The sequence below is a fragment of the Curtobacterium sp. MCPF17_051 genome, from assembly GCF_003234595.1.
GTDB lineage: Bacteria > Actinomycetota > Actinomycetes > Actinomycetales > Microbacteriaceae > Curtobacterium > Curtobacterium flaccumfaciens.
Window position 1 is genome coordinate 112,813 of sequence record NZ_QKSE01000006.1, and the last position, 57,671, is coordinate 170,483.

General features: G+C 70.6%; 49 protein-coding genes, 1 tRNA gene and 1 riboswitch (2 of these 51 only partly in view). Of the genes, 27 read left to right on the plus strand and 23 right to left on the minus strand.

The annotated features are described in order from the left end of the window. Positions 1 to 150 carry the end of a class I SAM-dependent methyltransferase gene (locus DEJ35_RS06305; protein WP_111192289.1) on the plus strand. 624 nt of this gene lie to the left of the window's left edge, so the window shows 150 of its 774 coding nt (coding positions 625-774); its start codon lies off the left edge, out of view; the stop codon is at positions 148 to 150. 96 nt (positions 151 to 246) lie between these two features. Here the strand turns inward: DEJ35_RS06305 and DEJ35_RS06310 are convergent, their stop codons facing one another. The 3 genes from DEJ35_RS06310 to DEJ35_RS06320 form a co-directional block, all read right to left on the minus strand. Then, the gene (locus DEJ35_RS06310) at positions 247 to 1,329 is read right to left on the minus strand and encodes a folate-binding protein YgfZ (protein WP_111091230.1); all 1,083 of its coding nucleotides are present in this window, start codon (positions 1,327 to 1,329) and stop codon (positions 247 to 249) included. Next, positions 1,329 to 1,931: an FABP family protein gene (locus DEJ35_RS06315; RefSeq protein ID WP_110861785.1), complete on the minus strand. Its 603-nt coding sequence runs from the start codon at positions 1,929 to 1,931 to the stop codon at positions 1,329 to 1,331. The genes DEJ35_RS06310 and DEJ35_RS06315 overlap by 1 nt, the downstream gene beginning before the upstream one ends. A gap of 136 nt (positions 1,932 to 2,067) precedes the next feature. Next, positions 2,068 to 2,349 carry a hypothetical protein gene (locus DEJ35_RS06320; RefSeq protein ID WP_146238581.1) on the minus strand — a complete coding sequence of 94 codons (282 nt, stop codon included), beginning with the start codon at positions 2,347 to 2,349 and terminating at the stop codon, positions 2,068 to 2,070. Positions 2,350 to 2,522: 173 nt separating this feature from the next. On the opposite strand from DEJ35_RS06320, the gene DEJ35_RS06325 reads away from it, so the two are divergent. Genes DEJ35_RS06325 through DEJ35_RS06335 form a run of 3 tightly spaced genes read left to right on the plus strand, consistent with a single transcriptional unit; the run spans position 2,523 to position 6,100 of the window. Continuing rightward, complete coding sequence (locus tag DEJ35_RS06325) at positions 2,523 to 3,206, plus strand: response regulator transcription factor (RefSeq protein ID WP_017888078.1); 684 nt, start codon at positions 2,523 to 2,525, stop codon at positions 3,204 to 3,206. Further along, positions 3,206 to 4,036: a mycothiol synthase gene (gene mshD, locus DEJ35_RS06330; RefSeq protein ID WP_111192291.1), complete on the plus strand. Its 831-nt coding sequence runs from the start codon at positions 3,206 to 3,208 to the stop codon at positions 4,034 to 4,036. The genes DEJ35_RS06325 and mshD overlap by 1 nt, the downstream gene beginning before the upstream one ends. Positions 4,037 to 4,084: 48 nt before the next feature. Then, complete coding sequence (locus DEJ35_RS06335; protein ID WP_111192330.1) at positions 4,085 to 6,100, plus strand: serine/threonine-protein kinase; 2,016 nt, start codon at positions 4,085 to 4,087, stop codon at positions 6,098 to 6,100. A gap of 105 nt (positions 6,101 to 6,205) precedes the next feature. Here the strand turns inward: DEJ35_RS06335 and DEJ35_RS06340 are convergent, their stop codons facing one another. Genes DEJ35_RS06340 through DEJ35_RS06350 form a run of 3 tightly spaced genes read right to left on the minus strand, consistent with a single transcriptional unit; the run spans position 6,206 to position 14,605 of the window. Then, positions 6,206 to 10,477: an FtsK/SpoIIIE domain-containing protein gene (locus DEJ35_RS06340; protein ID WP_111192294.1), complete on the minus strand. Its 4,272-nt coding sequence runs from the start codon at positions 10,475 to 10,477 to the stop codon at positions 6,206 to 6,208. 37 nt (positions 10,478 to 10,514) lie between these two features. After that, positions 10,515 to 11,921 carry an ABC transporter substrate-binding protein gene (locus tag DEJ35_RS06345; RefSeq protein ID WP_111192296.1) on the minus strand — a complete coding sequence of 469 codons (1,407 nt, stop codon included), beginning with the start codon at positions 11,919 to 11,921 and terminating at the stop codon, positions 10,515 to 10,517. Further along, positions 11,918 to 14,605 (minus strand): hypothetical protein, encoded by a 2,688-nt coding sequence (locus DEJ35_RS06350; RefSeq protein ID WP_146244760.1) that lies wholly within the window; start codon positions 14,603 to 14,605, stop codon positions 11,918 to 11,920. Before DEJ35_RS06350 ends, DEJ35_RS06345 begins: the two co-directional genes overlap by 4 nt. 319 nt (positions 14,606 to 14,924) lie before the next feature. Here DEJ35_RS06350 and DEJ35_RS06355 point away from each other — a divergent pair, with 319 nt between their 5' ends. Then, positions 14,925 to 15,518: a hypothetical protein gene (locus DEJ35_RS06355; RefSeq protein ID WP_110861797.1), complete on the plus strand. Its 594-nt coding sequence runs from the start codon at positions 14,925 to 14,927 to the stop codon at positions 15,516 to 15,518. Positions 15,519 to 15,704: 186 nt separating this feature from the next. On the opposite strand, the gene DEJ35_RS06360 is transcribed toward DEJ35_RS06355, so the two are convergent. The 5 genes from DEJ35_RS06360 to DEJ35_RS06375 all read right to left on the minus strand — a co-directional run bounded on the left by DEJ35_RS06360 (position 15,705) and on the right by DEJ35_RS06375 (position 25,302). After that, positions 15,705 to 15,986, minus strand: a complete 282-nt coding sequence (locus tag DEJ35_RS06360; RefSeq protein ID WP_110861799.1) for a hypothetical protein — start codon at positions 15,984 to 15,986, stop codon at positions 15,705 to 15,707. A gap of 1,762 nt (positions 15,987 to 17,748) precedes the next feature. Beyond that, complete coding sequence (locus tag DEJ35_RS16995) at positions 17,749 to 18,189, minus strand: hypothetical protein (protein ID WP_146244761.1); 441 nt, start codon at positions 18,187 to 18,189, stop codon at positions 17,749 to 17,751. Between the two features lie 911 nt (positions 18,190 to 19,100). Further along, a complete protein-coding gene (locus DEJ35_RS17000; protein WP_146238583.1) occupies positions 19,101 to 19,532 on the minus strand; it encodes a hypothetical protein in 432 nt (143 codons plus the stop codon). A 43-nt stretch (positions 19,533 to 19,575) separates the two neighbouring features. Further along, a complete protein-coding gene (locus DEJ35_RS06370) occupies positions 19,576 to 24,903 on the minus strand; it encodes a DUF6531 domain-containing protein (RefSeq protein ID WP_111192301.1) in 5,328 nt (1,775 codons plus the stop codon). 117 nt (positions 24,904 to 25,020) lie between these two features. Next, positions 25,021 to 25,302, minus strand: coding sequence for a hypothetical protein (locus DEJ35_RS06375; protein WP_027466625.1), 282 nt, complete (start codon positions 25,300 to 25,302; stop codon positions 25,021 to 25,023). A gap of 207 nt (positions 25,303 to 25,509) precedes the next feature. Here DEJ35_RS06375 and DEJ35_RS06380 point away from each other — a divergent pair, with 207 nt between their 5' ends. The 6 genes from DEJ35_RS06380 (at position 25,510) to pstB (ending at position 33,233) form a co-directional block, all read left to right on the plus strand. Then, on the plus strand, positions 25,510 to 27,675 hold the full coding sequence (locus DEJ35_RS06380; RefSeq protein WP_110861805.1) for an RNA degradosome polyphosphate kinase: 2,166 nt from the start codon (positions 25,510 to 25,512) through the stop codon (positions 27,673 to 27,675). Next, positions 27,672 to 28,619, plus strand: coding sequence for an NUDIX domain-containing protein (locus DEJ35_RS06385; protein ID WP_110861807.1), 948 nt, complete (start codon positions 27,672 to 27,674; stop codon positions 28,617 to 28,619). The genes DEJ35_RS06380 and DEJ35_RS06385 overlap by 4 nt, the downstream gene beginning before the upstream one ends. Positions 28,620 to 29,023: 404 nt before the next feature. Then, a complete protein-coding gene (locus DEJ35_RS06390; RefSeq protein WP_110861809.1) occupies positions 29,024 to 30,130 on the plus strand; it encodes a phosphate ABC transporter substrate-binding protein PstS in 1,107 nt (368 codons plus the stop codon). Between the two features lie 224 nt (positions 30,131 to 30,354). After that, entirely contained in the window at positions 30,355 to 31,305 is a 951-nt protein-coding gene (gene pstC / locus DEJ35_RS06395; protein ID WP_110861811.1) for a phosphate ABC transporter permease subunit PstC, read from the plus strand. Between the two features lie 13 nt (positions 31,306 to 31,318). Further along, complete coding sequence (gene pstA / locus DEJ35_RS06400) at positions 31,319 to 32,404, plus strand: phosphate ABC transporter permease PstA (protein ID WP_110861813.1); 1,086 nt, start codon at positions 31,319 to 31,321, stop codon at positions 32,402 to 32,404. A gap of 49 nt (positions 32,405 to 32,453) precedes the next feature. Beyond that, the gene (pstB, locus tag DEJ35_RS06405) at positions 32,454 to 33,233 is read left to right on the plus strand and encodes a phosphate ABC transporter ATP-binding protein PstB (protein WP_027466631.1); all 780 of its coding nucleotides are present in this window, start codon (positions 32,454 to 32,456) and stop codon (positions 33,231 to 33,233) included. 189 nt (positions 33,234 to 33,422) lie between these two features. On the opposite strand, the gene DEJ35_RS06410 is transcribed toward pstB, so the two are convergent. The 3 genes from DEJ35_RS06410 to DEJ35_RS06420 form a co-directional block, all read right to left on the minus strand. Beyond that, entirely contained in the window at positions 33,423 to 34,298 is an 876-nt protein-coding gene (locus tag DEJ35_RS06410) for an anti-sigma factor domain-containing protein (RefSeq protein WP_111192304.1), read from the minus strand. Then, positions 34,295 to 34,894, minus strand: coding sequence for an ECF RNA polymerase sigma factor SigK (gene sigK / locus DEJ35_RS06415; protein ID WP_027466633.1), 600 nt, complete (start codon positions 34,892 to 34,894; stop codon positions 34,295 to 34,297). Before sigK ends, DEJ35_RS06410 begins: the two co-directional genes overlap by 4 nt. A 570-nt stretch (positions 34,895 to 35,464) precedes the next feature. Continuing rightward, positions 35,465 to 36,094, minus strand: coding sequence for a hypothetical protein (locus DEJ35_RS06420; RefSeq protein WP_027466634.1), 630 nt, complete (start codon positions 36,092 to 36,094; stop codon positions 35,465 to 35,467). Between the two features lie 127 nt (positions 36,095 to 36,221). On the opposite strand from DEJ35_RS06420, the gene DEJ35_RS17005 reads away from it, so the two are divergent. Next, the gene (locus tag DEJ35_RS17005; RefSeq protein ID WP_138801981.1) at positions 36,222 to 36,383 is read left to right on the plus strand and encodes a DUF2207 domain-containing protein; all 162 of its coding nucleotides are present in this window, start codon (positions 36,222 to 36,224) and stop codon (positions 36,381 to 36,383) included. A gap of 54 nt (positions 36,384 to 36,437) precedes the next feature. Beyond that, positions 36,438 to 36,510, plus strand: a tRNA-Lys gene (locus tag DEJ35_RS06425). Between the two features lie 22 nt (positions 36,511 to 36,532). Here DEJ35_RS06425 and DEJ35_RS06430 read toward each other — a convergent pair. Then, on the minus strand, positions 36,533 to 37,087 hold the full coding sequence (locus tag DEJ35_RS06430; protein ID WP_181430167.1) for an SGNH/GDSL hydrolase family protein: 555 nt from the start codon (positions 37,085 to 37,087) through the stop codon (positions 36,533 to 36,535). Between the two features lie 245 nt (positions 37,088 to 37,332). On the opposite strand from DEJ35_RS06430, the gene DEJ35_RS06435 reads away from it, so the two are divergent. Both DEJ35_RS06435 and DEJ35_RS06440 read left to right on the plus strand, forming a co-directional pair. After that, entirely contained in the window at positions 37,333 to 38,043 is a 711-nt protein-coding gene (locus DEJ35_RS06435; RefSeq protein ID WP_110861821.1) for an SGNH/GDSL hydrolase family protein, read from the plus strand. Between the two features lie 186 nt (positions 38,044 to 38,229). Further along, a complete protein-coding gene (locus DEJ35_RS06440; RefSeq protein WP_110861823.1) occupies positions 38,230 to 38,550 on the plus strand; it encodes a hypothetical protein in 321 nt (106 codons plus the stop codon). Between the two features lie 88 nt (positions 38,551 to 38,638). Here the strand turns inward: DEJ35_RS06440 and DEJ35_RS06445 are convergent, their stop codons facing one another. Together DEJ35_RS06445 and DEJ35_RS06450 are read right to left on the minus strand one after the other, a co-directional pair. Next, a complete protein-coding gene (locus DEJ35_RS06445; protein ID WP_110861825.1) occupies positions 38,639 to 39,571 on the minus strand; it encodes an aldose 1-epimerase family protein in 933 nt (310 codons plus the stop codon). Beyond that, a complete protein-coding gene (locus tag DEJ35_RS06450) occupies positions 39,568 to 40,422 on the minus strand; it encodes a DeoR/GlpR family DNA-binding transcription regulator (RefSeq protein ID WP_110861827.1) in 855 nt (284 codons plus the stop codon). The genes DEJ35_RS06445 and DEJ35_RS06450 overlap by 4 nt, the downstream gene beginning before the upstream one ends. 64 nt (positions 40,423 to 40,486) lie before the next feature. Here DEJ35_RS06450 and galT point away from each other — a divergent pair, with 64 nt between their 5' ends. Both galT and galK read left to right on the plus strand, forming a co-directional pair. After that, the gene (galT, locus tag DEJ35_RS06455; protein ID WP_111192306.1) at positions 40,487 to 41,584 is read left to right on the plus strand and encodes a galactose-1-phosphate uridylyltransferase; all 1,098 of its coding nucleotides are present in this window, start codon (positions 40,487 to 40,489) and stop codon (positions 41,582 to 41,584) included. After that, entirely contained in the window at positions 41,581 to 42,720 is a 1,140-nt protein-coding gene (galK, locus tag DEJ35_RS06460; RefSeq protein ID WP_111124332.1) for a galactokinase, read from the plus strand. The genes galT and galK overlap by 4 nt, the downstream gene beginning before the upstream one ends. Before the next feature lie 111 nt (positions 42,721 to 42,831). On the opposite strand, the gene DEJ35_RS06465 is transcribed toward galK, so the two are convergent. From DEJ35_RS06465 to glyA, 3 genes are all read right to left on the minus strand, one after another. Further along, on the minus strand, positions 42,832 to 43,281 hold the full coding sequence (locus DEJ35_RS06465) for a hypothetical protein (protein WP_146244705.1): 450 nt from the start codon (positions 43,279 to 43,281) through the stop codon (positions 42,832 to 42,834). Positions 43,282 to 43,414: 133 nt separating this feature from the next. Continuing rightward, the gene (locus DEJ35_RS06470; RefSeq protein WP_111091219.1) at positions 43,415 to 44,350 is read right to left on the minus strand and encodes a tetrahydrofolate dehydrogenase/cyclohydrolase catalytic domain-containing protein; all 936 of its coding nucleotides are present in this window, start codon (positions 44,348 to 44,350) and stop codon (positions 43,415 to 43,417) included. Next, positions 44,347 to 45,624, minus strand: coding sequence for a serine hydroxymethyltransferase (glyA, locus tag DEJ35_RS06475; RefSeq protein WP_017888107.1), 1,278 nt, complete (start codon positions 45,622 to 45,624; stop codon positions 44,347 to 44,349). The genes DEJ35_RS06470 and glyA overlap by 4 nt, the downstream gene beginning before the upstream one ends. Positions 45,625 to 45,720: 96 nt before the next feature. Continuing rightward, positions 45,721 to 45,805, minus strand: a riboswitch (ZMP/ZTP riboswitch). Between the two features lie 38 nt (positions 45,806 to 45,843). Here glyA and clpS point away from each other — a divergent pair. Further along, positions 45,844 to 46,149, plus strand: coding sequence for an ATP-dependent Clp protease adapter ClpS (gene clpS, locus DEJ35_RS06480; RefSeq protein ID WP_071245350.1), 306 nt, complete (start codon positions 45,844 to 45,846; stop codon positions 46,147 to 46,149). After that, the gene (locus DEJ35_RS06485; protein WP_027466644.1) at positions 46,146 to 46,619 is read left to right on the plus strand and encodes a DUF2017 family protein; all 474 of its coding nucleotides are present in this window, start codon (positions 46,146 to 46,148) and stop codon (positions 46,617 to 46,619) included. The genes clpS and DEJ35_RS06485 overlap by 4 nt, the downstream gene beginning before the upstream one ends. 43 nt (positions 46,620 to 46,662) lie before the next feature. Here the strand turns inward: DEJ35_RS06485 and DEJ35_RS06490 are convergent, their stop codons facing one another. Next, on the minus strand, positions 46,663 to 47,535 hold the full coding sequence (locus tag DEJ35_RS06490) for an NAD(P)H-binding protein (protein ID WP_111091218.1): 873 nt from the start codon (positions 47,533 to 47,535) through the stop codon (positions 46,663 to 46,665). A 74-nt stretch (positions 47,536 to 47,609) separates the two neighbouring features. On the opposite strand from DEJ35_RS06490, the gene DEJ35_RS06495 reads away from it, so the two are divergent. The 6 genes from DEJ35_RS06495 to nagA all read left to right on the plus strand — a co-directional run bounded on the left by DEJ35_RS06495 (position 47,610) and on the right by nagA (position 52,575). Next, entirely contained in the window at positions 47,610 to 48,065 is a 456-nt protein-coding gene (locus DEJ35_RS06495) for a MarR family winged helix-turn-helix transcriptional regulator (RefSeq protein WP_111032312.1), read from the plus strand. Between the two features lie 56 nt (positions 48,066 to 48,121). Further along, positions 48,122 to 48,556, plus strand: a complete 435-nt coding sequence (locus tag DEJ35_RS06500) for a MarR family winged helix-turn-helix transcriptional regulator (protein ID WP_220035396.1) — start codon at positions 48,122 to 48,124, stop codon at positions 48,554 to 48,556. Positions 48,557 to 48,668: 112 nt separating this feature from the next. After that, a complete protein-coding gene (locus DEJ35_RS06505) occupies positions 48,669 to 50,054 on the plus strand; it encodes an MFS transporter (protein WP_220036877.1) in 1,386 nt (461 codons plus the stop codon). A gap of 81 nt (positions 50,055 to 50,135) precedes the next feature. After that, a complete protein-coding gene (purU, locus tag DEJ35_RS06510; protein WP_111192308.1) occupies positions 50,136 to 50,996 on the plus strand; it encodes a formyltetrahydrofolate deformylase in 861 nt (286 codons plus the stop codon). 8 nt (positions 50,997 to 51,004) lie between these two features. Further along, entirely contained in the window at positions 51,005 to 51,412 is a 408-nt protein-coding gene (locus DEJ35_RS06515) for a YrdB family protein (protein ID WP_111124326.1), read from the plus strand. Then, positions 51,409 to 52,575 carry an N-acetylglucosamine-6-phosphate deacetylase gene (gene nagA, locus DEJ35_RS06520; RefSeq protein WP_111192311.1) on the plus strand — a complete coding sequence of 389 codons (1,167 nt, stop codon included), beginning with the start codon at positions 51,409 to 51,411 and terminating at the stop codon, positions 52,573 to 52,575. The genes DEJ35_RS06515 and nagA overlap by 4 nt, the downstream gene beginning before the upstream one ends. A gap of 16 nt (positions 52,576 to 52,591) precedes the next feature. On the opposite strand, the gene DEJ35_RS06525 is transcribed toward nagA, so the two are convergent. Beyond that, a complete protein-coding gene (locus tag DEJ35_RS06525; protein WP_111192313.1) occupies positions 52,592 to 55,039 on the minus strand; it encodes a GH92 family glycosyl hydrolase in 2,448 nt (815 codons plus the stop codon). Between the two features lie 101 nt (positions 55,040 to 55,140). Next, positions 55,141 to 56,031 carry an SDR family NAD(P)-dependent oxidoreductase gene (locus DEJ35_RS06530; protein WP_110861857.1) on the minus strand — a complete coding sequence of 297 codons (891 nt, stop codon included), beginning with the start codon at positions 56,029 to 56,031 and terminating at the stop codon, positions 55,141 to 55,143. A gap of 77 nt (positions 56,032 to 56,108) precedes the next feature. Here DEJ35_RS06530 and DEJ35_RS06535 point away from each other — a divergent pair, with 77 nt between their 5' ends. Together DEJ35_RS06535 and DEJ35_RS06540 are read left to right on the plus strand one after the other, a co-directional pair. Then, positions 56,109 to 56,681, plus strand: coding sequence for a TetR/AcrR family transcriptional regulator (locus DEJ35_RS06535; RefSeq protein ID WP_110861860.1), 573 nt, complete (start codon positions 56,109 to 56,111; stop codon positions 56,679 to 56,681). A 44-nt stretch (positions 56,682 to 56,725) separates the two neighbouring features. Further along, positions 56,726 to 57,671, plus strand: partial view of a MalY/PatB family protein gene (locus DEJ35_RS06540; RefSeq protein WP_111192316.1) — the 5' portion only. Its footprint extends 230 nt past the window's final position; only the first 946 of its 1,176 coding nucleotides appear in the window; its start codon is at positions 56,726 to 56,728; the stop codon falls past the right edge of the window.

Below are 57,671 nucleotides of genomic sequence, written 5' to 3' on the forward strand. Positions count from 1 at the left end.
GCCGCACCGCTCGGCACGTACGGGCCCCGGCAGCGGTGGATCGCCACGGTGCGCGGGATGCGTGACCGCGGCTGGCCGGTGCTGCACGGTGTGACGCGCTGGCGGCTCGGTGAGCTCAGCGTCCCGTGGTCGGCCGTCGAGCCCGCCTGACGCCAGCGCGCAGGACACCGGTGTTCGCGCTCCGAACACCCGCGAACCGCGGTGCGACCGGCGAACACCGGTGTCTTGCGACCCTCAGCGCGCAGGCTAGGAGCGCTTGACGGCCCCGAGGCGGGGCAGGCGCGGGACGTTCGCCGTAGCACCGGCCTCGGGCGGGACGATGGTCTCCTGCGCCGCGGTCACCACGACGTCGTCGGCCTCGAGCCGCAGGGTCGCGGTGGGGTCGAGCGAGCGCTTCACCACGGCGAGCCCTATGGGACCGAGCTCGTGGTGGATCGCCGACGCCGACAGCCGTCCGACGGGCTTGTCGTCGAGCAGCACCGGGGTCCCGGGGGCCGGCAGCACGCCGTCGGACCCGTCGAGGTGCAGCAGCACGGCCCGTCGCGGCGGGTGCCCGAGGTTGTGGACCTTGGCGACGGTCTCCTGCCCGCGGTAGCAGCCCTTCGACAGGTGCACGGCGGAGCGCAGCCAGTCGAGCTCGTGCGGGATCGTCCGCTCGTCCACGTCGGACAGGGTCGGGCGCCAAGCGGCGATCCGCAGCGCCTCGTACGCGAGCAGCCCCGCGACGGGCACGTCCGACGTGGCGATCGCGGTCGCGGTGCCGGGGGTGACCACGGCGATGCGGAGGGTCCAGTCGGAGCCGGGGTGGGCCTCCTGTTCGGCGTAGCCCCATCCGCCCGGCGTGACGGCGCTCCACGGGTCGACCCACTCGGCGACGGGCGGTTCCGGCAGCTCGACGGACGCGAACGGGGCGTCCGCCCCGAACCAGCCGAGGGTGACGAAGTCGGCGGAGCGGTCGGCGACCTCGACCCGGAGCATGAAGCGCATCGAGTCGAGCCACCCGGCGAGCGGCGCAGCGTCAGCGCGCTCGGTGAGCAGCCAGACCGTCGCACCGTCGTCGACGACGCGGGCCGCGTGCTCGACGCGTCCGGCCTGGTCGAGCACGAGCGTCTCGGTGCTGACGCCGGTCGGCAACCCGGTGAGCTGCTGCGAGGTGATCGAGTTGAGCCACGACAGCCGGTCCGGTCCGGTGACGGTGACGACACCGAGTCCGAGCTCGACGACGGCACGCCCCCGGGTCAGCAGGCGCTGCTCCCCGATCGGGTTGCCGAAGTGCGCGGCGACGGAGTCGGCGGCGACGAAGCCGTCACGCGCGGCGAACACCGACATCAGTCGACCTTCGCGAGCTGCCCCGAGGCGTGCGAGGTGAGTTCGCGACCGAGCGCGGCGATGTCCCACGCCCAGAAGAGCTTGCCCTCGACCAGCCCGTACAGGCGGGTCGCGGCGGAGTAGTCCTTCGCGTTCGGCGAGCGCAGCACGGCGTCGGTCGACAGGTCGATCCGACCCTTCCGCACGCGGCCGACGTAGAGCTCGTTGACGCCCGTCGGGTGGATGATCGCGGCCTCGACGTCGAAGCCGTCCGTGGTGTTGCGGAGCGCCTCGACGCTCTCGACCGTGCTGAAGGGCGTGGGCCCGTCGCCCAGGAGCATCGCGGGGCCGCGGTCGCCGGGCTCGGTGGGCCGGTCGATCCGCCAGTAGCCCATCTCGGCGGCGAGCGGGGTGTGGTCGTCGTCGAGCAGCCAGGTGGTCGACGAGTAGTTCAGGTACGGCAGGCCGTCGTGGCTGAAGCTGACACGCTGGCCGAACTCGTAGTTCCGGACCTCGTCGTCGTCACCGACCGGGTACTCGACCACGCCGGTGCCCTCCCACACGCCGACCAGCCACGACAGCGGGACCAGTTCGGGGGCGAGGCCCTCGGGCAGCTCGATCAACGCTGGCCCTTGAACAGCTTCACGACGACGACCACCGAGATGAACGCGATCGCGAGCGACGCCAGGCCGAGCAGGCCGACGTAGAAGAGCTCGAGCGCAAGCAGCGAATCCATGCTCGGAGTCTACGCGGCTCGGCTCAACGCGCCAGGAGCACCACCGCGGTGACGAGGACCACGACGAACGCCCCGGACGACGCGATGCTGATCCGTTCGACCAGACCGTCCTTCGTGGCGGTGATGAGCTGCAGCACGAAACTGACCATCACGCAGGCGACGAAGACGAGCAGCAGCCAGGCGAAGGCGTCGCGCTCGGCCAGGGTCAGCACGAGCACGGCCCCGACGACCGCCAGCACCCAGACCGGCAGGACGGACGTCAGCCGCAGGCGACGCTGGTCGGTGGGGTGCACGGGCTCGGTCACGCGCTCCATCATGTCAGGGACGTGCGGAACGCACGCACCGTGCGGTGCGGTGGTCGCGCCGTGCGGTGCTCGCGCCGTGCGGTGCGGGACGACGCGCAATCCGTCCGGCCGGATAGGTGGTTCGCGAGCATCACTAGGATGTCTCCACGACGTCATCCACCTCCGGAGGTCCTGTGGCACAGCTCCTGGTACTCACCTCGACCGCGCCCGGAGACGTCCTGCCGAGCCTGGGCCTCCTGAGCCACCGGATCCGCCACGTGCCGGCCGAGGCCGCACAGCTGGTCAACGCCCCGCAGAGCGACCTGATGTTCGTGGACGCCCGCACCGACCTGGTCAGCGCGAAGGCCCTGTGCAAGATCCTCGCCTCGTCGGGATCGACCACGCCGATCGTGCTCGTCGTCACCGAGGGCGGGCTGACCGCGGTGAACAGCGACTGGAACGTCGACGACGTCGTGCTCGAGAGCGCCGGCCCGGCCGAGATCGACGCCCGCATCCGGCTGTCGGCCGGTCGTGCGGCGAAGGGCCAGACGAGCTCGAAGATCCAGGCGTCCGGTGTCGTCATCGACGAGGCCAGCTACTCCGCCAAGGTGCGCGGCCGGCCGCTCGACCTGACGTTCAAGGAGTTCGAGCTCCTGCGCTTCTTCGCCACCCACCCGTCACGCGTCTTCACCCGCGAGCAGCTGCTCAGCGAGGTCTGGGGCTACGATTACTTCGGTGGCACCCGCACGGTCGACGTGCACGTCCGACGGCTGCGCGCCAAGCTCGGCGACCTCGAGTCGCTCATCGGCACCGTCCGCAACGTCGGGTACCGCTTCAACGTCTACGACGACGAGGCCGAGCGCCTGATGGGGCAGTAGTGCTCCCCGACCTCGGCAGTTTCGTCGCCCCCGGTGAGGCTCCCCCGTTCTCCGACCAGACCCTGGTCGACGTCCGCGCGGGGCGCGCGACCGTCCTGACCGTTGACCACGGGGTCGCGGTGGTCCGTGACGGCGAGCTGGAACTCGTCGTCGCCCAGGAGGCCCGTGGCCAGGGCATCGGCACGGCCCTGGTGTCGCAGGCACTCGCGCCGGGCGGCGGGGCCGCTCCCCGGCTCGCGTGGGCGCACGGGGACCACCCGGCAGCGCGTGCGCTGGCCGACCGGTTCGGCTGGCGTGCGGTCCGCACGCTGCTGCAGCTCCGGGCGCCCGTCGCCGACTCCGATGTCGACGTCGCCGCCGAGGTCGAGCTGCCCGACGGCTACTCGCTGTCGGCGTTCCGCCCCGGCACCGACGACGAGACCGACTGGCTCGCGCTGAACGCCGCCGCCTTCGCCCACCACCCCGAGCAGGGGCGGATGACGCTCGACGACCTGCACGCCCGCGAGGCCGACGACTGGTTCTCCGGTGAGGACCTGCTGCTGCTCCGCGACGCCTCCGGGCAGCTCGCGGGCTCGTGCTGGCTCAAGGTCGAGGACGGCATCGGCGAGTTCTACGCCGTCGCCGTCCGGCCCGACCTGCAGGGGCAGCGACTCGGCGGTGTGCTCATGCGTGCGGGCACCGCTCGGCTGCGCGGCCGCGGCCTGACCGCCGCCGCACTGTACGTCGAGGGGGACAACGAGCCGGCGCTCGCGCTGTACCGGCGCTCGGGGTTCACACAGCACGCGATCGACGTGCAGTACGCGGCGCCGGAGCAGCCCGCCGGCCGGTAACATTGCGTGGTCGGCGAGGGGCCGGCCATCGGGGGGATCGGGGAACGCGTGGCGCAGGACCGTCAAGGGCAGTACGGCCAGGGCGAACCGCTCGGCGCGTCCTACCGGCTCGTCGAGCTCCTCGGGACCGGCGCCACCGGTGAGGTCTGGCGGGTCGAGCACTCCGCGACCGGCGAGGCCTTCGCGGCCAAGCTCCTGCGTGCCGAACTCGCCGCCGACCCGCAGATCGTCGAGCGCTTCGTCCGCGAACGCTCGGTGCTCCTCGCCCTGCAGCACCCGTCCATCGTGCGCGTCCGCGACCTGGTCGTCGAGGGCGACCGGCTGGCGATCGTCATGGACCTGGTGCCGGGTGGGTCTGCCCGCGACCTGCTCGCGTCGAACGGCCCGCTCCTGCCGCGGGACGCCCTGACGATCACCGCCGAGACCCTCGACGCACTCACCGCGGCGCACGAGCAGGACGTCACCCACCGTGACGTGAAGCCCGACAACGTCCTGCTCCAGACCGCGTGGGTCCCCGGTGCCACCGGTGCCGTCCGGGTCACCGACTTCGGGATCGCGTCGGTCGTCGCCGAACGCGAACGCACGACCACCGGGCTCCTCGGCACACCGCAGTACATGGCGCCCGAGTCGATCAGCCACGGACGCTCGGGTCCGGCCGCCGACGTCTACGGCGCCGGGGTCATGCTCTACGAGCTGCTGTCCGGTCGCACACCGTTCGCCGGACCGGGCACGGACTTCGCCGTGGCCTACCGCCACGTCACCTCGAACCCGCCCCCGCTCGACGTGCCCGACGCCCTGTGGGCCGCGGTGTCCGCTCTGCTCGCGAAGGACCCGAACGCCCGGCCGTCGGCGGCGGACGCGGCGGGGGCCCTCCGTCGGCTCGCACGGTCCCTCGCGTCGGCACCCGCACTGGTCGCCTCCAGCGACCCGGACTCGTTCGACGAGGTCGAGCGCCCGGCGACCGTCGTCCGTGGGGTCCGTCCCGACAACGCGACGGAATCTCGGACCACCGCCACCGGGGACGACGCCGCGGCCGTCGGGCCGGCCCCGGAGCTCGGCCCCGCCGGGTCGCAGACCGTCATCCGGCCGATGGCGCGGCAGCCGCTGCCCGCGGCGCCGTCCGCCGAGCCCGAACCGACGCGTCGGTTCGCCCGCCCCGAGTGGCTGACCGACCGTGCGCTCCTGTTCGGCGGCATCGGCGTCGTGCTCGTCGCCGCACTGGTCGTCGGTGGCGTCGTGTGGTTGCCCGGAGCCCTCCGGAAGACGCCGGGCACCGGTACCGCGACCGCACAGGCCGCCAACGCCTACCAGCAGGACCGTCCGCTGCCCACCGGGCTGGCGACCACACGCCGCGCCACCGTCGACCCGGTGAAGGGCACCGTGGACCTGCGCGTCACGTACGCGGCGCAGGCGGCCACCCTCAGCGGACCGTTCCTCGAGGTGCTGCCGGGTGCCCGCTCGGGAGCCTCCTGCCCCGCGGTCACCTGGTCCGGCGAGGGCATCACCGCGAAGCGCAACCAGCCGTCACTGACCGGTGTGGACACCGCGTGCGCGTGGAGCCTGTCCGGCGTCGAGGTGCCCGCCGGCGGAGACGTCACCGTCGAGGCCTCGGTGCCACTCGCCGTCGAGGACGGTGCAGCGCTGCAGACCTGGCTCGACGGCGTCGGCGAGGCGACCACCGCAGCCGTGACCGACGACGCCGTGCGCGGGACCGCCTACCCCGTCCAGCGGCTGCAGGGCGTCGAGGTCCGGACGCCCGACCGGACGGTCAGCCAGACGGCACTGCCGGTGACCCTGGTGCCGGTCTGGCCGAACGGTGCCGACGAGCTCAACCCGCTCTACCGCAGTCCGAGCAGCGGGCGCCCGTCGCAGATGCTCGTCGACGTGGCCGGCGGGGAGTCAGGCGTACGGTTCGCCGACGGCTGCTCGGGGGCTCTGGCGGTGTCGTCCGACGGGCTCGTGGTCACCGCGCTGTCCGTCGCCCCGTCGTGCACCGTCCGGGCGACGGTGGGGAACTTCACGAACCTCGAGAGCTCGCCCTTCGGGATCACGACGCGCGACTGAGCGCGTCTGCCACGCGCGTCCATCGCACGACTGAGCGCGACCAGCAGACGGACTGGAGGCCCGTGGCGGCGTCGCCACGGGCCTCCAGTCCGTCAGTCGGTCGGGTCAGCTGCCTGCGGACGCGGTCTGGACCAGGCGGACGGCTCCGCCGGACGACGCGTAGCCGCGCCCCACGGTCAGCGCGACCGGTGCACGGCGCGGGAGCGTGACGCCGAGCAGCTCGCCGTCGTAGTCGACGTCCGGCTGCAGGAGCACGCCGCACCGCGACTTGCGGACGGCGCGGGTCCAGTGGCTGTAGAGCGACCGGAGGTCGGCAGACCGACCGGCGGCGACCACGCACAGACCGGGACGCTCCGTCGCGAGCAGGGTGGCGATCGCCTGGTCGCCGTCGTCGAAGCGTTCGGCGTCGTCGATGAGCAGGAGGACCGGACCGCGCTCGAGCCGCAGCCCGGCCAGCAGTGCGGGGACCTCGTCGGATCCGACGGCGATGCGGTCGAACGATCCCGAGGCGAGCGGTGACCGACGATCACAGATCGCCCAGACGGCCGGGCGGACGCCCTCTGCAGCGCGTGCCAGTGCCGCCAACGCCAGCAGGACGGTCGACTTGCCCGAGCGGGCCGGCCCCGCGACGAGCACGTGTTCGCCGTCGTACACCTCGAGTGCGGCCGGAGCGAGGTCGTCCTCGGCGATCCCGACCGGCAGCCGCCACGGCTCGCTGGAGAAGACCGCACCGGCACCGAGCTCGTCGACCAGGACGGCGTCGGGCAGCCGCCCGACCGCACTCGCCTTCGGAGCGGTGCCGGACCAGCGTTCCGCGAGGCGCTCGACCGCCTGCGCGAGCGGGACGTCGGGTGTCGCCACGTGCGACTGCAGGCGCAGGACCGAGTCGATGAAGCGCCCCGGCACCGGCGGCGGGACGTCCTTGGGGCGGACGCCGATCGAGGCGTAGTCGTACGGGTCCGCCAGGCGGAACATCCACTTCTGGGTGGTCACTTCGTCCATCGCAGACGGCACGGCCTTGGCCCGCGTCGTCGACACGGCGAACGAGATGCCCAGCGCGGGCCCCTCGGCGTAGACGCGGTACAGGGCATCGAGCAGCTGCTGGCCCTCGAAGTCCTGGTACTCGTCGCGCAGTGCCGCGAGACCGTCGATCAGCACGACGGCACGGCGGCCGCCCGGAGTGGCACGACGGCGCTCGAGCTCGACGCGCAGGTGGCGGAGGAACCGCGCCTGCAACTCCCCTGCGCCGACTCCGGAGCCGACGTAGGCCGTGGTGTGCGGCAGCCGGGCGAGCGGAGCGAGGTCCCCGGGACCCATGTCGAGCACCAGCAGGTCCAGGTCCTCCGGACTCGTCGCGGCGGCGAGCTGCAGGGCGAGGGTGGCGAGCGCGGTGCTCGTCCCGCTGCCGGGGATGCCCATGAGCATGAGGTTGCCCTCGTCGAGGTCCCATCCGGTGGTGACCTGACGCTGGTGGTCGGGGTCGTCCGCCAGGGCGACGGGCACCGTCCGCGACGTGTCAACGGCGTCGGCTGCCGCCAGCGCACCCAGCTCGACGCGGTCGCCGAGTGCCTCGGGCCAGATCGGGCGCGGCGGGGCGTAGCCGGCGGCGGCGTTCGCCTGCCCGATCGACTCGATGAGCTGGTCGAGGTCGGTCACGTCGGACGCCGTCGGAGCCGGGGCGGGCATCGGCGCGGGAACGCCGAAGACGTCCGTCGGTCGGACCGACACCGGCTGTTCGGCGCGTTCGTCACGGGCTCGGCCGGTGACGAGGGCTGTCTGCACCGGGGTGATGTCGTCCTGCCCCAGCTTCACGTAGGCGCGACCCGTCTGCTGGCGACCGATGCCGGCGGCCGCGGGGACGCCGATCACGTTCGTGGAGTCCTCGCGGCTCTGCACCCGCAGCGCGACACGCATGTTGGTGTTCGCCAGGATGTCCTCGCTCACCACGCCGGCCGGCCGCTGGGTGGCCAGGATCATGTGGACGCCGAGTGTGCGCCCGACCGCCGCGACGGCGACGAGCGAGGTCAGGACGTCGGGGAAGTCCTTCGCCAGCATCGCGAACTCGTCCACGACGAGGAGCAGGCGCGGCATCGGCTCGTCCGGCTTCGTCGCCAGGTAGGCGTCGAGGTTGTCGATGTCCGCCCCGGCGGCGGCGAACACCCGCTGACGCCGCTCGAGCTCGGCCTCGAGCGCACGGATCGCCCGGTCGGCGAGCTGCTCGTCGAGGTTGCTGATCGTGCCGATGGTGTGCGGCAGCCGCTCGCAGGCGGCGAACGCGGCCCCGCCCTTGAAGTCGACGAGCAGGAAGTTCAGGCGCGTCGGGTCGTTCCGCGCAGCGAGCCCGGCGACGAGCGACCGCAGGAACTCGCTCTTGCCCGAACCCGTCGTGCCACCGACCAGGCCGTGTGGTCCGTCGCGGACGAGGTCGATCTCGAGGACGCCGCTCTCCGACGACCCGATCGGGGTCGAGAAGCCGGTGCGGGCGTCCCAGGCCGTGCGGATCGCATCGGCGGGGCTCGTGCCCGTCGGGGTTCGCGCGACCGTGTCGTCACCCGCGAGCAGCTCCGGCAGGCGGACGAGCGACGGCAACGACGCACCCGGCACCAGCAGTTCGGGATCGTCGAAGTGCGCCACGCTGCGGGCGCTCCGTTCGGCGGTCTCGGCGCTGAGGCCGGCGAGCACGACGTCCTCGACGCGGGTCCGGTCCTCCGGCCGGTAGACCGTCGCTGCGGCGTCGGCCCCGACCGTGATGATCGTCGTGCAGGCTGCGGGGAGCTGCTGCTCGTTGGTCGCGATGACGATCCCGCTCACCCGTCGGGGCTGCTCGCCGGGACGGAGCGACTGTCCGGGCACGGTGCGCCCTTCGCCGAGCAGGTTCCGGGCGGGTGCGTCGCGGCCCTCGGTGAGCACTTCCGAGTCGACCACGACGAGCAGGTTCGGGGTCGGGAGTTCGTCGAGCGACTCCCGCAGCCCCCGGAGCATCGCGGCGCTCTGGTCGCGCTGCGCCGACATCCAGCGGGCACCGGTGCTGCTCCCCGCCACGCGCGCGTGCGGCAGCCAGGAGGCCCACCCCCAGTCGTCCGCGCGGCCGGCGTCACAGAAGATGCCCACCGTCAGATCGGCGGGCCCGCAGTGCACGGTGGCCTGCGTGAGCAGACTGCGCGCCAGCGCGAGCGCGCCCTCGCGGTCGCCGACGATCCCGACGACGCCGGCGTCGGACAGGTCCGCCACGACCGGCGCAGCGGTGAGGCGACTGTCGGCGACGGCGGCCTTCGCCTCGTCCTCGAGCTTGGACGACGCCGCCCGCTGATCGAGTTCGGGGCGCCACGGTGCGTCACCGGTGCCGGCGTGCAGGCTCAGGAAGTCAGCGTCCTCGGAGCGTCGCTGCCACAGCAGGGTGGTGGGGAGCTCGGCCCGGCGGACGACGGTGGCCGGGTCGGGGACGAGTTCCTGCCGACGGGCCGCCTCGACCGCTGCGGCCTCGGCGATCTCACCCCGGAAGGACTCCACGGCCTCGGCGAAGCGGGTGTCCTCCTCCTTCAGGTTCTTCGCCCGACGGTGCTTCTGCTCGAACCACATGCCGATCGCGGTGACCGGCGACAGCAGCGCGAACAGGGCGAACCGGGCGTCGCCGAGCAGGAGCACCATCGCGCCGGCGAGGACCAGAGGCGCTGCGACGGTGATCCAGCTGAACTTCGAGGCCTGCGGGACCTCGCGCTTGGCCGGCGGGTCGACGGTCTCGGTCTCGGTGTTCCGCCCGGCTCGGGGCGGGCGGTTGAACGGCGCGGTCCCCGCGGGCGTCAGGTTGGCCAGGGAGCCCGCGGCCGGCACGGGGACCTCGTCCAGCGCTGGCCGGACCAGCAGCACGGCGCCGCCCACGATGACGCTCGTGGTCCCGGTGAGCAGGACGCCCTCGGCATCGATGCGCTCACCCGCGATCACGGTGCCGTTCGTCGAACCGGCGTCACGCACCCGGACCCCGTCGTCTTCGCGCTCGATCGTGCAGTGCTCCCACGAAGCGCTCTCGGTGGGCAGCACGACATCGGCTTGCGGCGCCCGGCCCACGACGAGCTTCCGGCTGCGTGGGACCGGTACGACGAGACCCGCGTCGAGTCCCCCGGCGAGGGTGACGCTCCACCCGTCGATCGTCTGCGGACGCTCCTCCGGTGCGCGGCCGATGCGGGACCCCTCGAGCAGGACGAGGTCACGCAGCGGGGTCGCCGCACTGGTGCGGTGAGCGTCGACCGCGAGGGTCGTCTCGGCATCGAGTTCGACGCCGATCGCCGCCGAGATGAGCTCCCCCAGCGAGGACGCGCCGGACCACCCGTCGACCTCGACCGCTTCACGTCGGTCGTCGAGCTCGATCAGCAGGCGCATGCTCGCGGTGTCCTTCTCGGGGTTGTGCGTGGGTGGGTCAGCGTGCGGTGGAGTCCTCGAACCACACCAGCGAGGTGGCCTGAGCCGCGTCGTCGCCGGATGCGTCTTCGGAGCCAGCAGCGGCGGCGTTGTCGGGTCGGAGTCCGAGTGGCTGTGCCGAGGCCGCCAACACCGTCGCGGACGCACCGAGCGCCTGCTGCCGCGTGAAGTCGAGCGCCGGACCGGCGATGCCCGCCGCGGAGTCGAGGTCGAGCGCGGCGAGGGCATCGGTCACGTCGGAGGGCTTCGTGCTGCCGGCCTTGCCGACCGCGCGGACCAGGGCGACGACGGCATCGTGGCTGCGGGAGTCCGCTGCTCCGGCCACCACCGAGAACGGCCGGTCGCCCGTCAGGTTCTGGGCGTCGGGATCGTCGGCGAGCACCCGGACCCCACCGAGGAACGCGGACATCGCCCGACCTTCGGCGTCCGAGGAGAGCGCCCGTGCATCGTCGGCGGCCACCCCGACGGTGCGGAAGGAGCCGCTCAGGCTGCCCCCGGCCTCGACGAGTGCGGTGCCGAAGGCGGGACTCGTCGCGTCCGGGGTGAGGACGACCGGCACGGTGACGTCAGCGGCCTGCAGTGCCGCCACCAGGGCGCCCTGTCGTTGCGCGGACCCGCTGACGACGACAGCGTCGGAGTCCGGCGCGGCCTTCGGATCGGCGTCCGCGGCCTCGTCAGTGTCGTCGTTTGCGTCGGTCCCACCGGTCCGCGAGGCGATGGTCTCGGCGAGCTCTGCGGTGTCAGCGGTGTCGTCGCCGTCGAGGACGTGCGCCACTCGGAGGTCTGCGGGCGCACCACCGCCGAGGTTCACCAGGAGCGGCGACTCAGCGTCGCCGAGCGCCGTCGTCATCGCGGCGCCGATCGACTCGGCCGTCGGCGCGGTCGACCACGAGTCCTTCTCGGCCGAGGCGTAGGGCGCCACCACCGGGATGTGCTCCTCGGCCGCCGCCGTCAGCGCTCCGGAGACGTGCTTGCCGGACGACGCGACGACGATGCCCGCGACGCCGCTCTTCGCCAGGGACTCCACCGCGGTCTTCGCCCCCGCGGACGTTCCGCCATCGTTCTTCGTGACGAGGGTGATGTCGGTCCCACCGAGCGCCAGTCGTCGCTCGGCGACCAGGGCACCCTGCGCCGCCTCGTTCCACTCGGAGCCTTCACCGTCACCCAGGGTGACGACGACGCCGATCTTCGTGGTGTCGGGGACGTGCTTGACGGTGATCTTCACCGGCACCGTGGCCGGGACAGCCTCGGCCGGCGTGCTGCTGCCGATCGCCCGGAAGGTCAGGACGGCGGCGACCACCGCGGCGACCAGGAGCACCGCGATGGCTGCGATGACCAGCGGACGGCGATTGCGCGGACGGCCCGCCTCGGTGCCATCGGACTCGTCGATCGTCTGGTCGCTCATCGGTCCGCCCCGATCCGGAAGGTGTACAGCGTGGTCGAGGTCGCGCTGGCCGGCACCTCGAGCTGGAAGGCGGGCAGCGTCGTCGCGGCGTCGAGGGAGGCTCGGAACTGCTCCTGCTGGAGCAGGATCCCGGCGACGTCCTCGGCGCGGACGTTCGCGTAGCCCGCGGCGTTCTGCGATGCCAGGGCGAGCTGGTAGTCGGCGGAGTCGGACTTCGCCGCGCTCGTGGCCATCGCGCCGAGGATGCCGGATCCGTTGACCTTGCGGTCGCCCAGGTCGAGCATCACCCGGTTGAGGTCGCCGGTGAGCAGCGTGGAGGCTCCCTGCACGTCGCGCGTCGAGGCGCTCGTGCTCGCAGCGATCTGCTCGAGACTCGAGGCCGTCTGACGGTCGACGGCGGATGCCAGCTCGGAGCCTTCCTGCTCGAGCGTGCCCTTCTGCTCGTCGATCGTGCCCTTCGAGTCCTTCGTGACCTCGCCCGAGGTGGACCGGAGCCCGGCAATCGACTTGTCGAAGGCCGAGATGACCGCATCACGGCTGCTCTTCGCAGTCTCGCTGACCTGCCGCACCTGCTGGTCGATGATCTTCTGCACGTCCTTCTCGGACTGCGTCGATGCGTCGGCGAAGGCCTTGCGGACCGCGTCCTGCAGCTGGGTCTGCTGCGTGCTGATCGCGGTCAGCTGGGTGCCGACCACAGCGCTCGACTTCGTTGCCTGCTCGACGAGTTCCTGGAGCTCCTGTGCCGCTCCCTCGACCGAACCGCCGTCGTTGCTCACTGCCCGGCGGACCGCGGCGATGCCGTCGTCGAGCGCGTCGACGTCGGCGGACAGCGTCGTGACCGCGGCACCGATCCCGGTCTCGGAGCGGAGATCGGTCGCCGCGACCACCGCGTCCCACTGCTTCGCCTGGTCCGTGAGGCGTTGGTCCATCGGGGTGCTGAAGCGCCCACCCGGCTGCAACGTCGTGCCCTCTTCGGCACCGGGGCACGGCGTGGCGGTCAGGTACCCGCGCAGCGCATCGGCCTGCTCGGCGTCGAGCTGGTCCGTCGCCGCGAGGGCGCAGAGCTGGTCGGCGACCTCGAGGTTCTGCGCCTGCATCGAGGTGCTGAACCGACCGTCGCCAGCGTTGCCCACCAGCCCGCGCGCTGCGACTGCCTGCCGGTTCACCGTCGTGACGGCGTCGCGCACGGGGCCGAGGTCGTCGGCGGTCTGGTCGCGGAGGTCTTGCAACGCCTGCAGGGTGCGCGCGACCTCACCGGTGCCGTCGGCGCCGAGGGCCTGCACGGCGGTGTCGATCTCGCCGAGCTTGGCGCGCAGGGCGTCCGACTGCTCGATCGCCATGTCCGCGAGCTTGGGGTCGAGCTGGTCGGCGAGCTGCTGCCCGGTGCTGACCAGACCGATCAGCGAGGTGCTCACCGCACGCGACGAATCCCAGAGCGCGCAGGTCAACGATCCACGGGCCTCCTGAGGGGCGCACGTCGTCTCGTCCGGCGACGCCGGGCCGACGGCGCCCGCCAGCTGCCCGCTCACCTGCTGCTTGCACGCCTCGCTCGCATCGGCGTAGCCGGTGAGCTGCGCCGAGACGCGCAGGAGGTTGCCGTAGACACTGCCTCCGGTGGACTGGGTCTTCGGCGTGGCCGCGCACCCGTTGCCGTCGAGCACCGTTGCCGGCGCGGTCGCGGACGTGTCCCCGAGCAGGCTGTCGAGGCTCGTGGTGGTCTGCTGGAGCTGCTGCAACACCGTCGACTGCGTGGCCTTGACCGTGGTGCCGAGGTCGCTGTTCAGGGAGCCGAGCTGTCCGGAGAGGGACTGCATCGTGCTGGCGAGGGAGGAGCTGCTCTCCTTGAGGCGCTCGGCTGTGCTGACGCCGAGGGTCTCCGACGTCGTCTCGAGGTTCGACCGGACCTCGGTGATGGTGCCACCGGCACGCGCCAACACCTCGTTCACCTGGGAGATGAGGTCGATCGTGCGGCGCTGGAGCGCGAGTTCGGAGTCGCTGTCGGACCCGAAGGCGGCGTTGACGACGCCCGTGGAGGACAGGTCCGTGGACAGCCCGGGCTGCGCGGCGACGTCGATGGTCGGCGCGGTGAAGTCCTCGACGTCGGCGACGAGGTGCAGCGTGCTGCTCGCGCCGGAGGTCGGCGGGGCGAGCAACCGGCCCCACTGGACGACCGCGTCGCCGTCCTCGTTGGTGCTCACGACACCGTCGGTCGACGAGCCGGAGTCGGCGGAGTCCGTGACGACGCGGTCGGCGGCGGTCCCCGCCAGCACGGTCGACGCAGCGATGCTGAAGGGCGCGCCCACGAGTGCCGGGGTCGACCGCGACGTGCCGGCGACGTCGTAGGTCAGGTTCTTCGACGTGACCGTCAGGTTCTCGATCGTCAGGTCGATCGACACCCGACCCGAGTACCCGTCGAGGTCGGCCAGATCCGTGCCGGTCTTCTTCTTGGTCGAGTACTGCGTCGTGATGCGCAGTGGCAGGTCACTCGCCGCCTTCGCGGGGTCGTGCTCGGTCGTCGCCGACGAGGAGTCCTTGCCCGCGACGGAGATCGCGGTGTCCGAGATCGACGTGATCGAGCCGTCCGCGGCGAGGCGCGTGTCGACGGTCTGCAGGACCCGCGAGGGGTCGGCAACAGGCTTGTCGTCGGAGGTGCAGCCGGCGAGCACCAGCGCTGCGATCCCCATGCCGGCGACCGTCCCCGCGATCCGTCGTCCGGTCCGTCGTGCTCCGGTGTTCCCGGCACGCTGGTTCATCACGGTCTTCCCCCCAAGAGAATCGTCGAGCACATCGATGCTAGTTGCTGAACGGCGTCAGGTCCGGGCTGGTCCGCCCCGGGAGCCACCCCCGTTCGGGCCACAGCTCGCTACTGAAATCCAACATAGAGCATCCGCGACGATGCTCGGGCCTGTCCACAGGGCGCTGATACTCTGCACGCATGATCCAGGGGGACCAGGGCATCACGCCCTTCGAACGGCGCACGAACGCAGGAATGGGGGCGAACCGGTGAACATCAACCTTTCGCCGGTGTTCATCGCGCTCATTGCCATGATCACCATCCCGGCCGCCGTCAGCGCGCTCGTTCGTCAGAACGACCGGAAGCGGCCACCGTCCACCGTCGTGGGAGACGAGGCGTACGGCGTGCTCTTCACCGTCCGGGCTCGCCGGTTCAGCTACCTGCTGCTCCGGATCATCGGGATCGTCGTCATCGTCGTGGGCGGGTTCTTCTTCCTGGTCACGCTCAGCGTGCTCGACGACCCCGACGCGATCGGGATGCTCATCGCCGGCGTCGGCATGGTGCTGTTCGGTCTGCTGTTCGTCTACCTCGGCGTCGGGCAGAAGCGCCGTCGCGTCGAGGCGTACGACTCGCAGCTGGTCGTGACGCCGATGTTCCGTGCCGCGCGGACCGTCGATCCGGCGGCGATCAAGCGCATCCGGCCCACCACCAACCGGTTCGGTGGCCTCGACATCAAGGTGAACGGCCAACGCGGCGTGATCAGCGTCCTATCGATCGACGCCGCCTATCCCGAGCTCTGCGCGTGGCTCGAGCAGCGGGCGCCCGCGCAGTGGGGTGAGTTCGCCGGGGCCTTCGGGCGCTGACCGGCGTACTGCTGCTGCACTGGGCCGACGGACCTGTCGCGATCCACACCCCACACAGCACATGCGCCCCGCAGTCGGACGTCTCGAAGACGACCTGCGACGTCGACGAGCCGGTGCCCTTCACGGAGTGAGACGAGCCCGCAAGACTGTGCGCGGAGCTGACGGTGCGAGTCGTTCAGTCCTGGATCACTCGACTGCAGCCCCGGTGTCCGTCGTGCGGTACGGGCCAATGTCGCGTCGCACCGCTTCGGAAAAGGCCAGCACCAGCGCCCCCAGCTCGCTCTCGTAGGGCCAGGTGTCGGCAACAAGGCGGGCTGCGCCCTGTATCCCCCTGCGGTACCCCGAATGGTCGGGCGGCTGCTCGGACACGGCGACGAGAGCAGATCGTACGGCGGCTATCTGCAAAGCCGACGCGGCGTCCTCGACGGCGTGATCGTCGAGTCGCTTGAGCAATTCCGACAATGTCATGTTCTCCCGTGCCCCTTCAGCGCCGGAACAACGAGTCCATCACGGAAATGTGCGCGTCGCCCGCAGCAGCGCGGAGAGTGACCGCTGGAACGCTTCGGTCGCAGGGACATCGCCCGCGCCGTCAGGCGTGACCACGAACATGTCGCCCATGCCCCCTGCCCCCGAGTTCGACGCGGAGTAGATCCTTCGGTAGATCCGCCGCCGAGCAAGCCGCGCTTCCTCCACGCGAAGCGCCTCGGCCTGGCGGAGGTAGAAGCCCTCCGCTTCACGAGCCTCCATCCGACCGAGGAATCCGGCTACCTCGTTGCACAGCGTGACGACCTGGACACGTGTTCTCCTTCGTCTCAACATCACCGCTCCGGCTCACTCGTCGTTTGTGCTGTCACGCGGTCCGCGCCGGGGCGCCTCCGAGGCGGGCACTCCGGTGTAGCTGTAGATCTCCGGCGCTACCTTCAGGATCTTGAGCCCGGCACGCAGCCGGAACGAGCCCGCTCCCCGCTTTTGCTGATTCAACCGTTCAGGTCACTGACATCAGATGAGAATCGTCGTACGCACCCAAAGCGATCGGCGCTACGAAGAATGCCCAGATCGGGACGACAACGACGAGGAAGAGCAAGAGCACGGCGACGGCGCGGTTCCGAAAGACACGCCGCCGGGCAACCTCCGTCCCAAGCCGAGTCTCAGCATTCGGCACGGTTGCGCTCTCCTTCTCCCGTCGCCGCCACTTCCGCCAGTGCCCTGATTCTTCGGGATTGGTCTCCGCCGCTTGAAGCAGCCCTCAACTGCTGCAATTCATTGCTTGTACTCAAAGGCCGTCGGATACCAATTCATCACCTGGAGCGCACCTCGGAACCGCCGCGAAGATGTGCCAAGCGAGAACTCGAACGTCCCGCCTCCGCACAACCCCTGCGCAACGCGCTCAATCGCGAAGGCGCGGTCCGGGCAGGCAGAGCTGAATCGCCCGATTGGCGAAGCCGACCCCAAAAGGAGGAAGCGGAATTCAAGCGGATTCAAAGCTCTTCACATATACGGCCTGACGAATCATGTTCAGGAATTTCGCATATTGAAGGACCCTTCGCCCACATCGAATCTGTAACGCCCTCGCTTGTCCACGCTTCGGGCGATTTTGTCCTCGTTGTCACGCGTGACACCCCACTGCAACACGAGCGTCCCACAATCTGAAGTCTCAAACACAACTTGAGATGTCGACGATCCAACGCCCTTCAACGAACGAGACGAATCAACGCTGCTGTGCGCCGAGCTGACGGTACAGATCGGGCTAACCCGGTGCCCCGCGTCGTACGCCTTCAACGTAATCGGCCCAACGAAGAAGCCGAGCAATGGAAACAGGACAACAAACACCAGGACAATGGAAGCTAAGGCCCTCCTCCTACGCGCAAGCCTTCTCTGCACTGTGCGATCAGGCGCCGATCTCGTCAACTACAACTCCGATGTTCCGTGGTTCTCATCAGCGGGCGTGGAGACCAATGGTCTTCCGGTGCGTTTCGTCGTACGTGCTCAACCAAAATGGCCATACCAGCAGCACTACTTGCGACACCACGACGCCAAAAGCCCAGACGGCCAGGGCCGTCCAGGCCCTTCGACTCGCCTTCTTCGGGGGCTTCGTCCTTCCCTTCCGCGCGGAACAGCGTCCCAATCGCCCAGCAGCGTCGAACTCGGACGACACCACTCCCGAGGGTCCGTCAAGCGAGGTGGTCCGCGCATCGGCATCGCCGCCAAAGCCCCCCGACACGGTTCAAGCTTATTCGTGAGCTACGTAGGACTGCACGATCACCGGTGTCCGGACGGTGTGGAGCACTTCCCGCCACTTGAACGACCCAGCCCCGATGCGGAATTGCACACGTCCGGCGGAGCTCAACTCGTCCGCGATCTCCTGCTTGTTCTGCTCAGTCACTCCGCGTCGCAGCACCAGGGGGCCACAATCTTTCGTGTCGACTTCAACCTGATCGAATAGGGTCCCGACACCCCTCGAGGAAGTCGAGCCACCTGATGAGGCCTCAGCCTTCTGAACTTCGCAAGTCTCCTCGATCTGGTGCGATCTGTCATACGCTTCAAACAGCTGCCCGCCACCGACGATGCCGATCGTGACGAAAACCGCAAGACCGAGAACGAAGAAAACGAGAATATTTCCCCTTTTTCGTTTCCTCCGCAGAGCATCAGCACCCCGAGCTTCTTGTTCCAATCACTGCCCCTTTTCCGTCGACCCTGCTACGCGCCTCGGCGTCGAGTGCGTCTGACCTTCTGCTTCAGACAACAGCCCGTTGGCAGCTCCTCGCACAGGCCCGTTGCCTCCGAGCCGCATTCATTCGTTCACGCCGTCCCGCAAGCCGCCCACGAAGTGACCGACTCCAGCCGTCACTTCCTGCCGGTGAACTGCGCGGTTGCAAGCCTCAACGACTCGTCGGCAGGCAACCTTGTACTTCTCGTCTTTTTTCACTCACTTCAGAGTCGCAGCCTCCGTCGGATCGCTGCCTCGGATCTGACCCTGACCACTAGATGACGAAACAATCGGGATCGCTCGACATCTGGGGAACCATCGTCACAAGTGATATAACGATCGGCTAGCGTACCCGACCCCTCGCGAAGCATTCCTTCGACGTCCGCCAGTGCCCTGACTCTTCGGGCCTTGTCTCCGCTGCGGATGGCGATCACATCCTGCTGGAACGCCCTGGCGTAGTCCACCTCTTGCATGCTGAGAAGCAGAGGGACGAGCTGCTCAATTCTTTCAATTAACTTACTCAACAGCACTCCTAGGAAAGCGGCCATTGGTTCACGATGGTGCCGGTGACACCCCCCGGCAGGTCGAGCAGCGACGTGTCGGCGATCTTGTGTGTCTACCTTCAGGTAGGAGAACGGCACCCCCAAACCAGTACGGCTCACCGTGGACCCGGCGTAGACCTCTGCGCTGGAGACGCTGCACGGCATGGTCTTCCGGTGCGTTTCGTCGTACGCGCTCATCCAATATGGCCATACCAGCAGCACTACTAGCGACACCACGACGCCGAAAGCCCAGACGGCCAGGATGATCCAGGCCCTTCGATTCCCCTTCTTCGGGGCTTCGATGCGGCGGTCGGCTCGCTCAATGCGATGACACTACGCAGAGCGGAAGCCGTAGGCGGTAGGCAGGCGATTGATCACGCCAAGAACCGAGCGAATAGCGTAGGACCCCGAGCCCACCTCAATCTCAACCTTGCCGCTCTCTTCCAGCGCGGTCGCAACCCGCTTTGAGTTCGCTTGAGTGATGCCTTGGCGCAGCAGAAGCGACCCGCAGCCCTTCGTACTTATTTCAACCTCTGCACGCGAACCACCAATCCCCGTTCGACTCACGTTACTACCAGTCTCTGCATGAGCGGACTTCACTTCGCAGGTTATCCAGGTGTGGTTCGCCGCGTCGTAAGCGTTCAACCACGCCGGTCCCACGAACACGGCAAGGATAATAAAGATCAATACGCCAAGGGCCGAGAAAAAACGAATCCAGCGCGATCTCGAGTAACCCCCACGGCTCGCATGATCCGAATCGTTCACGGTAGCTCGCGCGGTTCTACGGTCATTCATCGAGCACACCCTCTCAGTGTCCAACCCAACGTGGACCTTTCGCTCCGGAGATGAATCCTCCCATAGCGTCCGGGAGCAAGTCTGCCCCGCGGTCACCGTTGGGTCGCACGACTTCGTTGACCACGGACTGTCCCGCTCCGACAACGTGGTTGGCCACGAGGTCCGTGCTCTCGTTGACGAGCCCGGCGGCTCGAGAGGCGACGCCCTGCGCGTTCACCAGGGGCAGCCGAAGTTCGCCTGCCAGCTTGCCAGCGAAGACGCTCCCGCCTGCACCCGTGGCGAAGCCGCTACCGAATGCGTGCACATAGCCACCCAGGTTGCGGTTTTCGCCGTTTATGCCGTAGTCAAGCGTGTTCGAACTTGCTTGCTGCAGCCCTCCCGAGACCGCTCGCTGTCCCATCGAACCCACGGCGGCCCGCGCCACGTTCTGAACGCCTGAATTGCCGATGTTCTGAATTGTAGGGAGGGCAGCACGGGTCGCCTGCGTTCCGTACTTGGCGATCGTGCCAGCAGCACCACCGCCGACCAACCCAGCCGCGCCGCCGATCACCATCTGGATCCCAACTTTCCCCCAGTCGACGTTTCCCGTGTCCGGCCCCTGCTGAATGATCGAGATCCCCCCGGCCATGAGCGCACCCGACCCAGCCGCAGCGGCGGCCATCACTGCGATGTTCACTCCTGGAACGAACATGAGGGCCACAGCCCCGACAATCATCGCCGTCGCCAGGAGCGCCTGTTTGTGCTCACCGATCCATTTGCCGGCTCCTACGATGAACCCCTGGTTGGCATCCCGGTACGCCTGCATGTCGGCATCGGTCGCCGGCCGCAGCCCGAGCGGGTCGACGGCCTGCAACGGATCGTTGCCCGCGTACGAGTACGGGTTCCCCGACCACGCGGCACCCAGGATCGGCGCGAGCGGATCGACCGACAGGAAGCCCCGCGCCGCAGGGTCGTACACACGGGCGCCGAGCCACTCCAGCCCTGCGACGGACACCCCACCCGAGCCGGTCAGGGACACCCCCGCGGGCAGCCCGACGTCGGTGACGGCAGCGAGCGCAACCCACGGGTCCGCAGCATCGGTCGCGCGAGCGCTGCGCCAAGCGGGCTGCGTCACGGCATCGCCGATCGCGGTGACACCCCCCGGCAGGTCGAGCAGCGACGTGTCGGCAATGCTGATGAGTGACGGCACGACCGCGGCGGAGTCCCACCACGCGGCGACCCCACCCACCTCGGCGAGCTCACCGAGCGCGTCGACCCAGACGTCGAGCCGACCGGTCTCGGCGTACGAGGCGTCGCGGTCGACGACGGCAGCGATGTACCCCAGGTCGGACCACGCGTACTCGGTGGTCGAACCATCGGCTGCGGTCCGCCGGATGCGTCGGCCGAGACCGTCGTGGACGTACTCGGTCCGGCCGGCCTCGGTGATCGTCGCGACCAGCTGTCCGGCAGCGTCGTAGTCGTGGCGCGTCTCGACACCACCGACGGTCTCGGCGACGAGTCGCCCACCGTCGTCGTAGGCCCACGTCGAGTCCCCGGCGCGCACGAGCTGCCCGGCGGCGTCGTACTCGTACGACACCGCTCCGGACGGTCCGTCGACCGCGGTGATCCGCGCGTCGGCATCGCGCTCGATCCGCGTGCTGGTGGCACCGTCGAGCGTGGTCGAGGTGTGCGCGACGAGGGTGCCTCCCTCGTACGACCACGACTGCACCAGGTCGCCCGTGGCCGCCTGGACGATACGACCCGAGGCGTCGTAGGAGAACGCGCCGGCAGCGGTGCCGTCACGGTCCACACCGACGACGCGGCCGACGGCGTCGCGACGGTAGGTGGTTCGGGTGCCGTTCGGGTCGACCCGAGTGGTGCGGTTGCCGTCAGCGTCGTACTCCCACGCGACGGACTGGTCGCCGCGGGCTCGGCGGACGAGCAGGCCACGGCGGTCGTGCTGCAGCTCGTGCTCGATCGTCCGGCCTGCACCACGGGTGTGGTCCGACACGACGACAGTTCGGTGGACGGTGTCGCGGGTGATCTCCGACTGCACCGCACCGTCGACGAGCACGGCCTGCTGGCGGCCGGCTGCGTCGTACGTCCACTCGGTGGTGCGGCCGTCGGGATCCGTCTGCCGGATCTGGCGCCCGGCCGGGTCGTAGGCCGCCATGGTGGTCCGCCCGAGCGGATCGGTGACGGCGACCACGCGGTCGACGGCGTCGTACTCCCGTCGAGTGGTCCCGCCGGCAGGGTCGGTGATCGTCACCAGGCGCCCGCGCTCGTCGTACTCGAACGAGGTGACCCCGTCGAGACCGTTGACGACCTGGATCAGCTGCCCGGCGGCGTCGTAGCGGAACCGACGACGGCCGAAGCGTGCGTCGTGGCTGGAGACGAGCCTCCCGGCCTGGTCGTAGCGGAACCGCGCGGTGCCGGAACCCGGAGTCGTCTGCGTGACCACGCGCCCGACTGCGTCGTACGTGATCTCCTCGACCTCGCCGGTGGGCAGGGTCCGGGCCACGACACGGGAGTCCGCGTCGTAGGTGAGCGTCGTCCGCGCCCCCGCGGCGTCGGTGGCTGCGGCGGGACGCCCGCAGGCGTCGTACTCGTACGTGGAGCGCGCGCCCGAGGGGGCGACCAACGCGACGACGCGACCGGCGAGGTCGCGCTCGAGTCGGGTCAGTCCGCCTTCGCCGTCGACGAGTTCGACGGGGCGACCGGCGGCGTCGTAGGTGATGAGTTCGGAACCGGTCTCGTCAGACGTGGACTCGACGGGTCGGCCGTACTCGTCGAACCGGACGGTCGCGGTGTCGAAGGCGTCGCGCAGCGTCGCGACGCCGGTCGCGACGTCGTCCGAGAATTCCTGACGGACGCCCGTCGGGTCTACGGTCGCCCTCAGCTCGCCGACGACGTCGTACTCGCGACGCCAGTTCGCGCCGGCCGGGTCGGTGACGGCCTGGAGGCGCGACAAGGCGTCGTGCGCGAACGTCCAGACCGCGCCGCCCGGCAACGCGAGCTCCGCCAGGTTCCCCTGGTCGTCGAACGTCCGTGAAACGCGTCGACCCAGTGGGTCGGTCGTGGTCGCGAGTTCGCCGTTCGGGGCGTACTCGAGCGTCGTCCGTGCTCCGAGCGGGTCCGTGATCGCAGCGATCCGTGCTCCGGCGGCGTACTCGAAACGCCAGACGGCTCCGTCGGCGTCACGTCGTTCGACGAGGAGCCCGGCGGCGTCGTAGCGGTACTCGCTCCGTGCGCCGGAGGGGCTGATCGCGGCGACCGGGTGACCGGCCGCGTCGCGCTCGATCCGAGCGGTGTCGCCGACGGCGTTGGTGGTCGAGACGAGCTCACCGAACGCGTCGTAGGAAAGCGTCAGGACCACGCCGGTCGGGTCGACGACATGGGTGAGGGAGCCGTCCTGCCAGGTCAGCTCCGTCCGGCCGCCGACCGGGTCGACGATGACCGACGGGTCGCGGTCGTCGCCCACGTACTCGTAGCTCACGACGGCACCGGCCTCGGTGACGACCGTCGTCACGCGGTCCTGGTCGTCGTACCCGTAGGTCAGGTCGCCGCCGGACGGCGTGACGGTCCGGGTCTTCCGGCCGCGGTCGTCGTACGCGTGGACGGTCACCGACCCGTCGCGCTCGGTCGCCGACACCAGGTTGCCGTGCCGGTCGTAGCTCATGGACTGGCGTCGGTCGTCGGAGTCGATGACCCCGACGAGACGCCCCTTGGCGTCGGCGATGTAGGAGTTCGACCGCGAGCCGTCGTGGTCGGACACCACCGTGACGCGGCCAGGCAGGTACGCGAAGCGCACGGAGCGGCCGTGCGGGCTGATCTGTTCGACCACGCGGCGCTGGTCGTCGTAGGTGTTGTCGACCTCGACGACACCGGCCGCACTCGTGACCGTCGTGATGAGGTCGTCGTCGTTCCAGCCGTAGGTCCGGGTGCCGAGGGCGTCGGTCACCGAGACGAGTCGGCCGCGCTCGTCGTACCCGTACTCGACCCGGCGACCGTCGGAGGCGCGGAGCACCGCCACTCGGCCGTCGATGTGGTCGATGTCGATCGAGCGCCCGCGCTCGTGCAGCAGGCGCACGACGACGTCGTCGGCGTCCCGCTCGACGCGGACCGTGGTGCCGGCCCCGCCGCGCTGTCCGAGCCACAACCCGGACGGCGAGAAGTCGATGCGCTCACCCTGGTTGTCGCGGACGACGAGCCGGTCGCCCTCGGCCGCGAGCCAGCGGTTCTCGCCGACGCCACGGGCCCACCCCTCGCCGTCACGTGGGAAGCGCACCTGACGACCGTCGGCGCCGACGAACGACGCGCCCTCGTCGTCGAGGAGCAGGCGGGTCTCGAGGATCGACGCCCACCCCGGACCGAAGAGGCCGACGTACTGGTCGAGGGAGTTGTACATGCGGGTCACCTGCAGCGCCGCAGATGCACCGGTGAACGCCAGGTCGAGCTCCGGCTCGAGGAAGTTGCCCGTCGTGGTGTTCACCGGGTCCATCGAGAAGCCGGTCGTCGGCTGGGCACCGTAGGCCGTCGGCGGATCGAACTGCAGATCGGTGCGGGTCTGCGAGACGCCGGCCGCGGCGAGCGCGGCTGCGAGCCCGGAGTCCGCGACGGTCGAGACCTCGCCCTCGCCGCCGGCGGCCGCGAAGGCGTCGGCGACGGTGTTGGCCCACGTGACGTCCTGGTCGTTCGCCGCGATCCACTGCTCGAACGCCGTCACGACGCTGCCGGCGTCGACGTGCGCCCACGAGCACTTCGCGGCGAAGCCGGCGAGCTTGCCGCGGAGCGCCCCGGGCTTGCCGTCGAGGGCACGGTTCAGCGCCGAGGAACCGGTCGCGAACGAGCGGAGGTCAGCGGGTCGGGCGGACGACGTGCCACCACCGCCCCCACCGCCGGCTCCGGGGTTCGGGGTGTCACGCGGCTTCGTCGTCACCGCCGGCGGGTCGAACTTCGGTGCCGGTTCGTTCTCGACGGTCGGCATCGGGTCGTAGTGGACCGTGTCGTTGAGGAAGTCCTGGAAGCCGTTGCGGCCGTCCTCGCGCTCCTGCCACTCGCGGGCGGTCTTGCGTCGCGCGCGCTCGTCCGCGGCGGCGGCCTTCATGGTGTCGATCCACCCGGCGACGGTCTCGAGGGCGTCGACGATGTTGGTGGCGTCGCTCGATGCCGTCCCCGCGTTCTGCGTGAAGAGCTGCGAGAAGTGCCCGCGGAACTCCTGCGAGGCGGTCGTCACGTACGACTGCCTCGATGCCTTCTGGCCACTGATCGCGTCAGCCGACGCGGTCAGCGAGCTCTTGAGCGCATCTGCGGTGGCGTCGTCGAACTCGATCGGATCCGTGTTGGCGTGGATCTTCGCCATGGTCGTCCCCCCAGGGTCGGTGATGGTCGTGCTGATCGTGCTGGTGAAGCGGCCCCACCGACCGCGAACGCCCGGACCGCCGCGAGTGCGACGGTCCGGGCGGGAACAGGCCGGTGCTTACGCGCCGCCACCTGCGGTGAAGATGTCCTGCGAGATCTTGTCGAGCTGCGTCCGGAGCTGCTCGAGCTCGGTCTTCGCCTTGTCGAGAGCAGCCTTGGTCTCCGGCCAGGTGGACCCGCGGAACGTCGCCGCGAGCGGGCCGTCCCAGACGTTCGAGTCGGACAGGATCCGGCCCTGGGCGTCGAGCTGCGAGATCTGGTCGGTGAAACCACCGTTGATGATCGACTGAACCTGACGGATGGCGGTCTTGGCCTGCTCGGTCGAAAGGACACGCGACATGATGAACCTCTTTCATTCGTAGCTGCACCCCCGCGCAGTGGAATCCCCCCGGAGGCTCTGACACGGCCCACCATACCCACAAACCCGGGCAGATGTCACCGTCGGTATATCGTGACCCTTCCTCCACATCCGAACGGTTCACCGCCGGTTTCCACAGCGTCCACCGAGGCCCCTCCGGCGGCAGGGGCCTGGTGGCAGGATGTGGGGATGGACACCGAACCGCAGCTCGACGGCGAATCCGTCGCACCCGACCTCGACGACTTCGACGAAGTCATCGAGATCGAGCACGAGTCACTGCCGACGGACCGCTACTTCGACCGCGAGCTCAGCTGGCTGCGGTTCAACCAGCGCGTGCTCGAGCTCGGTGAAGACCGCACGCAGCCCCTGCTCGAGCGGGCGAACTTCCTGGCGATCTTCGCGTCCAACCTCGACGAGTTCTTCATGGTCCGCGTCGCCGGCCTGAAGCGCCGCATCGACACCGGCATCGCCGTCCCGACCAACGTCGGCCGTGCCCCCAGCGACGTCCTGCGTGACATCGCGAAGAAGGCCCACGAGCTGCAGGACCGGCACGCCCAGGCCTTCATCGGGTCGCTCAAGCCCGACCTCGACGCCGCGGGCATCCACATCGAGCACTGGTCCGACCTCGACGAGGCCGACCGGCAGCGGATGCGGGAGTACTTCAACGAGCAGATCTTCCCGGTGCTCATGCCCCTGGCCGTCGACCCGGCGCACCCGTTCCCCTACATCTCCGGGCTCTCGCTCAACCTGGCGGTACGGGTCCGCAACCCGAAGTCGCAGCGCCAGGAGTTCGCGCGCCTCAAGGTGCCGCAGAACTTCTCCCGCTTCATCAAGCTCCCCGACGACAACTCCGGTCGGATGCGCTTCATCCCGCTCGAAGACCTCATCGCGAACCACCTCGACGACCTGTTCCCGGGGATGGAGGTCCTCGAGCACCACGTGTTCCGGGTCACCCGCAACGAGGACGTCGAGATCGAGGAGGACGAGGCCGAGAACCTCATCCAGGCCCTCGAGCGCGAGCTCCTGCGCCGCCGGTTCGGTCCGCCGATCCGCCTCGAGATCACCGAGGACATGGACCCGGTGACCCTCGACCTGCTCGTCCGTGAACTCGACATCACCGAGGAAGAGGTCTTCCGGCTGCCGTCGCCGCTCGACCTCGGCGGGCTGTTCGAGATCTCCAAGATCAACCGTCCGGACCTGCACTACCCCAAGCACGTGCCGACCACCCCGGTGCAGTTCCAGCCGGGTGAACCGAACACGAAGCCCGACCTGTTCCGCGCGATCAAGGCGAACGACGTCCTGGTCCACCACCCCTACGAGTCCTTCGCCACGAGCGTGCAGGCGTTCCTCGAGCAGGCCGCGGCCGACCCGAACGTCCTGGCGATCAAGCAGACCCTGTACCGCACCTCCGGCGACAGCCCCATCGTCGAAGCGCTCATCGACGCCGCGGCCGCGGGCAAGCAGGTCCTCGCCCTGGTCGAGATCAAGGCCCGCTTCGACGAGCAGAACAACATCACCTGGGCCCGGAAGCTCGAGAAGGCCGGCGTGCACGTCGTCTACGGCCTGGTCGGGCTGAAGACGCACTCCAAGCTGGTGCTCGTCATCCGGCAAGAGGGCGGGACGCTCAAGCACTACAGCCACATCGGCACGGGCAACTACAACCCGAAGACCTCGCGCATCTACGAGGACATGGGCCTGTTCACGTCGGACGACACCGTGGGCAAGGACCTCACGCGCCTGTTCAACGAGCTGTCCGGGTACGCCATCGAGAAGAAGTTCAAGCGGCTGCTCGTGGCACCGCTGCACCTGCGCAAGGGGCTGCTCAAGCGCATCCAGACCGAGGCCGCCAACGCCCGCGCCGGCAAGCCCTCGGGCATCCGGATCAAGGTCAACTCGATGGTCGACGAGCAGATCATCGACGCGCTGTACCTGGCGAGCCAGGCCGGGGTGCCGATCGACGTGTGGGTGCGTGGCATCTGCTCGCTCAAGCCCGGCATGGAAGGCGTCAGCGACACCATCCGCGTGCGCAGCATCGTCGGCCGCTACCTGGAGCACTCGCGGGCATTCGCGTTCCACAACGACGGCGACCCGGCGGTGTTCATCGGCAGTGCCGACATGATGCACCGGAACCTCGACCGTCGTGTCGAGGCACTGGTCCGGCTCACCGCCCCCGACCACATCGCCGAGGTGCAGGAGATGTTCGACCTCGCGATGGCGGACACCGCGAGTTCGTGGCACCTGGAGTCCGACGGCGAGTGGACGCGGCACTCCACCGACGATGCGGGCCGTCCGCTCGAGGACGTGCAGAATGTGACCATGCGGAAGATCTCGGCCCGGAAGCGCTCGACTCGGTGAGCGGCGGTCCCTCGGGCCCCGTCGTCGCTGCGGGTGCGGTCGTCTGGCGCGAACAGGACGGCACACCCCTCGTGCTGCTCATCCACCGTGACCACCACAAGGACGTCTCCCTGCCCAAGGGCAAGGTGGACCCGGGCGAGGCCGTCCCGACGACCGCCGTGCGCGAGATCGACGAGGAGACCGGGTACCGCGTCCACCTCGGCGCACCGCTCGGCACCGCCGAGTACGTGCTGCCGAACGGTCGCGACAAGGTCGTGCACTACTGGGCGGCCCGGGTCTCGGCCAAGGAGTACGCCCGCGCCGGCGCCTTCGTGCCGAACCACGAGGTCGCGGCGCTCGAGTGGGTCACCATCGACGACGCCCGCAAACGCTTGACGTACGAGCGGGACGTCGCGATCCTCGACCGGTTCGCCGAGCGTGCCGCCGCCGGACAGCACCGCACGTTCGCCCTGATCACCCTGCGCCATGCGAAGACGGTGCCCGGCTCGGACTGGGACGGCCCCGACGCCACCCGTCCGCTGCTGCCCGTCGGCCGCTCGCAGGCCAAGGCCGCCGCGGCGCCGGTCGCGGCGTTCGGCCCGAAGAAGATCGTGAGCAGCACGGCGGCGCGGTGCCTCGCGACCGTCGAACCGCTGTCCGCCACGACGAAGCTCGGCGTCTCGAGCACCCCTGACCTCAGCCAGGACGCCCACGACCGCGGAGCTGCCGACGTCAAGGGCGTCGTCCGGCGCCGGCTCGACAAGGGCAAGACCGCCGTGTTGTGCTCGCACGGCCCGGTGCTGCCCGACATCATCGCCCGGATCGCCACCGCGACCGCCGACGAGTCCGGCCGGTTCGACCTGCGCCGCGCCGCGATGCTGTCGGTCGGGGACTTCTCCGTCATGCACATCGCCGGAGACACGCTCGTCGCGGTCGAGACGCACCGCAACACGATCCCGGCGTAGCCCGCCACCGCCCGACCACAGTGCCGGCGGACCGCAGCGCCGCCGGGCCACAGTGCCGGCGGACCGCAGCGTCGCCGGGCCACAGCGCCGCCGGACCGCAGCCAACGCGCCCGGTACCCGGCCACACGCCGGGGCCGCGCCGCGCCCGGGAACGCGATCCGGGCCTCCCGACCGCTCGTCCGCGATCATGCGTGCGCATCTTCCGAACGAGCGCACAGTGCCCCCGATCCTGCTCCCTGCGCGGGTGCGGCGCACGCCGCCCCGACGTGGACAACCCCTCGTTCACCTCCCGTTCACCAACGGGGGTGATTGCGGTCACCTCGCGTCCCTACAGTCGCTCCCGGGTCGGCACCGGCCCAGGGACCGCAGTGGTCCCACTGCATTCCATTCCCGAAGGGACCCCTGTGAACATCAAGCGAATCGGTTCGATCGCAGCAATCGCGATCGCCGGCGCAGTCGTGCTCTCCTCGTGCGCGGCGAACGAGGACGCGGGCAGCACCGAGTCCTCGTCCACCAGCGGTAACGACTACTCGAGCCTCTCCGGCACCCTGACCGGCTCCGGCTCGTCGGCACAGCAGACCGCGCAGGCCACCTGGGCCGCCGGTTTCCAGAACGAGGCCTCGGGCGTCACGGTCAACTACACCCCGGACGGCTCGGGCGCCGGCCGCGAGAACTTCATGTCGGGTGCCGCGGACTTCGCCGGCTCCGACGCCGCGCTGAAGGACGAGGAGCTCTCGGGCACCTTCGAGTCCTGCAAGGCGGACACCAAGGGCATCGACATCCCCGTCTACATCTCCCCGATCGCGATCGCGTACAAGGTCGACGGCGTCAGTGACCTGACCCTCGACGCGAAGACCATCGCGGGGATCTTCTCGGGCAAGATCACCAAGTGGGACGACTCGCAGATCGCCGACCTGAACAAGGACGCGAAGCTGCCGGACGCGGACATCACGGTCGTGCACCGCTCGGACGACTCGGGCACCACGCAGAACTTCTCGGAGTACGTCTCCGCGAACGCCGCTGACGTCTGGACCGAAGAGCCCAGCCAGACCTTCCCGTACTCGGTCGGTGACAGCGCGAAGGGCACCTCCGGTGTCGCCTCCGCGATGGGCAGCGCCACCAACGCCATCACCTACATCGACGACTCCGGTGCGGGCGACCTCGACCGCGCGAAGCTGATGGTCGGCGACAAGGCGACCGAGCTCTCGGCCGAGGGTGCCGCGCAGGTCGTCGCCGACTCCGAGATCGCGACCGGCCGCGAGGACAACGACCTCGCGATCGACATCGACCGCAAGGACACCGCTGACGGCGCCTGGCCGCTGGTCCTCGTCTCCTACGCCATCGCGTGCCAGGAGTACAAGGAGGCCGACAAGGCCGAGCTCGTGAAGGGCTACCTCGACTACGTCGTCTCGAGCGCCGCTCAGGACGCCGCTGCGAAGGAGGCCAAGTCGGCCGCCCTCTCCTCCGACCTCGCGTCGAAGGCCAAGGACGCGGTCGCGTCCATCAAGTAAGGCCCCCTGAGCGCCCGGACGCCGGTCCCACCCACCTGACCGGCGTCCGGGCACTCAGTCGTCCAGGACCCACACGGACGGCCCCCGTCCAGGAACCCACCCGGACGCGCCCCCGTCCAGGACCCCACACGGACGGGCCCCCGTCCAGGCCCACGGCCCGGACACCGCACCACCACCCCCAGAACCCGTCGCCTCCCCCGGCGTTCCTCCGACAGGAGTACCCCATGACGACCGCACCGGCCCAGCCAGGGGCCACCGTCACCCCGATCAAGCCGAAGGCCGTCGTCCGTGTCGGCGACCGCGTCTTCTCCGCCGCCTCGGTCATCGCCGGCGGCCTCATCCTCTTCGTGCTCGTGCTCGTCGCCGCGTTCCTCGTCTGGCAGAGCATCCCGGCCTTCTCCGCCAAGGTCGGAGAGCTGCCGGGCAAGGCCACGAACTTCTGGGACTTCGTCGGCCCCCTGGTCTTCGGCACCGTCTGGTCCGCGCTCATCGCGCTCGTGATCGCCGTGCCGCTGTCCCTCGGGATCGCCCTCTTCATCTCGCACTTCGCGCCGCGTCGACTCGCGCCGGTCCTCGGCTACGTGATCGACCTGCTGGCCGCGGTGCCGTCGGTCGTCTACGGCCTCTGGGGCATCGCCGTGCTGGCGCCCCTGGTGAAGCCGTTCTACGTGTTCCTCAACGAGTACCTCGGCTGGTTCCCGCTGTTCTCCGGCCAGGTGTCCGGCACCGGCCGCACGATCCTGACGGCGTCGATCGTCCTCGCCGTCATGGCTATCCCGATCATGACCGCGGTCATGCGTGAGATCTTCCTGCAGGCCCCGACCCTCAACGAGGAAGCGGCCCTGGCCCTCGGCGCGACCCGCTGGGAGATGATCCGCCTGTCGGTCCTGCCGTTCGCGAAGTCCGGCATCGTCTCCGCGATCATGCTCGGCCTCGGTCGCGCACTCGGCGAGACGATGGCGATCGCGCTGGTGCTGTCGGTCTCGACGAACGTCACGTTCCAGATGCTGACGTCGCAGAACCCCTCGACGATCGCCGCGAACATCGCCCTGCAGTTCGCCGAGGCCTCGGGCACGGCACTCAACGCGCTCATCGCGTCGGGTCTGATCCTCTTCGTCATCACCCTGGTCATCAACATGCTCGCGCGGTACATCGTCCGCAGCCGAGTCAGCTGAGAGGTCGCACCCGATGTCCCTCGCGCTCCGTCAGACCGGCACCGCCGGCAACGTCTACGCCAACGGCAAGCTGCACGCCTCCGTCCCGTGGCTGCTGCTGGTCGGCAGCTGGGTCGCCCTCGTCCTGGTCTTCGCCCTGCTCAACGCGGGTGGCGCCGTCGAGGACTTCAACGTCGTCGCCGCGATCTTCCTCGGCACGGTCCTGTTCGACGTCCTCATCGTCGTCATCTCGCGCATCGTCGAGGGCGGCCGCAAGGCGGTCGACCGCCTGGTCACCTCGCTCGTCATCACGGCGTTCGTCATCGCGGTCCTGCCGCTGGTGTCGTTGCTCTGGACGGTCATCGCCAAGGGCATCGCCCGCTTCGACGCGAACTTCTTCTCGTACTCGATGCGCGGGGTCATCTCCGAGGGCGGCGGCGCGGTCCACGCCCTCATCGGCACGCTCGAGATCACGCTGTTCGCGGCGCTCATCTCGGTGCCGATCGGCCTGCTCACCTCGATCTACCTGGTCGAGTACGGTCGCGGCGCCCTGGCGAAGGGCATCACGTTCTTCGTCGACGTCATGACGGGCATCCCGTCGATCGTCGCGGGCCTGTTCGCCTACGCGCTCTTCGCGCTGTTCCTCGGCCCGGGTGCCCGCTTCGGCCTGGTCGGCTCCGTCGCCCTGTCGGTGCTGATGATCCCGATCGTCGTGCGCTCCACCGAAGAGGTGCTGAAGATCGTCCCGATGGAACTCCGCGAGGCCTCGTACGCCCTCGGTGTGCCGAAGTACCTCACGATCCTCAAGGTGGTGCTCCCCACCAGCCTCGCCGGCATCACCACCGGCGTCATGCTCTCGATCGCCCGCGTCATCGGTGAGACCGCCCCGCTGCTCGTCACGGCCGGCTTCACCGCGAGCATGAACTACAACCTGTTCCGTGACCCGATGATGACCCTGCCGGTGTACGCGTACACGCAGTACTCGCAGCAGGGCGCCAACCCGGTGCCGTTCGTCGACCGGGCCTGGACCGCGGCCCTCGTGCTCATCCTGATCGTGATGCTGCTCAACCTGCTCGCCCGGTTCATCACCCGCCTCTTCGCCCCCAAGCTCAGCCGCTGACCCTCCGCCCCCGCGGAACCAGCGACACCACCCACCCAGAAGGATCAACGTGTCCAAGCGCATCGAGGTCGACGGCCTCAACGTCTACTACTCGAAGTTCAAGGCGGTCGAGGGCGTCGACATCACCATCGAGCCCCGCACCGTCACGGCCTTCATCGGCCCGTCGGGCTGCGGCAAGTCCACCTTCCTCCGCACCCTGAACCGCATGCACGAGGTCATCCCCGGCGCATGGGTCGAGGGCTCGGTCAAGATCGACGGCGACGACCTGTACGGCGCCGGCGTCGACCCCGTGCTCGTCCGTCGTCAGGTCGGCATGGTCTTCCAGCGTCCGAACCCGTTCCCCACGATGTCGATCCGCGACAACGTGCTGGCGGGCGTGAAGCTCAACAACAAGCGCGTCTCCCGCTCCGAGGCCGACGACATCGTCGAGCGCTCGCTGCAGGGCGCGAACCTGTGGAACGAGGTCAAGGACCGCCTCGACAAGCCCGGCATGGGCCTGTCCGGTGGGCAGCAGCAGCGTCTCTGCATCGCCCGCGCGATCGCGGTGGAGCCGGACGTGCTCCTGATGGACGAGCCCTGCTCGGCCCTCGACCCGATCTCGACCCTCGCCATCGAGGACCTGATCGAGGAGCTCAAGAAGGAGTTCACGATCGTGATCGTGACCCACAACATGCAGCAGGCGTCGCGTGTCAGCGACAAGACGGCGTTCTTCAACATCGCCGGTACCGGCGCTCCCGGCAAGCTCATCGAGTTCGACGACACCGCGACGATGTTCTCGAACCCGTCCGTGCAGGCCACCGAGGACTACGTCTCGGGCCGCTTCGGTTGATCGGCATCCGTCCGTCGCGCTGACGGACTGCCTGGAGGCCCGGTGCACGTCCGCCACGGACGCGCACCGGGCCTTCGTGGTTGCGCCCGGCCCCGTGCACGCGTGTCGCGACCGGACACCCGTCGATCGACTCGTGGAACGACGAAAGGTGCCTGCGCATCGACTGCACAGGCACCTTCCGGAAGTGGGTCAGGCGGTGGTGGTGGGCACCGCCATGATCGGCGGGGTGGTCGGCTGCTCGGAACCGCCCTCGGGCTCGACCGTCATGCCGATCGTCGCGCCCTCGGACATCGAGCCCTGCAGCACGGCGGAGTGCACACCGTCGGCCACACCGTCGACCAGGCCGGCCGACTTGATGGTGCCGCCCTGCTCCTCGGAGCCGATGTACCAGAGCTCGTACGTCTTGCCCTTCGGCGCCTGCTCGACGCCGTCGAGGATCACCGCGGACTTGCCGAGGTCGTTCGACCACACCACCGTCGCCGAACCCCCGCCCGCGACCTTGGTCGTGGTGCGCTGGAAGTCCGAGGCGGCGTAGATGCGGTCGAGGCCGCTCGAGGCCTGCGTGGTGCCGGTGCCGGAGCCGTTCGGGTCGAAGATCGATCCGACGCCGAGTCCGCCGAAGAAGACCGCGGCGACAGCAGCGGCGGCCGTCAACATGACCGCCGGACGCTGGAACCAGCGGCGGCGAGCCTCGGACGACGCCCGGCCACCGGCGGTGGGGCCGTCGGCGATCGAGGCGACGTGCCTGGCGGGCTCGGGACGGGCCTCCTGGACGGAGGTGGTCTCGGCGACCGGGGTCTGGTCGACCGTCGTGTCGGCGAGGGGTGCGGCCTGGGGGGTCGTGGCGATCTGGGCCAGCAGCGACGCCTTGAGCGACGCGGGGGGCTCGATCGGTGCGACGGCGTAGGCGAGCTGCAGCGCGGTCTCGCGCAGCGAGTCGTTCTCGGCCTGCAGCTCGGGAGACGTCCGGAGGGCGTCCTCGAGGAGCGCGCGCTCGTCGTCGGACAGCGCGTCGAGGGCATGGGAACCCGTCATCAGTGCGGGGTCGTCGTGGCGTTCGGTCATGAGGTCACCCCCATCTCGTCTCGGAGTCGGATCATCCCGTCACGGAGACGGGTCTTGACGGTGCCGATGGGGACACCGAGGTGTTCGGCCATCTCGCTGTGCGAGTAGCCGCCGTAGTACGCGAGTTGCACGGCCTGCCGCTGGAACTCGGTGAGCTTCGCCAGCGCTCGGCCGACGCGCTCGTGCTCGATGCGGATCTCGACGGACTCGGAGACCTGGTCGAAACCGGCCTCGAGGTCGCGGATGCCGATCTTGGTGTCGCGGTCGTGCGACGACTGCGAGGCACGGACCCGGTCGACCGCCCGGCGATGAGCCATGGTGAGGACCCAGCTGGCGGCGGTGCCGCGCTTCCGGTCGAAGCGGGTGGCCTGCTGCCAGACCTCCAGGAAGACCTCCTGCGTGACCTCTTCCGACTGCGCGCGGTCCCGGAGGAGGCGCGTGATCAGACCGAGGACCCGACCGGAGAGTGCGTCGTAGAGGTCCGCGAAGGCGGCTTGGTCACCGGCGGCGACCCGGGCGAGGAGGTCGTCCGGCGATGCCTGAGCTGGCTCTGACGAGCTCCAGCGTTCGGTGTCGCTATCCACGAGGGCAAGCATTGCAGGTTTCCCTCCTCTCGGTTGCTTTCGTTGACCAGGCGGGTAGCGCGAAGCCTCCGCATGGGCGGTCGAGACGAGGGGCCGGCGTGACCCACAGGGAATTGACCGGCGGTGCCGGTCCGGGTCACACCGGGCCTCTCGCTTCGTGACGGGCATTCCGTCCGTCACGCAGATGATTCGGCGCGGTCCCCGCTGTGGATTGGATGAGGGTCGGGATTTCTCGGCGGGGTGGGCGCGGCCTGCCTTCGCAGGGGTGCGCGCTGGCACGCCCGGGGCCGGTTCTGTCCACCATGAGTGAACAGGGTCGAGTGATCAGCCAGCGTCTCGTAGACTTGATCTCGCCGGGCCGCAGCAAGCCCCGGGCTCCAAAATTCGCCGCTTCGAGCGGCCTCGCGCCGAGAGGCGCTTCTGCGGCCCGGTCTTTCCATGCCCGGGTGCGTTCCGGTCTTCTGCTGCGCGGCCCTGGCCTGGCGCGTCATCGCGCTGCTGCGCGGCCCTGGCCCGGAGCGTCATCGCGCTGGTGCGCGGCCCTGGCCTGGAGGCCCGGTGCGGGTCCGTCCCGCAGCGCGCTCAGTCCAGGCTGTCGCGGCGCCAGAGCGCCGCCGCCTCGGTCAGATCGGCCGCCAGCTCCGTCAGGCGGAGCGCCCGCGTCGTGAGTTCGCTCGCGCGCTCGGACGCGACCAGGTCCGACTCGTCCGCCACGGCGGTCGCGCCGGCAGCGGTCAGACGGCAGAACGACGCCCCGCGGTCGAGTGCCACCGCGAGGTCGCCCGTGTACAGGCCGTGCAGGATGCGGTCGGCGAGCGTCAGGATCTCGGCCGGGCCCGTCGGTTCCTCGGCGCCCGCGACCGCCTGGTCGATCGTGCCGATCTGCGCGGTGCCCCGCTCGAACAGGTACGCGATCTCCTCCGGGTTCTGCCGGATGACGATGCGCACCAGGTACACCCGCCAGAGCGCCCCCGGCAGGGTGTGCGCGCCGACCCGTGCCCACAGCTCCGCGATGGCGTCGATGCCGTGCACGTCGGTGTAGGTGACGAGCCGCTCGACCACGGCGGGGTCCGGGTCCTCGCGCACCCGGTGCAGCAGTGCGTTCGCGGTCTCGTGCGCGACACGGTTCACCAGCGCCGGGTCCTCACCGCCCTGGATGGCGGCGAACTCGGCGTCGGTGAAGTGGACGGGACGGTGGTGATCGCGAGGCACCGCAGCAGTGTAGGCGCGGCCGGTGACACGCCCGCGTCCCGTTCGCCCAGAACGCAACGGCTGCGCCACGCGTACCGTGTTGCGGCAGGGAGGCGCTCCTCCCTGCACGTGAAGGAGAGGATCATCCATGAACGCCCTGCTCATCATCCTGGCTGTGATCGCAGTCATCCTGCTGTTCGTCGGCGGGTTCGCCGCGAGCCTGAAGTTCCTGCTCTGGGTGGGCATCGTGCTGCTGGTCATCGCGGTCATCGCGTGGCTGCTGCGCTCGCTCACCGGACGTCGGGGCTGACCCGGACCGACGGTTCCGCTCCTTCAGGCCCTCACCCGCTAGCCTTGCGGGTGAGGGCCTCTAGCTCAGTTGGTAGAGCACCGGACTTTTAATCCGAGGGTCGTGGGTTCGAGCCCCACGGGGCCCACACCCTCCTGAACCCCGGCGTGTCAGGCAGACGCCCCACCGGCGGCGATGCGGATGGCGGTGGACAGGATGGCCCCGGCGGTGGTGCCGGTCGCGACCGTCGGGTGGACGCCGTCGGCGTCAGCCGCACCGGACGCGTAGGTGCCGTCGAGGCGCCGGACCGGGAACCAGGGGTCGACGAGCAGCCACCCACGATCGGCGGTGAACCGGGCGAGGTCGCGGTTGTGGGCGAACCCGCCGGCGGCACGGTCGATGTGGTCGGCGCCGTAGTCGGTGAGGTTGGACGGTGCGACCTGCCCGATGACGACGTGGTCGGCGCCGACGACCTCGACGATCGCGGCGATGTTGTCGCGGATGGTCGACCGACCCACGCCGAGGCGGATGTCGTTGGTCCCCACCATGACGACGAGGACGTCAGCGTCGACGGGGGCCACGGCGTTCCGCACCGCCGCCGACGTCGCGCCGCTGATGCCGACACCGCTGACGAGCCGCAGATCGGTCCCGGTCAGGAACCTGGTCCAGGAGAACGAGTTCTCGGGGTTCGTGATGCTGTCGCCGGCATAGGTGACGGTCGTCACGGGAGCTCCCAGGGTCGGTTTCGGTCGCGGGTGTCCAGCCAACCACGCCCAGTCCAGCGCTCCGCGTGCCGCCAGCGGTGTTCGCGGACACTCCTCACCGGTCAGCCGCGGTGCGGATCGGGCCGCGTAGAATCCCGGCCGTGGCCCGACGAACCGACGGCGGATGGCCGGACGGTCCCCGTTCGCTGCTGCTCAGACGACGACGCCGGAGGCGACGCCTGTTACCGGCTGTCGCCCTCGGCGCGATGAGCCTCGGCGTCGCCGGGTTCCTCGTCATGCTCCCGGCGGTGTCCGACGCGTGCCAGCCGGAGCCGGGAGCACCGACCGTGTCGGCGAGCGAGGCGGCGTCGGCGATCGCCACCGGCTCGGACGTGCTCATCGTCGGCGACTCGTACACGGCCGGGCGTGGCTCGTACGACGGCATGCACGGTTGGGCGCAGGACCTCGTCGCGGAACGCGGCTGGGACGCCACCATCGACGGCGTGCCCGGGAGCGGCTACGTGAACACCGGGAGGTCGCACTCCTCCGCACGGACCTACATCGCGCGGATCGAGCGGCATGCGTCCCTCGACCCCGAGCTGGTCATCGTGCAGGGCAGCCAGAACGACTGGCTCGTCGATGCCACGACCCTCGAGACCCGCGTCGAGCAGACCCTGCGGACCGCGGAGCGACAGTGGCCGGACGCGGTCGTGGTCGCGATCGGCCCCTCGGCACCGCAGCCCCGCGCGAAGACCACCGTCGCCATCTCGGCGGCGGTCGCCGCCGGCGCACGAGACGCCCGGGTGCCGTTCATCGACGCGATCGACCGGCAGTGGTTCACGTCGAGCAACAGTGCGAGCTACGCGGCGGGCGACGGGCAGCACCTCAACGACGACGGGTACCGCTACCTGGCCGACAGGATCGACGGGGCGCTCGAAGAACTCACCAGGGCCGCGCCGAGCGAACGCTGCTCCTGACGACGTGACCGGGCACCGTGGGCGGCGGCACCGGGGTACAAGTCGTCCCCAGCCGGCTCATGGCGGATCCCCTGCACAGCCCAGCCCGCCCTCAGCGGATTGTTGGCATACCGCCGATAGTGTCGTTCCCGGATCCGATCGACGGATCCTGCAACACCGCACCACCACGAACGAACGGGGTACACCGTGATCGAGCCCATCGACGCCACGCAGACCAGCACCACCGGTGACGCGCGCCGCATCGTCGAGCTCGCAGCAGCGACCAACACGACGATGAGCAACGAGCTCCTGCTCGACACGCTCCGCCGCAACGCCCAGGTCACTACTCGCCACATCCGCAAGGACTTCATCGAGGTCGCGACGGCCACCGCTGTGCTCGGCTACGTCTGCCGGCAGCGCAAGGACTTCATCGCGCTCCGTGGCGACGACCCGGCGTGGGCGCACGAGGTCGGCCGGTACGCGACCGAGTCCCTCGCGGTCGAGGCGCTCCGGATGCGCCGCGGCTGACGCCCGGCTTCCGACACACACAACGAAGGCCCCGCCGGACACCCGGCGGGGCCTTCGTCGTGTCAGCGGTGCGAGCCGACCGGAGTCCTCAGGACCAGACGCGGCGGATCCCCCACGAACCGGTCCAGGTCTCGTCCGGCTCGAGCCAGCGCAGACCCTCGCCCGAGTTCAGGGCGTTCGCGGGCGCCGTCATCGGTTCGACCGCGACGGCCAGGCCCTTCCCGTCGCCCCGCGGGTACTCGCGCGACGTGAAGACCTGCACGTAGGGGAACGAGGCGTCCTGCCAGAGCTCGACCCCGTCACCCTCGGGCCCGTGCATCGTCGTGCGGCGGATCCCCTCGGCGTCTGGGGTGACGTCCTTGTACGCGGTGTCGAGGTCCGAGTCCCCGGCACGCCGCCCCTGGCGCAGGTCGTACGGCGTGCCCTCGACCGGCACCGAACCGTTCGGCACCTTCTGCTCGTCGACCGTGAACGCGGTCGCGGCGTCGAGCGTGACGACCAGGTCGTCGGCGGGGGTGTCACCGGCACGCAGGTAGGGGTGCGCGCCGACCGCGAAGGGTGCGCGGACACCCGAACGGTTCGTGACCTCGTGCGTGACGCGGATGCCGTCGTCGACGAGTTCGTGCAGCACGCGCGTCTCGAGGGTGAAGGGCCACCCGTGCTGCGGGTGGATCGTCGCCGCTTGCTGGATCGACGTCTCGGTCTGCGAGACCACCCGGTACGGAGCGAACCGGAGCAGTCCGTGCGACGCGTTGCCGTACTTCGGCTCCGAGACGTCGAGCTGCTGCCGCTTGCCGTCGAGCTCCCACGCAGCGCCGGCGACGCGGTTCGGCCAGGGTGCGAGGACGATACCGTTCGCGCCCGGCGGCTGCTCGGTCACGGGGAACGGCTCGGTGATGTCGAAGCCGGCGACGCGGAGTTCGCGGATGCCCGCGGCGACCTCGGTGACCACGGCTTCGACGACCCCGTCGGGTCCGGCGTGGTGGAGGCGGTACTGGCCACCCGTGGGTGCTGCGGTCATGGGGCGTTCTTCCTTCCGGCTGGTTCGGTGCGACGCTCGCCGTCGGCGACGATCACCTGGGCCCCGGCCGCCCGGATCGCGGCGACCGCGGCGGCATCGGCCTCGGCGGTGACGACGACGTCGATGTCCTCGAGCGCGCGGACGACCCCGATGTGGGCCCGGCCGAACTTCGACCCGTCCGCGACCACGACCGTACGCCGGGCCGTCGCCGCGAGCATCCGCTTTGCTTCGGTCTCGGGCAGGTTTACGTTCGTCAGCCCGTGGTCGACGTCGAGTCCGGTGCCGCCGAGGAAGACGAGGTCGGCGGCGATCATCGGCAGGACCGCGCCGTTGAAGGGGGCGACGAGTGAGTGCTGCAGGGGCCGGAGGGTGCCGCCGGTGACGATCACGGTGAAGCGCGGGACAGCTCGCTCGAGCGCGAGCGCCGTGGTGAGGGAGTTCGTGACGACGGTGACGCCGGTGAGTTCGGTGCGCGCCACGAGGGCCTCGGCGACGGCGGCCGGCGTGGTGCCGACGTCGAGGACGACGCACTCCCCCGGGCGCACCAGCGCGGCGGCCGCACGGCCGATGGCCGCCTTGGCCACCTGGTGCTCGACGGCGGTCTCCTCGAAGGGGCGCTCGGTGGACCCGGCCCCGAGGCGGACGGCGCCCCCGTGCACCCGGCGGATCCGGGCCTCCTGGTCGAGGACGGCGAGGTCTTGGCGGACGGTCACCTCGCTGGTGCCGAGGGACGCGGCCAACGCGGCCGTCCGGACCATGCCCGGGGCGCCGTCGACGATCGCGACGATGCGGTCCTGCCGCAGGGGCGCGGGCAGCGCGCCGGCGAGGAACGAGAGGTCGGCGTCCGTCATGGGGACAGTTTCGCCTGCTTCCGATGTCTTTCGCAACGCTTCAGTCGAGCGCTAGGCTGTCCCGGTGATCACCAAGCGCGTGACGAAGCTCGCGGACGGCCGCGACCTCTTCTACTTCGACGACGCCGACTCGACGCTGCCAGCAGAACGCAGCATCGACGGGCGCGTGCTCGACCCGCGGCCCGAGACGGCGCGGATGCGGCAGGACGTCCTGACGGGCGAATGGGTGTCGATCGCGGCGTCCCGGCAGAACCGGGTGTTCCTGCCGCCGGCCGACCAGGACCCGCTCGCACCCCAGAGCCCGGCCAACCCGTCCGAGATCCCGAGCCGCTACGACGTCGCGGTGTTCGAGAACCGCTCGCCGTCGTTCGGCCCGCTGCTCGAAGCCGACGACGCCCCCGAGTCACTCGAGTCCCTGAGCGAGGTCGGCCTGAACCGCCAGCTCCGCTCGGTCGGCCGGTGCGAGGTCGTGTGCTTCTCGCCCGAGACCTCAGGGTCCTTCGCCTCCATCTCGGAGTCGCGCGCCCGCACCGTCGTCGAAGCCTGGGCCGACCGCACCGCCGCGCTCTCCGCGATGCCGGGCATCCAGCAGGTGTTCCCCTTCGAGAACCGGGGCGAGGCGATCGGCGTCACGCTGCACCACCCGCACGGGCAGATCTACTCGTACCCGTACATCACCCCGCGCACGCAGCGACTGCTCGCGAGCATCGAACGGTTCGGCCCGGACCTGTTCGAGCAGCACCTCGCGAACGAGCGGGGTTCCGAGCGGGTCGTCCTCGCTGGCGAGCACTTCACCGCCTTCGTCCCGTTCGCCGCGCGCTGGCCGATCGAGATCCACATGCTGCCGCACCGCCACGTCCCCGACTTCGCCGGCCTGACCGACGCCGAGAAGGACGAGCTCGCGCACATGCACCTCCGGCTCACCCGCGGGCTCGACGCGCTCTACGGCGACCCGACGCCGTACATCGCCGCGTGGCACCAGGCACCGGTGCACACCGCCCGCGACACCGTGCGGCTGATGCTGCAGATCACCTCGCCGCGACGTGCGGCGGACAAGTTGAAGTTCCTGGCCGGCAGCGAAGCCGCCATGGGCGCCTGGATCGGGGACCTCGTGCCCGAGAAGGCGGCCGAGTTCATCCGACAGGGAGTCGAGCGCGCATGACGTTCCAGCAGGTCTACGGGTACGAGCCGACGGTGCGGTACTCCGCCCCGGGTCGCGTCAACCTGATCGGTGAGCACACCGACTACAACGACGGCTACGTGCTGCCCTTCGCGATCGACCGTCGCACCACCGCCTCCATCGCGCAGCGCGACGACCGGACGATCCGCGTCGCCTCCGCCTTCGACGCCACGAGCGAGCCGGTGGCGCTGTCCCTCGATGACCTGTCGCCCGAGGCCATGGACGGCTGGTCGGCGTACGTGTTCGGCATCGCCTGGGCCCTGCGTGAGCAGGCCGGTGCCGATCTGAGCGACAAGACCGGGTTCGACGTCTTCATCGAGTCAGACGTACCGGTCGGTGCGGGCCTGTCGTCGAGTGCCGCGATCGAGTGCGGTGTCGCGCTGGCGTTCAACGACCTGTGGGAACTCGGCCTCGACCGGAAGACCCTGGCGCGCGTCGGGCAGTACTCCGAGAACCACGCCGTCGGTGCCCCCACCGGGATCATGGACCAGTCCGCCTCGCTGCTCGGCGAGCAGGACGCCGTCGTGTTCCTCGACTGCCGCACGCTCGACACCGCCGTCGTCGACCTGGCGCTCGAGGCGAACGGGCTCGAGGTCCTGGTGATCGACACCCGTGTCGAGCACGCCCACGCGACCGGTGGCTACGCGGCTCGTCGGGCCTCGTGCGAGAAGGGTGCGCAGGTGCTCGGTGTCGAGGCCCTGCGTGACGTCAGCGTCGACGACCTACCCCGCGCGCAGGAGCTCCTGGACGACGAGACCTTCCGCCGCGTTCGGCACATCGTGACCGAGGACCAGCGTGTTCTCGACACCGTCCGCACCTTGCGCGAACAGGGCCCACGGGCGATCGGTTCGCTGCTCGTCGCGTCGCACGAGTCGATGCGCGACGACTTCGAGATCTCCGTGCCGGAGCTCGACCTGGCCGTCGCGACGGCGGTCGGGCACGGTGCCGTCGGTGCCCGCATGACCGGGGGCGGATTCGGCGGTGCGGCGATCGCGCTCGTCGACCAGGAGTCCCGCGGTGCGATCACCGCGGCCGTCATCGAGGCCTTCGCCGAGGCCGGGTACCGCGAGCCGAACGTGTTCACGGTGCACGCCGCGCAGGGCGCCCGGCGCGACTGACGGCCCTCGGCCGCTCGACGTTTCGCGCTCAGCGACAGTTCACGCGGCGATCAGCCCGTGGACTGTCGCTCGGCGCGAAAGAACGGCAGCGCCCGCCGCGCGCCCGCCTACTCAGCCGGAGTAGTCCGCGTACCCGACGCGCTCGACGACGTTTCCGAGCACGAACGGGTGCGTCCGACCGTGTTCCACGGCCCACTCCACCCACGCGGTCTGTGCCGGCATGAGCAGCCACACCAGGGCGGTGGTCCCGAGCACGGCGGCCAGGGTCAGGCCCATCACGGTGTGCTCGTCGAACCGGGCTGCACCTCGCCGGGCGATCGCGACGACGAACCCGACGACCGCGAACCCCACTGTCGCGAGCGCCCATCCGAACCAGGGGCCCGACGTGAACGTGTACTCCTGGCCGGCGTGCACGAAGGTCGTCGCCCAGCTCGAACCCGGTGCCTGGAACAGCACGCAGATCGCCACGATGACGATCAGCCACCGGGCGTCCTTGGTCAGTTGCGACGGCTCGGACCGGGCTCGCATCACCGGCGTTGTCTGCAGTCGTTCATCCCCCATGCCGCGACCGTAGCACCGGCGGAGTGCGCTTCGTGTGCAGCAATGGTCGGGTGCGACGACGGCACCCGACCATCGCTGCACACCATCAGCACGCGACCAGCACGCGAGCGCAGGCAGCGCGCGACCCCGCGCGCTACGACAGCTGGCGCTCGGCGGCCTCGACGACGTTCTTCATGAGCATCGCGCGGGTCATCGGCCCGACACCACCGGGAGTCGGCGACAGGAAGCCCGCGACCGATGCGACCGCGGGGTCGACGTCGCCGTGCAGCTTCGCCTTGCCGGTCTCCTCGTTGACGACGCGGGTGATCCCCACGTCGATGACGGCGGCACCGGGCTGCACCCAGTCGGGCTTGACGAGCCCGGCGACCCCGGCCGCGGCGACGATGATGTCGGCACGACGGCACTCCGCGGCGACGTCGGCGGTCAGCGAGTGCGTCAGGGTCGCGGTCGCCTCGAGCCGCGTGAGCAGCAGACCGAGCGGCCGCCCGACGGTCAGCCCCTGGCCGATGATCGTGACGTGCGCACCACGGATCGGGATCTCGTACGCGTCGAGCATCGCGACGATGCCCCGGGGGGTGCACGGCAGCGGTGCGTCGATCGTGCCGGCACCACCGGGCACGGCGAGCACCAGCTCGCCGAGGTTCGTCGGGTGCAGGCCGTCGGCGTCCTTCGCCGGGTCCATCAGCTCGAGCATCGGCGTCGGGTCGATGCCCTGCGGCAGCGGGAGCTGCACGATGAACGCGGTGACCCGGGGGTCGTCGTTCATCTGCAGGATCGCGGCCCGGATGTCGGCAGCGGACGCCGTCTCGGGCAGGTCGATGCGGTGCGAGTCGAGCCCGATCGACGCCGAGTCGCGGTGCTTGCCCGCGACGTAGGACATCGAGCCGGGGTTCGAACCGACCATGATCGTGCCGAGGCCCGGACGGATGCCGTGCTCGTGCAGGCGGTCGATCCGGCCCCGGAGTTCGTCGAGCGTCCGGGCGGCGAGGGCCGTGCCGTCGATGCGGACGGCACTCCCTTCACCGGCCCAGAGCTCGCGCGGGAGCGCCGCGCTGACCGAACCGCTCACGCGTAGAGCGGGAACGCGTCGGTCAGGACCTTCACGCGGGCCGAGAGCGCTGCGACGTCCGGGTTCGGCATGAGGGTCAGCGCGATGATGTCGGCCACCTCGGTGAACTCGGCGTCGCCGAAGCCGCGGGTCGCCAGCGCCGAGGTGCCGATGCGGACACCCGAGGTGACCATCGGCGGGCGCGGGTCGAACGGCACGGAGTTGCGGTTCACGGTGATGCCGACCTCGTGCAGCAGGTCTTCGGCCTGCTTGCCGTCGACCTCGGACGCGCGCAGGTCGACGAGCACCAGGTGCACGTCGGTGCCGCCGGTGAGCACGTCGATTCCCGCGGCCTTGGCGTCGTCGGCGGTCAGGCGGGCGGCGAGGGCCTGGGCGCCACGGATCGTGCGCTCCTGACGGTCCTTGAACTCCGGGGTGCCGGCGAGCAGGAACGCGGTGGCCTTCGCGGCGATCACGTGCATGAGCGGGCCGCCCTGCTGGCCCGGGAAGACCGCGGAGTTCAGCTTCTTGAACAGGGTCTCGTCGTTCGACAGGATGATGCCCGAGCGGGGGCCACCCAGGGTCTTGTGGACCGTCGACGAGACGACGTGGGCGTGCGGGACCGGCGACGGGTGCAGACCGGCGGCGACGAGGCCGGCGAAGTGCGCCATGTCGACCCAGAGCTTCGCGCCGACCTCGTCCGCGATCTCGCGGAACTTCGCGAAGTCGAGCTGGCGGGGGTACGCGGACCAACCGGCGATCAGGACCTTCGGCTGGTGCTCGATGGCCTTGGCGCGGATGTCGTCGTAGTCGACCTCGAACGTCTCGGGGTCGACGCCGTACGCCACGGCGTTGTAGATGCGGCCGGAGAAGTTGAGCTTCATGCCGTGGGTCAGGTGACCGCCGTGGGCGAGCTCGAGGCCGAGGATGGTGTCGCCGGCCGAGGCGATGGCGTGCAGGACAGCAGCGTTGGCCGTGGCACCGGAGTGCGGCTGCACGTTCGCGTACTCGGCACCGAAGAGCGCCTTGGCACGGTCGATGGCGAGCTGCTCGGCGACGTCGACGTACTCGCAGCCGCCGTAGTAGCGCTTGCCCGGGTAGCCCTCGGCGTACTTGTTGGTGAGCACGGAGCCCTGCGACTCGAGCACGGCGCGCGGCACGAAGTTCTCGGACGCGATCATCTCGAGGGTGTCGCGCTGGCGGCCGAGCTCCTGCTGCAGGACGGCGGCGATCTCGGGGTCGACCTCGGTGAGCGGGGCGTTGAACGCGGCGCGGGCGGCGGCCTGCTCGGCCACCTCGGCCGAGTCGGAGACGAACGGGGGCAGATCGGCAATGGACACGGGACTCCTACGGTGTGCGGACGACCAGCTGGTCGCACTCGGACGGTCGGTCGGTGCAGCCCAGGCGTACGGCCGCGCACCGTGTCTTTGTCGCTCCCCGATGGTGACCCATCCAACGCCAGTCGCGACCTGACGATCGTACCGAGCGACCCCGCCCTGTGTCACCCTGGATGCATGACGCTGCTCTCGCCCGACGTGGACGAACGGACCACCACGGACGAACGGACCAGCGCGCGGGCGGACACCCCGTGGGTCACGGTGGTGTGGGACGACCCGGTGAACCTGATGTCGTACGTCACCTACGTCTTCCAGCGGCACTTCGGGTTCTCACGCGAGCAGGCCGAGCGACTCATGCACCAGGTGAACGACGACGGTCGGGCGATCGTGGCGTCGGGCCCGCGCGAATCGATGGAGGCCCACGTGCAGTCCATGCACGGCTACGGGCTGCAGGCGACCGTCGACAAGGCCCCCGAAGCGTGATCCCGTTCGTCCGCCGCGCCGACGGCGTCCACCTCGGCCTGTCCTCCGGCGAGCGCGACCTGCTCGCCTCGCTCACCGAACAGCTGCGGCAGGTGCTCGGTGGCGACCTGTCCACCGACCCGATCAGCGAGCGGATGTTCCCGGACGCCTACCCGGGTGACGACGAGGCGAGCGCGGAGTTCCGGAAGTACACGCAGTCCGATCTGCTCACGCAGAAGACGACGAACGCCTCGATCGTGCACGACTGGCTGACGGGCACCCGCGACGGTTCGCTCGACGCCGAGGACGAGCAGGCGTGGCTCCGCACCCTCACGGACCTGCGGCTGACGATCGCCGACCGGTTGGGCATCGAGGACGCCGACGACGAGGAGCGCTCCGTCGAGGCCGACGCGGGCGTCGGCCTGCGCGACGTCTACGACTGGCTCGGCTACGTGCAGGAGCACCTGGTCGTCACGCTCACGTCGCGCTGACTGCCCACGGCCTGGAGGCCCGGATCACCTCCCGCGCGACGAATCACCCCAGCAGGTCGTCGCGGTGGGCTCGCGCCCAGTCGGCCAGGCTCCGGGGTGCGGTGCCGGTGATGCGCAGGACGTCGTCGCTCATCACGTCGACGCCGTCGAGGCCGCGGCGGACGACCCGGCCGAACTGCTGTCGGAGCCCCTCGGCCTGCCAGGCGGGCACCCCGCTCAGGCGCAGCACACCGGCGTAGACACGGCTCGGCAGGTGCAGGGCGCGCACGGGTCGGCCGAGCCCTGCGGTGAGCGCGGCGGCGACACCCCGCGCGTCGAGCAGGTCCGGCCCGGTGAGCACCGGTTCGGTGCCGTCGTGGCCGTCCTCCGTCAACACCCGGGCGGCGGTCCGGGCGATGTCCTCGGTGTCGATCCAGCCGATCACCCCGCTGCCCGTGGTGTGCGGGAACCACCCCCGTCGGATCGCGGGCGCCGAGGGCTGCACGTTCGTCATGAACGACGAGGGGTGCAGGATCGTCCACGCCAGCCCGCTCTCGCGCACCAGCCGGTCGATGTGCCAGGCGGCGCTCGCCCACGACATCGGGGAGTGCTCGGCGGCGTCCCCGCCCGACAGCTGCACGATCCGGCCGACCCCGGCCCGCTGCGCCGCACGGACCCCGGTGGTGCCCTGCTCGCGCTGCCGCTGGCTGACCGGCGTCACGAGGAAGAACCGGTCGACCCCGTCGAGCGCCGCGGTGAGTGCGTCCTCGTCGTCCAGGTCGGCCAGGCGGCCGTCGATGCCCCGCGTCCGGAGCGCGTCGACCTGTTCAGGTCGTCGGACCACAGCTCGCACCGTCACCCCTGCCGCCCGCAGCAGGTCCGCCGTCTTGCCCCCGACGTCCCCGGTCACGCCGGTGACCGCCACGATCTCGCCCATGTCTGCTCCTGTCCGACCGACCCGTTCTGGTATCAGTTTCCTGATACCAGAATGTACGCCGGTACGATCGCCCCGTGCCCCAGGAACTCCCAGCCCCGCGCGACGACGTCGACGGCATCGTGGCGTGGACGGTGATCCGGGCCGCACGGACGCTCTCCCGCCGACTCGCGGCCGAGCTGGCGCCGCTCGGGTTGACGCCCGTCGAGTTCGGGGCGCTCATCCAGCTCGCGGCGGCCGGCGAACTCAGCCAGGCCGACCTGGCGCGGGCGGTCGGCGTCCGGCCGCAGAGCATGACGACGCTCGTCGGGGGGCTCTCGACGCGGGGACTCGTGGAGCGGGGCGCCGCACCGGGCCGGGGACGGGCCTCCCGGATGCGGCTGACCGACCAGGGCGAGGCGCTGCTGGCACGCGCGCACCCGATCGTCCGGGCGAGCAACGCGTGGTTCGGCGACGGTGCGGAACCGATCTCGGCGACCCTGCTCCCGCTGCTCGAGCCGGACGCCGGCGACGACGGTTCCGCCGTTCCCTGAACGATATCGGAAGGCAACCTTGCAAGGTGGGCTGGTGAAGGACTAGCCTCCGGGGCGTGACCGACGCACCGGAGACCGACCCGACCGACCTGGCCGACGCCGTCCTGACGATGCACGGACGGCTGCGGCGCTCGTTGCTGGCTTCGAAGTCGGACGACGTCACGGCGTCGCAGACCGCCGCCCTCGGACGCCTGCTGCGGCACGGGCCGGCCACCATCGCCGACCTGGCGCGAGCCGAGGGTGTCCGACCGCAGTCGATGGGCGCGACCGTCCAGGCCCTGGTCGACCTCGGCCTGGCCGTGCGGCAGGCCGACCCGACGGACGGCCGGCGGTCGATCGTCAGCGCGACGGCGGCCGGCCGGGACGCACGCCAGGCCGCCTGGGCCGCGCGGAACCACGAGCTCGCCGAGCGGCTCGCGACCCTGCCCGAGGCGGACCGCCGCGTCGTCGCGCGGGCGATGGACCTGCTCGGGCCGATCGTCGATCCCTGACCCGCACCCGTCGCCCAGTCCTGCAACCGGAAGAAGCGCTCTCACGTCCACCACCACCACGACCCCCGACACGACCACGGCCAGCGGCTTCGGTCCGAAGCTCCTCATCCCGGTGCTCGTCGGACCCTTGCTCAACCCGATCAACACCACGATGGTGTCGGTCGCCCTCACCCCGATCTCCCGCGACCTGGGCATCGGTGCGGCGCAGGCGATCTGGCTCGTCGCGGCCCTGTACCTGGCGAGCGCGATCGCGCAGCCCACGATGGGCAAGCTCGCCGACCGGTTCGGCCCGAAGAAGGTGTTCCTGACCGGGCTCGTCATCGTCGGGATCGCCGGGGTGGTGCCCGAGGTCCTGACCGGGTTCGGCGGTGCGGTGTTCGCCCGGGTGCTCATCGGCATCGGGACGTCGTCGGCGTACCCGGCGGCGCTCACCACGCTCCGGCAGCACTCCGCCCGGATCGGGAGGCCGACGCCGCCGCTCGTGCTCGGGGCGCTGTCGATCACGTCGCTCGTGTCCGCCGCCGCCGGCCCACCGCTCGGCGGGGCGCTCATCGCCGCGTTCGGCTGGCATGCGATCTTCCTGGTGAACGTGCCGCTCGCGGTGTTCGGCATCGTCGTGGCGACGCTCTGGCTGCCGTCCGACCGGCTGCGTCCACGTGACGACGCCGACCTGCCGGTGCTGCAGGCGCTCGACCCGCTCGGCATGGTGCTGATGACCGGGACCGTCTCGGCGCTGCTCGTCTTCCTGCTCGACCTGTCCGCCGGGCTGTGGTGGCTGCTCGCGGTGGCCGTCGTGCTGCTCGTCGCCCTGGTGGCGTGGGAGCTCCGGGCCGTGCGACCGTTCGTCGACGTGCGGCTGCTCGCCCGGAACGGTGCCCTGTCGCGCACGTACGGCCGCCTGTTCCTGACGTACCTGCTCGCCTACACGATGACCTACGGGTTCTCGCAGTGGGTGCAGGACGTCGCGGGCTACCCGAGCGACGTCGCCGGGTACATCCAGCTGCCGGCCGCGATCGTCGCCGGGGTGGCCTCGTTCGTGGTCGCACGGAAGACCGCGATCCGCGGGCCACTCGTCGTCGCCGCGCTGGTGCCGATCCTCGGCGGTGGGCTCCTGCTCTTCCTGCACACCGGGTCGCCCGTCGTCCTGCTCGCCCTGACCCCGGCACTGTTCGGGGTGCCGCAGGCCCTGGCATCGGTGTCGAACCAGGCGGCGCTGTACCGCCTCGTCCCGGCGGAGTACATTGGCACCGCGGCCGGGCTGTCCCGCACCGCGGTGTACATCGGGGCGATCGCGGCGTCCTCGCTCATCGGCGGTGTGTTCGGCCAGGCCCCGACGACGCCGGACCTGCACGTGCTGGCGTGGGTGATCCTCGGCGTCGCGGTGCTCCTGACGGTGCTGACCCTGGCCGACCGTCGCCTGCGGGACGCCGACGCGCCGGCCCCTGCGCCAGCACCCGCGCGCGCCCCTGCGTCCGCCCCTGCGTCTGACGCTTCGTGAGCAGGAACGGTCGAGTCGCCGCTGCCCACTCGACCGTTCCTGCTCACGAAGCACGTCCCCCGCGGCCGGTACCCTGATCCGGTGACCGACCCGACCCCCACACACTGGACCCTGACGCTCGTCTGCGACGACCAGCCCGGGATCGTGCACGCCGTCTCCGGAGCGATCGTCGCCGCCCAGGGCAACATCACCGAGTCGCAGCAGTTCTCCAGCGCCGACACGAACACGTTCTTCATGCGCCTGCAGGTGATGGCGCCGGTGGACCGCGCCGCCTTCGAGGCAGCGCTCGCCCCCGTCGCCGCCCGCTACGACGCCCGCGTCCAGCTCGACGTCGTCGGTCGTCCGCTGCGCACCCTCGTGCTGGTGTCGAAGGCGGGCCACTGCCTGAACGACCTGCTCTACCGGCAGCGCGGCGGACAGCTGCCGATCGAGGTCCCCCTCGTCCTGTCGAACCACGCGGACCTGTCCGAGCTCGCCGCGTTCTACTCCGTGCCGTTCGAGCACCGCCCGGTCACCGACGCCGAGTCGAAGGAGCAGATGGAGCGACGCGTGCTGCAGGCGGTGGAGGAGCACGACATCGAGCTCGTCGTCCTCGCCCGCTACATGCAGATCCTGTCACCCGGGCTCTGCGCCGCGCTCGAGGGCCGTGCCGTGAACATCCACCACTCGTTCCTGCCCGGCTTCAAGGGCGCGAACCCGTACCGGCAAGCGCACGCACGCGGGGTCAAGCTCATCGGTGCGACCGCGCACTTCGTGACGAGTGACCTCGACGAGGGCCCGATCATCGAGCAGAACGTCGTCCGCGTCGACCACACCAAGGAACCAGCCGAGCTGGTGTCCATCGGGCAGGACGAGGAGTCCCGCACGCTCACCCAGGCGGTGCGCTGGATCGCGGAGGACCGCGTCCTGCTCGACGGCGCCCGCACCATCATCTTCAAGTAGGCAGCACCATGACCAACGCCCCGCAGTCCCCCGTCGACTGGGAATCGGTTCCCGACCCGGCCGCCGTCCGGCAGCCGCGACGACGGTTCGAGGCCTGGATGGTCCTGCGGATCGCCGTAATGGTGTTCGGCCTGCTGTCCCTGGCCTTCTGGGGCTACTGGTCGTGGCAGCTCCCGCTCCCCGGCTACCTGTTCATGGTCGGCGCCCCGCTGTTCGCCGCGGTCGTCTGGTACTTCTTCCGGTCGCCGCGGTCCCCGATCGAGACCGACATCGTCGGCAAGACCATCGTCGAGGTCGCCCTGGTCGTCGCCGCAGGCGCGACCTGGATCTCCATCGGCCGCCCGGTCGTCGGGATCGTCTTCATCGTGATCGCCGCTCTGAGCGGCGTGATCGCGTTCCGCAAGGAGACCGCATGAGCGCCACGGGCCTCCAGACCGGCCAGGAGGCCCGGCGCACGCTGGTCCGCGCAGCCCGCGTCGTCGACGCGGCCGGCACCACGGCCGACGGCTGGGTCCTGGTCGTCGGCGACACGATCCACGCGACCGGCTCCGGCCCCGAGGCCCCCGCGGCCGACCGGGTCGTCGACCTGGGCGACGGGGTCCTGACGCCCGGCTTCGTGGACCTGCACGGGCACGGTGGGGCGACCGAGGCGTACGAGGACGACTCGTTCGACCGTTCGCTCGTGATGCACCGTTCGCACGGCACGACCCGCTCCGTCCTGTCGCTCGTCGCGAACCCGGTGCCCGCCCTCGCGGCGTCGCTGGCGCGCGTCCGCGCCGTGATGGCGACCGACCCGCTCGTGCTCGGTGTGCACCTGGAGGGACCGTTCCTGTCCCCGCACAACAAGGGTGCGCACAACGAGTCGTTCCTGATCGACCCGACACCCGCCGCGGTCGACGCGCTGCTCGGAGCGGGCGAGGGCGTCCTCCGCCAGGTCACGATCGCGCCCGAGCTGTCCGGAGCCCTCGACGCCGTCCGTCGGTTCGTCGAGGCCGGCGTCACGGTCGCCGTCGGCCACACCGTCGGCACGTACGACCAGGCCCGGGCAGCCTTCGACGCCGGGGCGACGATCCTGACCCACGCCTGCAACGCGATGCCCGGGCTGCACCACCGCGCACCGGGGCCGATCGGCGCCGCAGTGGCGGACGACCGCGTGACGCTCGAGCTCATCCTGGACGCCGTGCACGTGCACCCGGTCGTGGCGGACACGCTCTTCCGGGCGACGCCGGGTCGTGTGGCGCTGATCACCGATGCGATGGGTGCCGCCGGCGCTGCGGACGGCTCGTACCGGCTCGGGTCGCTCGACGTCACGGTGACCGACGGGGTCGCGCACGTCGCGGGGACCGAGACCATCGCGGGGTCGACGCTGACGCAGGACGTGGCGCTCCGCAACGCGGTCTCGCTCGCCGGGCGGACCCTGCCCGAGGCGGTGGCGGCGCTGACGAGCGTGCCGGCCGCGGCGCTCGGGCTCGGCGACCGCCTGGGTCGGCTGGCGCCGGGGTTCGCCGCGGACCTCGTGGCGCTGTCGCCGTCGCTCGAGGTGCAGCGCGTCTGGGGCGGCGGGCGCGAGCTGCGCTGAGGCGCGCAGCGTGTGTTCACCGGTCGATCGGCCGCCCCCGCACTCCCGATGCCCACGTCGTGTCCGCCGTGTCCCCGACCCGGAGCGACAGCGTGCCGCCCCGCGTCACGAACGACGCCGGTACCCATGACTGCTCGAGGGTCCGCCCGTTCAACCGGGCTCCCTGCACGTACGGCTCGGTCCCCGAGGACCGGATGACGATCCGCTCGCCGCTTGCGCGCCGGATGTCGACCGTGCTGAACGTCGGGCTGCCGATGAGCATCTCCGCTCGCCCGGGCGTCTGCGGGAACAGGCCGATCGAGGCGAAGACGTACCAGGCGCTCATCGTGCCGAGGTCGTCGTTGCCCGGCAGGCCGCCGGGGCCGGTCGAGTAGGCGTCGTCCACGACCTGCCGCACGGTCTCCTGCGTCTTCCAGGGCTTGCCGAGGGCGTTGTACATCCACGGCGTGTGGATGTCGGGCTCGTTCGTCGGGTCGAACTTCGTCGCGTCGCCGCCCGTGACGGCCCAGTTGCCCGAGGCGTCGTGGAAGAAGTCGTCGAGCCGTGCGACCGCGGCGTCGTCACCGCCGAGCGCGCTCGACAGTCCCTGCACGTCCTGCGGCACGAGCCAGGTGTACTGCGCGCTCGTGCCCTGCGCGAACCCGGTCCCCGTCGACGGCGACCAGCCCGGCGTCCACGAGCCGTCGGCCTGCCGCGCGGCCTGGTACCCGACGGCGGCGTTGAAGGTGTTCTTCCAGTAGGTCCCCCGCTCGGCGAACATCCGGGCGTCGGAGCGGAGCCCCATCGCCCCCGCCCAGTACCCGAGCGCACTGTCCGAGATCGAGTCCTCGAGGGTCTCGGCCGCACCACCCCAGCAGGAGCAGTCGTCGTTCGCCGCGTACTGCCGCTCCAGGTACTCGTCGAGTGCGGGGCGCTGCGCCAGGCACTGCCCCGGGCACCCGATGTCGCTCTCGGCGTCCGCGTTCTCGACCGTCGCCTGGCGTTTGAGCGAGGCGTAGGCGGCCCGGACGTCGAAGTTCCGGACCCCCATGGCGTACCAGGTGGCGAGCGTCGCGGCCGAGGGGTCGCCGGTCATCACGTGCGTCGGTGCACCGAGGTGCAGCCACCGGTCCCACACGCCGCCGTTCTGCTCGGCGAACCGGAGCATCGACTGCGCCATGTCCCCGGCGACGTCCGGCCGAAGCAGTGCGAGCAGCTGGATCTGCGCCCGGTACTGGTCCCACCCGGAGTACGTGCCGTAGACGGCCCGGTGTCCGCGGTCCATCCGGTGCACCCGCAGGTCCGGGCCGAGGTAGCGCCCGTCGCGGTCGTTCAGCGTGTTCGGCTGCATGAGTGCGTGGTAGACCGACGTGTACAGCTGGGTGGTCCGGTCCGCCGTGCCACCGCCGACGCGCAGGCGGGACAGTTCACGGTTCCAGGAGGCCCGTGTGCCGGCCGCCACGCTGGCGACGGTCGATCGCTTGGTCACCTCGCCGTCACGGTTGGCGACCGCTCCGGCCGCGCTCACGTACGAGATGCCGATCTTCGCCTGCACCGTCGCTCCGCGACGCGCGTCGAACCCGACCCACGCGCCGGAGCCGCGACCGGCGCGATCGGCGCCGGTCAGGTAACCCTCCCCACCGGAGGAGGACGTGCCTCCAGGCTGGACCGTGCCGTCCTTCCAGGTACCGGTGCTCGCGAACGCCGTGTCGAAGGTCGCGGTGAAGTAGAGGCGGTAGTAGCTGCGGCGGTCCGGGTTGGTGGCGCCGCCGCCGTTCGCACGGCGGCTGCAGAAGCCACCCGTCAGGACGCTGCCGCTGACCGTGCGGGTGCGGGGGTCGACGCTGGTGATCGCGGCCTCGCTGCCGTTGATCGAGTTCGAGGTCCGGAACAGCAGGTTCGCGTCCTTGCCGGCCGGGAACGTGAACGCGCCGACGCCGGCACGCGTGGTGACGGCGAGGTCGGTGCGGACGCCGTTGTCGAGCGTGACGCCGTAGCGGCCGGGGCTCGCGGACTCCTGGTCGTGGGAGTACCCGGCGGCGTAGACGGCGTCCTTCGCGTCGGCCGACGGCGAGGTCGTGACCGGGGTCGTGACCGGCATGATCGGCACGTCCCCGGCAGCACCCGGAGCACACCCGGCCCCGTTGAGGTGCGTCAGGCTGAAGCCGCGCAGCCGGTTCACGTCGTACGAGTAGCCGTTCGCTACCGGGGTCGAGGTCTGATCGCCCGCGGTACCGGTGGGACTCCACTGCACCATGCCGAACGGCGCGGTGGCCCCTGGCCAGGTGTTGCCGTTGTTGCTCGTGCCGATGAAGGGGTCGACGTACCGAGCCGGATCGGTCACGGTCGGTCCGGCCTGCGTCGACGGCGAGGCCACCGCCGGCGCGGCGACGATCCCCGTGCCCAGCAGTGCGGCGATCGTGGCCACCGCGGCGAGCGGGAGCGGACGGACGAGCGGGCGACGGTGCACGCGAGATCGGTTCATGTTCGTGACGCTAGCCCCCTCGGACGGGGGACGCCGCTTTCGTCACCGAGCGCTCTCCCGCTGTTCACGTCGGGTTCGGCGACGGGCGCGGCCCCGCCCGGTCAGACGACGGTGCGCGCTGCGACCTCGTCGACGAAGGTGCGGACCCGCTGCCGGAACCCCGGGTCGGCGGCTGCCCCGCGGACGGGGACGACGTGCATCCGCCGATCACCCCGACGTAGCGCCGGCCCGACGAACACCCCCTCGGCGACAGTCGGCGCGGTGGCCGACCAGAGCGTCGAGCGAGCGCCGTCCTCCGCGGTCCGGGCCATGCTGCGGGCGACCAGGCCGCCGAGGCGCTGCGTGAGGGTCTCGGCCTGGTCGTTCATCCCCGTCGCCGCGATGCCGGGGTGTGCGATGACCGAGCGGACCTCGGAGCCGGCCGCGCGGAGCCGCTCACCGAGGTCGACCGCGAGCGCCGCCGCCGCCGTCTTCGAATCGGTGTACACGGCGAACTGGGAGTAGTCGCTCGGATCGTCGACCCCGCCCGGTGCAGGCACGCGGCGGGTGCGCTGCGACAGGTTCGACCCGACGAGCACGACCCGGGGTGACGGTCCGCCGAGCACCGGGAGCACCGCGTCGGCGAGCACGGCCGGCCCGACGACGTTGGTGGCCCAGGTGCGTTCGATGCCCTCGTCGGTCAGCGCGAACGCGCCCAGCGTGGCGCCGGCGTTGTTGACGAGCGTGTCCACGACGATGCCGTCCGCGGCGAGCTGCCGGGCGAACGCCGTGACCGAGGCGACCGACGCCGTGTCGACGAGCCGCGCCTCCAGACCGGCGGGCAGGACGCGAGCCGCCTTGTCCGGGTTGCGGACCGCCGCGATGACGCGCGCTCCGGCGGCGGCCATTCGGGTCGCGACCACCAGACCGAGTCCGCCGGTCGCACCGGTGACCACGACCGTCCGCCCGTGCTGGTCGGCCATCTGTCCGGGCTCCCACGTGAAGGGTTCCATCGTCGTCTCCTGTCCGCGCTCCGTGTCGAATCGGATGATCCATCCGGAACGCTAGCACAAGCGGATAGAGTGTCCGTATGACGATCGTGATGGCCCGTCCCGAAGCGCTGCGTTCCGATGCGCAGCGCAACCGGACCGCGCTGCTCGACGTCGCCCGGTCGTTCCTCGAGCACGGCGAGCAGCCGCTCCTCAACGCCGTCGCGCACGAGGCCGGTGTGGGGGTCGGGACCGCCTACCGGCACTTCCCGTCGCAGCAGCACCTGCTCGAGGCGCTCGCGATCGACGCGCTCGAGGACATGCTCGACCTCGTCCGTGTCGCCGTCGCACTACCCGGCACAGTGGACGCGCTCCGGGGGGTCGTGACGGCTGCGTTCCGGAGCATGGTCGACGATGCCGCCCTCGGCGACCTGCTGACAAACGGCGGGTTCTCGTGCGCCGACACCGCGGCGCTCGCCGGAGACCTGGTCGTGTCCGTCGACGCGCTGCTCGCTCGGGCACGGGCCGAGGGGCTCGTGCGTGCCGACGTCGACGCCGACGACCTGCGACGGCTGCTGTGCGGGATGCGGGCGGCCGCCGTGGCGGGTGGCTCCCGGGTGCACGACCCCGAGCGCTACGTCGAGGTGCTGCTGGCGGGGCTCCGCCCGGCCTGACCACCGCCCTCGCGCCCGGCGTGGCTCGCTGTCAGGATGGGCGCATGAGCGTCATGGTGTCCGTCTTCGATGCGTACCGGTCCCGCACGAGCGAGAAGTACACGGCCTTCCCGCCGGACGTGCTCCCCATGTTCGTCGCCGAGATGGACAGCATGCTCGCCGAGCCGATCCGCGACGCCCTGGTCACCGCGGTGACGAACGGCGACACCGGGTACGTCGGGCACGGGCGGGCCCTGCCCGAGGCGTTCGCCGACTTCGCCGAGAGCCGCTGGGCGTGGCGGGTCGACCCCGATCTGGTCCGCACCACCACGGACGTGTCGGTCGCTGCGGTCGAGGTGCTGCGCCGGGTCATCGAGCCGGGTGACCAGGTGGTCGTCATGCCACCCGTGTACCCGCCGTTCTGGGAGTACGTGTCCGAGGCCGGCGGTACCGTCACCGAGGTCCCGCTGCTCGCACCAGCCGGTCCCGCCGACCCTTTCGACACCACGGCCGGCTGGCGGATGGACCTGGACGGCCTCGCGCAGGCGTTCGCCGACGGAGCCCGCACGGTGCTGCTCTGCAACCCGCACAACCCCCTGGGCCTGGTGCACGACCGCGCATCGATCGTCGCACTCGCCCAGCTCGCCGCCGAGTGGGACGCCGTCGTGGTGTCGGACGAGATCCACGCGCCGCTCGTGCACGCCGACGCGGTGTTCACCCCGTTCCTGGAGTCCTGCCCCGAGGCCGCATCGCTCGGCGTCGCCCTGACGAGTGCGAGCAAGGCCTGGAACCTCGCCGGCACGAAGTGCGCGATGATGATCGGCGCCTCGGAGCGGGCCCGCGGCTGGTTCGACGGCCTGCCGACCGAGGTCGTCGAGCGCACCGGCATCCTCGGCTACACCGCGAGCGTCGCGGCCTTCAGCGAGGGCGGGCCGTGGCTGGCATCACTGCTCACCGAGCTCGCCGCGAACCGGCGCACCCTGGCCGAGCGCATCGGCGGCGTGCTGCCCG

Bases quoted from the DNA above. Each gene is read 5' to 3' on its own strand.
- DEJ35_RS06445 (WP_110861825.1), bottom strand. From the start codon at position 39,571: ATGACCGCAGCACCCACGGGTGGCCAGTACCGCCTCCACCACGCCGGA.
- DEJ35_RS17005 (WP_138801981.1), top strand. From the start codon at position 36,222: ATGAACGCCCTGCTCATCATCCTGGCTGTGATCGCAGTCATCCTGCTG.
- pstA (WP_110861813.1), top strand. From the start codon at position 31,319: ATGTCCCTCGCGCTCCGTCAGACCGGCACCGCCGGCAACGTCTACGCC.
- DEJ35_RS06490 (WP_111091218.1), bottom strand. From the start codon at position 47,535: ATGGGCGAGATCGTGGCGGTCACCGGCGTGACCGGGGACGTCGGGGGC.
- pstC (WP_110861811.1), top strand. From the start codon at position 30,355: ATGACGACCGCACCGGCCCAGCCAGGGGCCACCGTCACCCCGATCAAG.
- DEJ35_RS06525 (WP_111192313.1), bottom strand. From the start codon at position 55,039: ATGAACCGATCTCGCGTGCACCGTCGCCCGCTCGTCCGTCCGCTCCCG.
- DEJ35_RS06530 (WP_110861857.1), bottom strand. From the start codon at position 56,031: ATGGAACCCTTCACGTGGGAGCCCGGACAGATGGCCGACCAGCACGGG.
- DEJ35_RS06465 (WP_146244705.1), bottom strand. From the start codon at position 43,281: ATGGGGGATGAACGACTGCAGACAACGCCGGTGATGCGAGCCCGGTCC.
- DEJ35_RS06310 (WP_111091230.1), bottom strand. From the start codon at position 1,329: ATGTCGGTGTTCGCCGCGCGTGACGGCTTCGTCGCCGCCGACTCCGTC.
- DEJ35_RS06375 (WP_027466625.1), bottom strand. From the start codon at position 25,302: ATGTCGCGTGTCCTTTCGACCGAGCAGGCCAAGACCGCCATCCGTCAG.
- DEJ35_RS06340 (WP_111192294.1), bottom strand. From the start codon at position 10,477: ATGCGCCTGCTGATCGAGCTCGACGACCGACGTGAAGCGGTCGAGGTC.
- DEJ35_RS06360 (WP_110861799.1), bottom strand. From the start codon at position 15,986: ATGACATTGTCGGAATTGCTCAAGCGACTCGACGATCACGCCGTCGAG.
- DEJ35_RS06380 (WP_110861805.1), top strand. From the start codon at position 25,510: ATGGACACCGAACCGCAGCTCGACGGCGAATCCGTCGCACCCGACCTC.
- DEJ35_RS06450 (WP_110861827.1), bottom strand. From the start codon at position 40,422: ATGACGGACGCCGACCTCTCGTTCCTCGCCGGCGCGCTGCCCGCGCCC.
- sigK (WP_027466633.1), bottom strand. From the start codon at position 34,894: ATGCTTGCCCTCGTGGATAGCGACACCGAACGCTGGAGCTCGTCAGAG.
- DEJ35_RS06350 (WP_146244760.1), bottom strand. From the start codon at position 14,605: ATGGGGATCGCAGCGCTGGTGCTCGCCGGCTGCACCTCCGACGACAAG.
- DEJ35_RS06535 (WP_110861860.1), top strand. From the start codon at position 56,109: ATGACGATCGTGATGGCCCGTCCCGAAGCGCTGCGTTCCGATGCGCAG.
- galK (WP_111124332.1), top strand. From the start codon at position 41,581: ATGACGTTCCAGCAGGTCTACGGGTACGAGCCGACGGTGCGGTACTCC.
- DEJ35_RS06370 (WP_111192301.1), bottom strand. From the start codon at position 24,903: ATGGCGAAGATCCACGCCAACACGGATCCGATCGAGTTCGACGACGCC.
- nagA (WP_111192311.1), top strand. From the start codon at position 51,409: ATGAGCGCCACGGGCCTCCAGACCGGCCAGGAGGCCCGGCGCACGCTG.
- DEJ35_RS06410 (WP_111192304.1), bottom strand. From the start codon at position 34,298: ATGACCGAACGCCACGACGACCCCGCACTGATGACGGGTTCCCATGCC.
- DEJ35_RS06435 (WP_110861821.1), top strand. From the start codon at position 37,333: ATGAGCCTCGGCGTCGCCGGGTTCCTCGTCATGCTCCCGGCGGTGTCC.
- DEJ35_RS06345 (WP_111192296.1), bottom strand. From the start codon at position 11,921: ATGAGCGACCAGACGATCGACGAGTCCGATGGCACCGAGGCGGGCCGT.
- clpS (WP_071245350.1), top strand. From the start codon at position 45,844: ATGACGCTGCTCTCGCCCGACGTGGACGAACGGACCACCACGGACGAA.
- DEJ35_RS06515 (WP_111124326.1), top strand. From the start codon at position 51,005: ATGACCAACGCCCCGCAGTCCCCCGTCGACTGGGAATCGGTTCCCGAC.